The 57,155-nt window shown below is 60.6% G+C and carries 53 protein-coding genes (2 of these 53 cut by a window edge); 29 read left to right on the top strand and 24 right to left on the bottom strand.

The window, feature by feature from the left end; all coding sequences use genetic code 11:
* From DRB19_RS02065 to DRB19_RS02050, 4 genes are all read left to right on the top strand, one after another.
* A protein-coding gene (locus tag DRB19_RS02065) for a VOC family protein (protein WP_114184365.1) crosses the window boundary here: on the top strand, window positions 1-712 show its 3' portion. It extends 65 nt beyond the left edge of the window; the window shows 712 of its 777 coding nt (coding positions 66-777); its start codon lies off the left edge, out of view; the stop codon is at window positions 710-712.
* 183 nt (window positions 713-895) lie between these two features.
* Entirely contained in the window at window positions 896-1,102 is a 207-nt protein-coding gene (locus DRB19_RS02060; RefSeq protein WP_114184364.1) for a hypothetical protein, read from the top strand.
* Between the two features lie 13 nt (window positions 1,103-1,115).
* Window positions 1,116-1,295 carry a hypothetical protein gene (locus tag DRB19_RS30690; protein WP_210207432.1) on the top strand — a complete coding sequence of 60 codons (180 nt, stop codon included), beginning with the start codon at window positions 1,116-1,118 and terminating at the stop codon, window positions 1,293-1,295.
* 367 nt (window positions 1,296-1,662) lie between these two features.
* Window positions 1,663-3,084 carry an APC family permease gene (locus DRB19_RS02050; RefSeq protein ID WP_114184363.1) on the top strand — a complete coding sequence of 474 codons (1,422 nt, stop codon included), beginning with the start codon at window positions 1,663-1,665 and terminating at the stop codon, window positions 3,082-3,084.
* A gap of 17 nt (window positions 3,085-3,101) precedes the next feature.
* Here the strand turns inward: DRB19_RS02050 and DRB19_RS02045 are convergent, their stop codons facing one another.
* The 8 genes from DRB19_RS02045 to hutI all read right to left on the bottom strand — a co-directional run bounded on the left by DRB19_RS02045 (window position 3,102) and on the right by hutI (window position 11,768).
* Window positions 3,102-3,893, bottom strand: coding sequence for an ABC transporter ATP-binding protein (locus DRB19_RS02045; RefSeq protein ID WP_114184362.1), 792 nt, complete (start codon window positions 3,891-3,893; stop codon window positions 3,102-3,104).
* Complete coding sequence (locus DRB19_RS02040; RefSeq protein WP_114184361.1) at window positions 3,890-4,666, bottom strand: ABC transporter permease; 777 nt, start codon at window positions 4,664-4,666, stop codon at window positions 3,890-3,892. The genes DRB19_RS02045 and DRB19_RS02040 overlap by 4 nt, the downstream gene beginning before the upstream one ends.
* Window positions 4,667-4,780: 114 nt before the next feature.
* On the bottom strand, window positions 4,781-5,722 hold the full coding sequence (locus tag DRB19_RS02035) for an ABC transporter substrate-binding protein (RefSeq protein ID WP_114184360.1): 942 nt from the start codon (window positions 5,720-5,722) through the stop codon (window positions 4,781-4,783).
* A 169-nt stretch (window positions 5,723-5,891) separates the two neighbouring features.
* Complete coding sequence (locus DRB19_RS02030) at window positions 5,892-6,494, bottom strand: HutD/Ves family protein (RefSeq protein WP_114184359.1); 603 nt, start codon at window positions 6,492-6,494, stop codon at window positions 5,892-5,894.
* A 12-nt stretch (window positions 6,495-6,506) separates the two neighbouring features.
* Window positions 6,507-8,171: a urocanate hydratase gene (gene hutU / locus DRB19_RS02025; protein WP_114184358.1), complete on the bottom strand. Its 1,665-nt coding sequence runs from the start codon at window positions 8,169-8,171 to the stop codon at window positions 6,507-6,509.
* A gap of 14 nt (window positions 8,172-8,185) precedes the next feature.
* Window positions 8,186-9,022, bottom strand: coding sequence for an N-formylglutamate deformylase (gene hutG / locus DRB19_RS02020; protein WP_114184357.1), 837 nt, complete (start codon window positions 9,020-9,022; stop codon window positions 8,186-8,188).
* Window positions 9,019-10,554, bottom strand: a complete 1,536-nt coding sequence (gene hutH, locus DRB19_RS02015; RefSeq protein WP_210207435.1) for a histidine ammonia-lyase — start codon at window positions 10,552-10,554, stop codon at window positions 9,019-9,021. Before hutH ends, hutG begins: the two co-directional genes overlap by 4 nt.
* Window positions 10,555-10,565: 11 nt before the next feature.
* Window positions 10,566-11,768: an imidazolonepropionase gene (gene hutI, locus DRB19_RS02010; protein ID WP_114184355.1), complete on the bottom strand. Its 1,203-nt coding sequence runs from the start codon at window positions 11,766-11,768 to the stop codon at window positions 10,566-10,568.
* A 156-nt stretch (window positions 11,769-11,924) separates the two neighbouring features.
* Here hutI and DRB19_RS02005 point away from each other — a divergent pair, with 156 nt between their 5' ends.
* The 5 genes from DRB19_RS02005 to DRB19_RS01985 all read left to right on the top strand — a co-directional run bounded on the left by DRB19_RS02005 (window position 11,925) and on the right by DRB19_RS01985 (window position 17,533).
* Window positions 11,925-13,283 carry a formimidoylglutamate deiminase gene (locus tag DRB19_RS02005; protein WP_114184354.1) on the top strand — a complete coding sequence of 453 codons (1,359 nt, stop codon included), beginning with the start codon at window positions 11,925-11,927 and terminating at the stop codon, window positions 13,281-13,283.
* A 35-nt stretch (window positions 13,284-13,318) separates the two neighbouring features.
* Window positions 13,319-14,047, top strand: a complete 729-nt coding sequence (hutC, locus tag DRB19_RS02000) for a histidine utilization repressor (protein ID WP_114184353.1) — start codon at window positions 13,319-13,321, stop codon at window positions 14,045-14,047.
* Between the two features lie 373 nt (window positions 14,048-14,420).
* The gene (locus DRB19_RS01995; RefSeq protein WP_174799909.1) at window positions 14,421-15,407 is read left to right on the top strand and encodes a sialic acid TRAP transporter substrate-binding protein SiaP; all 987 of its coding nucleotides are present in this window, start codon (window positions 14,421-14,423) and stop codon (window positions 15,405-15,407) included.
* Between the two features lie 135 nt (window positions 15,408-15,542).
* Window positions 15,543-16,127: a TRAP transporter small permease gene (locus DRB19_RS01990; protein WP_114184351.1), complete on the top strand. Its 585-nt coding sequence runs from the start codon at window positions 15,543-15,545 to the stop codon at window positions 16,125-16,127.
* Entirely contained in the window at window positions 16,127-17,533 is a 1,407-nt protein-coding gene (locus tag DRB19_RS01985; protein WP_114184350.1) for a TRAP transporter large permease, read from the top strand. The genes DRB19_RS01990 and DRB19_RS01985 overlap by 1 nt, the downstream gene beginning before the upstream one ends.
* Before the next feature lie 8 nt (window positions 17,534-17,541).
* On the opposite strand, the gene DRB19_RS01980 is transcribed toward DRB19_RS01985, so the two are convergent.
* The 7 genes from DRB19_RS01980 to DRB19_RS01950 form a co-directional block, all read right to left on the bottom strand.
* A complete protein-coding gene (locus tag DRB19_RS01980) occupies window positions 17,542-18,300 on the bottom strand; it encodes an iron ABC transporter ATP-binding protein (RefSeq protein WP_114184349.1) in 759 nt (252 codons plus the stop codon).
* Window positions 18,297-19,262 (bottom strand): iron chelate uptake ABC transporter family permease subunit, encoded by a 966-nt coding sequence (locus DRB19_RS01975; RefSeq protein ID WP_245439230.1) that lies wholly within the window; start codon window positions 19,260-19,262, stop codon window positions 18,297-18,299. Before DRB19_RS01975 ends, DRB19_RS01980 begins: the two co-directional genes overlap by 4 nt.
* On the bottom strand, window positions 19,255-20,217 hold the full coding sequence (locus tag DRB19_RS01970) for an ABC transporter permease (protein ID WP_114184348.1): 963 nt from the start codon (window positions 20,215-20,217) through the stop codon (window positions 19,255-19,257). Before DRB19_RS01970 ends, DRB19_RS01975 begins: the two co-directional genes overlap by 8 nt.
* Before the next feature lie 110 nt (window positions 20,218-20,327).
* Window positions 20,328-21,266, bottom strand: coding sequence for a siderophore ABC transporter substrate-binding protein (locus tag DRB19_RS01965; RefSeq protein WP_114184347.1), 939 nt, complete (start codon window positions 21,264-21,266; stop codon window positions 20,328-20,330).
* 42 nt (window positions 21,267-21,308) lie between these two features.
* Complete coding sequence (locus DRB19_RS01960; RefSeq protein WP_114184346.1) at window positions 21,309-22,070, bottom strand: siderophore-interacting protein; 762 nt, start codon at window positions 22,068-22,070, stop codon at window positions 21,309-21,311.
* A gap of 73 nt (window positions 22,071-22,143) precedes the next feature.
* On the bottom strand, window positions 22,144-22,827 hold the full coding sequence (locus tag DRB19_RS01955) for a Fe2+-dependent dioxygenase (protein ID WP_114184345.1): 684 nt from the start codon (window positions 22,825-22,827) through the stop codon (window positions 22,144-22,146).
* A 68-nt stretch (window positions 22,828-22,895) separates the two neighbouring features.
* Window positions 22,896-25,073, bottom strand: a complete 2,178-nt coding sequence (locus tag DRB19_RS01950; protein WP_162815557.1) for a TonB-dependent receptor — start codon at window positions 25,071-25,073, stop codon at window positions 22,896-22,898.
* Window positions 25,074-25,464: 391 nt separating this feature from the next.
* On the opposite strand from DRB19_RS01950, the gene DRB19_RS01945 reads away from it, so the two are divergent.
* The 9 genes from DRB19_RS01945 to DRB19_RS01905 all read left to right on the top strand — a co-directional run bounded on the left by DRB19_RS01945 (window position 25,465) and on the right by DRB19_RS01905 (window position 34,071).
* Entirely contained in the window at window positions 25,465-26,481 is a 1,017-nt protein-coding gene (locus tag DRB19_RS01945; protein WP_162815556.1) for a tetratricopeptide repeat protein, read from the top strand.
* A 47-nt stretch (window positions 26,482-26,528) separates the two neighbouring features.
* Window positions 26,529-27,497 carry a tonB-system energizer ExbB gene (exbB, locus tag DRB19_RS01940; RefSeq protein WP_114184342.1) on the top strand — a complete coding sequence of 323 codons (969 nt, stop codon included), beginning with the start codon at window positions 26,529-26,531 and terminating at the stop codon, window positions 27,495-27,497.
* A gap of 4 nt (window positions 27,498-27,501) precedes the next feature.
* Entirely contained in the window at window positions 27,502-27,942 is a 441-nt protein-coding gene (gene exbD / locus DRB19_RS01935) for a TonB system transport protein ExbD (protein WP_114184341.1), read from the top strand.
* Window positions 27,939-28,811, top strand: a complete 873-nt coding sequence (locus tag DRB19_RS01930) for an energy transducer TonB (RefSeq protein ID WP_114184340.1) — start codon at window positions 27,939-27,941, stop codon at window positions 28,809-28,811. Before exbD ends, DRB19_RS01930 begins: the two co-directional genes overlap by 4 nt.
* Before the next feature lie 500 nt (window positions 28,812-29,311).
* Window positions 29,312-30,325 (top strand): ABC transporter substrate-binding protein, encoded by a 1,014-nt coding sequence (locus DRB19_RS01925; protein ID WP_114184339.1) that lies wholly within the window; start codon window positions 29,312-29,314, stop codon window positions 30,323-30,325.
* Window positions 30,322-31,149: an ABC transporter ATP-binding protein gene (locus tag DRB19_RS01920; RefSeq protein ID WP_114184338.1), complete on the top strand. Its 828-nt coding sequence runs from the start codon at window positions 30,322-30,324 to the stop codon at window positions 31,147-31,149. The genes DRB19_RS01925 and DRB19_RS01920 overlap by 4 nt, the downstream gene beginning before the upstream one ends.
* Complete coding sequence (locus DRB19_RS01915; RefSeq protein WP_114184337.1) at window positions 31,149-31,895, top strand: ABC transporter permease; 747 nt, start codon at window positions 31,149-31,151, stop codon at window positions 31,893-31,895. Before DRB19_RS01920 ends, DRB19_RS01915 begins: the two co-directional genes overlap by 1 nt.
* Window positions 31,892-32,737 carry an ABC transporter permease gene (locus DRB19_RS01910; protein WP_114184336.1) on the top strand — a complete coding sequence of 282 codons (846 nt, stop codon included), beginning with the start codon at window positions 31,892-31,894 and terminating at the stop codon, window positions 32,735-32,737. The genes DRB19_RS01915 and DRB19_RS01910 overlap by 4 nt, the downstream gene beginning before the upstream one ends.
* Before the next feature lie 92 nt (window positions 32,738-32,829).
* Window positions 32,830-34,071 carry an LVIVD repeat-containing protein gene (locus tag DRB19_RS01905; RefSeq protein ID WP_114184335.1) on the top strand — a complete coding sequence of 414 codons (1,242 nt, stop codon included), beginning with the start codon at window positions 32,830-32,832 and terminating at the stop codon, window positions 34,069-34,071.
* 98 nt (window positions 34,072-34,169) lie between these two features.
* Here the strand turns inward: DRB19_RS01905 and DRB19_RS01900 are convergent, their stop codons facing one another.
* The 6 genes from DRB19_RS01900 to DRB19_RS01875 all read right to left on the bottom strand — a co-directional run bounded on the left by DRB19_RS01900 (window position 34,170) and on the right by DRB19_RS01875 (window position 39,149).
* On the bottom strand, window positions 34,170-35,024 hold the full coding sequence (locus DRB19_RS01900) for an oxidoreductase (protein ID WP_114184334.1): 855 nt from the start codon (window positions 35,022-35,024) through the stop codon (window positions 34,170-34,172).
* A 92-nt stretch (window positions 35,025-35,116) separates the two neighbouring features.
* Complete coding sequence (locus DRB19_RS01895) at window positions 35,117-35,803, bottom strand: D-lyxose/D-mannose family sugar isomerase (protein WP_114184333.1); 687 nt, start codon at window positions 35,801-35,803, stop codon at window positions 35,117-35,119.
* A 76-nt stretch (window positions 35,804-35,879) separates the two neighbouring features.
* On the bottom strand, window positions 35,880-36,599 hold the full coding sequence (locus DRB19_RS01890) for a FadR/GntR family transcriptional regulator (protein ID WP_114184332.1): 720 nt from the start codon (window positions 36,597-36,599) through the stop codon (window positions 35,880-35,882).
* 41 nt (window positions 36,600-36,640) lie between these two features.
* Entirely contained in the window at window positions 36,641-37,378 is a 738-nt protein-coding gene (locus DRB19_RS01885) for an SDR family NAD(P)-dependent oxidoreductase (RefSeq protein WP_114184331.1), read from the bottom strand.
* Window positions 37,379-37,398: 20 nt separating this feature from the next.
* Window positions 37,399-38,169, bottom strand: a complete 771-nt coding sequence (locus DRB19_RS01880) for an SDR family oxidoreductase (RefSeq protein ID WP_114184330.1) — start codon at window positions 38,167-38,169, stop codon at window positions 37,399-37,401.
* Window positions 38,166-39,149, bottom strand: coding sequence for an NAD(P)H-quinone oxidoreductase (locus tag DRB19_RS01875; protein WP_174799908.1), 984 nt, complete (start codon window positions 39,147-39,149; stop codon window positions 38,166-38,168). The genes DRB19_RS01880 and DRB19_RS01875 overlap by 4 nt, the downstream gene beginning before the upstream one ends.
* Window positions 39,150-39,370: 221 nt before the next feature.
* On the opposite strand from DRB19_RS01875, the gene DRB19_RS01870 reads away from it, so the two are divergent.
* The 11 genes from DRB19_RS01870 to DRB19_RS01820 all read left to right on the top strand — a co-directional run bounded on the left by DRB19_RS01870 (window position 39,371) and on the right by DRB19_RS01820 (window position 53,638).
* Window positions 39,371-40,585: an ABC transporter substrate-binding protein gene (locus tag DRB19_RS01870; RefSeq protein WP_114184328.1), complete on the top strand. Its 1,215-nt coding sequence runs from the start codon at window positions 39,371-39,373 to the stop codon at window positions 40,583-40,585.
* 91 nt (window positions 40,586-40,676) lie between these two features.
* Window positions 40,677-41,549, top strand: coding sequence for a branched-chain amino acid ABC transporter permease (locus DRB19_RS01865; RefSeq protein ID WP_114184327.1), 873 nt, complete (start codon window positions 40,677-40,679; stop codon window positions 41,547-41,549).
* A 4-nt stretch (window positions 41,550-41,553) separates the two neighbouring features.
* Window positions 41,554-43,389, top strand: a complete 1,836-nt coding sequence (locus tag DRB19_RS01860; protein ID WP_114184326.1) for a branched-chain amino acid ABC transporter ATP-binding protein/permease — start codon at window positions 41,554-41,556, stop codon at window positions 43,387-43,389.
* The gene (locus tag DRB19_RS01855; protein ID WP_114184325.1) at window positions 43,373-44,077 is read left to right on the top strand and encodes an ABC transporter ATP-binding protein; all 705 of its coding nucleotides are present in this window, start codon (window positions 43,373-43,375) and stop codon (window positions 44,075-44,077) included. The genes DRB19_RS01860 and DRB19_RS01855 overlap by 17 nt, the downstream gene beginning before the upstream one ends.
* A gap of 14 nt (window positions 44,078-44,091) precedes the next feature.
* Window positions 44,092-45,525 (top strand): aldehyde dehydrogenase family protein, encoded by a 1,434-nt coding sequence (locus tag DRB19_RS01850; RefSeq protein ID WP_114184324.1) that lies wholly within the window; start codon window positions 44,092-44,094, stop codon window positions 45,523-45,525.
* Between the two features lie 4 nt (window positions 45,526-45,529).
* Window positions 45,530-46,327 carry a shikimate dehydrogenase family protein gene (locus DRB19_RS01845; RefSeq protein ID WP_114184323.1) on the top strand — a complete coding sequence of 266 codons (798 nt, stop codon included), beginning with the start codon at window positions 45,530-45,532 and terminating at the stop codon, window positions 46,325-46,327.
* Window positions 46,324-47,082, top strand: a complete 759-nt coding sequence (locus DRB19_RS01840) for an SDR family NAD(P)-dependent oxidoreductase (RefSeq protein WP_245439229.1) — start codon at window positions 46,324-46,326, stop codon at window positions 47,080-47,082. Before DRB19_RS01845 ends, DRB19_RS01840 begins: the two co-directional genes overlap by 4 nt.
* Before the next feature lie 10 nt (window positions 47,083-47,092).
* Window positions 47,093-49,300 (top strand): alpha-ketoacid dehydrogenase subunit alpha/beta, encoded by a 2,208-nt coding sequence (locus DRB19_RS01835; RefSeq protein ID WP_114184321.1) that lies wholly within the window; start codon window positions 47,093-47,095, stop codon window positions 49,298-49,300.
* Window positions 49,297-50,685 (top strand): FAD-binding oxidoreductase, encoded by a 1,389-nt coding sequence (locus tag DRB19_RS01830; RefSeq protein WP_114184320.1) that lies wholly within the window; start codon window positions 49,297-49,299, stop codon window positions 50,683-50,685. Before DRB19_RS01835 ends, DRB19_RS01830 begins: the two co-directional genes overlap by 4 nt.
* Window positions 50,686-50,731: 46 nt before the next feature.
* Window positions 50,732-52,336 carry a GMC family oxidoreductase gene (locus DRB19_RS01825; protein ID WP_114184319.1) on the top strand — a complete coding sequence of 535 codons (1,605 nt, stop codon included), beginning with the start codon at window positions 50,732-50,734 and terminating at the stop codon, window positions 52,334-52,336.
* 144 nt (window positions 52,337-52,480) lie between these two features.
* Window positions 52,481-53,638, top strand: coding sequence for an iron-containing alcohol dehydrogenase (locus tag DRB19_RS01820; protein WP_114184318.1), 1,158 nt, complete (start codon window positions 52,481-52,483; stop codon window positions 53,636-53,638).
* A 53-nt stretch (window positions 53,639-53,691) separates the two neighbouring features.
* On the opposite strand, the gene DRB19_RS01815 is transcribed toward DRB19_RS01820, so the two are convergent.
* The 3 genes from DRB19_RS01815 to otnK form a co-directional block, all read right to left on the bottom strand.
* On the bottom strand, window positions 53,692-54,675 hold the full coding sequence (locus DRB19_RS01815; RefSeq protein WP_114184317.1) for a bile acid:sodium symporter family protein: 984 nt from the start codon (window positions 54,673-54,675) through the stop codon (window positions 53,692-53,694).
* A 31-nt stretch (window positions 54,676-54,706) separates the two neighbouring features.
* Window positions 54,707-56,095: an NAD(P)H-dependent oxidoreductase gene (locus DRB19_RS01810; RefSeq protein ID WP_114184316.1), complete on the bottom strand. Its 1,389-nt coding sequence runs from the start codon at window positions 56,093-56,095 to the stop codon at window positions 54,707-54,709.
* Between the two features lie 80 nt (window positions 56,096-56,175).
* Window positions 56,176-57,155: the 3' portion of a 3-oxo-tetronate kinase gene (gene otnK / locus DRB19_RS01805; RefSeq protein WP_114184315.1), read on the bottom strand. Its footprint extends 283 nt past the window's final position; the window shows 980 of its 1,263 coding nt (coding positions 284-1,263); its start codon lies beyond the right edge, outside the window; it ends in the stop codon at window positions 56,176-56,178.

Below are 57,155 nucleotides of genomic sequence, written 5' to 3'. Positions count from 1 at the left end.
CGACTTCTACAGCGACGTCATCGGGTGGCGGGCCCGTTCGGCGGAGGGGTCCGATCGCGACTACAGGATCTTCAGCATCGGCGGCGTAGATGTGGCTGGTCTCCTGCCGATCCCTCCGGGTGCAAAGGGCACGGGCATGCGCCCGGGTTGGCTGGGCTATGTCGGTGTGGACGATGTGGATTCCGCCGCAACTGCGATCGCCGAGGCGGGCGGTGAACAGCATTTGCCGCCAACCGACATCCCGAACGTCGGACGTCTTGCCATGGTGTCGGATCCGCAAGGCGTTTTGTTTTACGTGATGCGCGGCGCGATGGAGGGAACAAGCACCTCCTTCACACCGATGAAGGCAGGGCACTGTCAGTGGAATGAGCTTCAAACCACCGACCAAACGGCAGCGCTTGCCTTCTACACCCGCCTCTTCGGATGGGAAAAGGGTGACGCCATGCCGATGGGCGAAATGGGCGATTATCAGTTCATCAATCACCACGGCGAGATGATCGGCGCGATGATGAATCGGGTTGCAGACGGGCCGCCGCCCGCCTGGAATTTCTACTTTGGCGTAGAGGATATCGACGTTGCCGCACGGGCCGTTACGCAGAAAGGCGGCGTGATCCACTATGGCCCCGCCGAGGTGCCCGGCGGCAGCTTCATCATCGTTGGCAGTGATCCGCAGAGTGCCCTGTTCGGTCTCGTCGGCCCCCGCAAGCGATAGAGATGACCCTATGGTCAAAGGGATTCGGCCGTTCCTCTCAGCAGCCAATCGATCAGCAGTCGCCTAAAGGAGCACATCATGGATGCCGTCCTCTTCGCGCGCCTTATTGGGTGTAGTTTCCCGGCAGCCGAGCAGCTATGATCGTGGCAGGGGGCGAACTCTTTTTGAAGGAGACGTACTCCCATGTCCGGGCATGCCGTTCATATCAAGATCGAGGGAAGAACCTATTCGGGGACTTTCACCGTTGATCGAAAGATGCTGACCGTCACCACGAATTACGGCAGGAAATCCGCAGAGATTAACCCAAGGGTCGCCCATGAGGCCCTCGCTCATCAACTCCTGCAGGAACTCGTCCAGCAGGAGAAGTCGCGCAAGGGGTCTAATCTCTGAGGATTGATGACACATGTGCCGAATCTCCCTGTGCTGTGTTTTGCTCTTCGTCGGATGGGCTGCCACACCTGTCCCGGCGCTTGCTGACGAGGCTGCGGCATGGATTGCCCTGCGCCAAGGCGGGCAAATTGCCCTTATGCGACATGCCGAGGCGCCCGGAGGCGCCGGTGACCCGTCCGGCTTCTGGATCTAGGCTCCGTCGAGATCGCTCCGACATTCGCCAACGCGTTTGTTTTGGCCGACCAGCGGGGCGCACTAACGGCAGGCGCAAGGGCCTTGATCGCGGGCTGGAAAGGACCTGAAACACTGCTTGTCGTGACGCATGGTGCGAATATTCAGGCCCTGACCGGCTCCAACCTCGATTCAGGAGAGATCGTTGTTGTGAAAACGGCTCCGGACGGAGCACTCCAAGAACAGGGACGGATCCCAATTCCCGGTCGTTGATCGACCGAACAGGTTTAGCATTTGGCTCGGGCCCAATCCATGAAACAAGATAGCAATTTTTTGGAACGGTTTGGCAGCCTTGGCCATTGATCCTCGTGTTGGAAGGGATGGTCCCTATGAGCGATCTAGCAACAGGCAGCGGCGCGACCGGCAAGGCGGAACTCGAGCCCAGTCTTCACCGTGTGATGGGACCAGGGCTTCTGTTGCTCTTCATCGTCGGCGACATTCTGGGCACAGGCATTTACGCTTTAACCGGTCAGGTTGCAAAGCAGGTTGGCGGTGTCGTTTGGCTGCCTTTCGTCGTGGCCTTCGTGGTCGCGCTCATTACCGCCTTCAGCTACCTCGAGCTGGTCACCAAGTACCCCAAGGCGGCGGGAGCTGCTTTATACACTCACAAAGCCTTCGGCATCCATTTCGTCACCTTCCTGGTGGCTTTCGCGGTGATGTGTTCGGGGATCACCTCGGCATCGACGGCCTCCCGAGCCTTCGCGGCGAATTTTTCGACCGGATTCGGCCTCGGGCTTGAGGGAACCAGCATCACACTTCTCGGCCTGGCCTTTATGGTCTTGGTTGCCATCGTCAATTTCCGCGGCGTTGGCGAGAGCGTGAAAGCGAATGTGGTGCTGACCTGCATCGAACTCACCGGCCTCCTCATCATCATTGTGATCGGCCTTTGGGCAATCGGTGCAGGGCAGGGTGACGTTTCCCGTGTTCTAACCTTCGAGCCAGCGGGAGATCGAGGCATGTTCTGGTCCGTCATCGCGGCCACGACGCTCGCCTTCTTCGCCATGGTGGGTTTTGAGGATTCCGTCAACATGGCCGAGGAGTGCAAGAACCCCTCCAAGATCTTCCCGAAGGTGCTCCTCACCGGCCTCCTTGTCACGGGACTCATTTACGTTCTTGTCTCGATCTCGGCGATCACGTTAGTGCCAGCAGCAGAACTCGGTGAAGGCGAAACGCCTCTTCTCAAAGTGGTTTCTGCCGGCGCGCCCGGCTTCCCGCTTGGCATCTTCGGCATCATCACAATGTTCGCCGTGGCCAATTCGGCATTGATCAACATGCTAATGGCAAGCCGGCTCGTCTATGGCATGAGCCGCGAGGGCGTGCTTCCGCCGATCCTTGGAAGGGTTCATCGAAGCAGGCGAACCCCCTATATTGCGATCGCCTTCACGTCGCTTTTGGCATTCGGCCTTATCAGCTTCGTCGGGGCCGTTCCGGCGCTTGGCGGCACTACCGCGCTTCTCCTGCTTGGCGTCTTTACCATTGTGAATGTTGCAGTTCTGGTCCTCCGGAAGAACAAGGTCGATCACGAGCATTTCAAGAGTCCGACGGTCTTGCCCGTTCTCGGGGCTATCTGCTGCGCGTTCCTAGTCGGGCCATGGACCGGCCGCGCTGCGGAACAGTATCTGATCGCCGGCATCCTGCTTGGGATCGGGGTCGTGCTATGGGCTGTCACGGTGGTGGTGATGCGTTCGCAGGGACTGAATCCGTCTGGAGATAATCTGCCGCCAATTGGCCACTCTGGTCCAGTCAACTGATCGCTCAGTGCTGCTCCTCAATGCATCCCATCAGCCTGCAGAGCCTCCAAACGGATCTCTTCCGTAAGCTGCGCCTTGAGACTTGAGAACTCCGGGCTCGTTTTCATAGTGTAATGCCGCGGATGCGGAAGATCCACCGGAATGTCGGCCTTGATGCGGCCAGGGCGCGCCGTCATGACAATCACCCGAGAGGCCAGGAAGATCGCTTCCTCGATGTCATGCGTGACGAAGAGGACGGTCTTCTGCTCACGCTCCCAGATGCCGAGGAGCAATTCCTGCATCAGCGCGCGGGTCTGGTTGTCCAGCGCTCCGAAGGGCTCGTCGAGGAGCAGGATCGCGGGATCGTTCGCCAGCGCCCGGGCTATGGCCGTTCGCTGCTGCATGCCGCCCGAGAGCTGCTTGGGATAGTGGTTCTCGAAGCCACGAAGCCCGACCTTCTCGATATAGGAGGCCACGATGTCCCGGCGCTGTGCCTTCGGCACACCCTTTTCCCTCAACCCGTAGGCAATGTTCTCCGCAATGGTGAGCCACGGAAACAGCGTATAGGACTGGAAGACCATGCCCCGATCGGCTCCAGGGCCTTTGATCTCGCGACCCTCAAGAAGGACGCGTCCGCTGCTGGGATAGTCTAGCCCGGCCACGATGCGAAGGAGCGTGGATTTTCCGCAGCCCGATGGGCCCAGGACCGTGATGAAGTCGTTCTGAGCCACTGTGAGGCTCGTCGGCTCAAGCGCCCGCACGGGAGCAGCGCCGCGGACGCCCGGAAACACCCGCGAGACATTCTCGATATCAAGGACCGTGTTTGTCATGCGAGCCGCCAGGAAAACAGTGCCCGATTGAGGGCCTTGAACAGAAAGTCTGAGATCAACCCGATGACGCCGATCACGATGATGCCAAAGATCATCTGGCCCGTGGCCATGAGCGCCTGGCTGTCGATGATCATATGCCCGATGCCGGATGAGGAGCCGATCAGTTCCGCGACGATTACGTAGGTCCAGGCCCAGCCTAGAACGAGCCTCAGGATCTCGGCGATCTCAGGCGCATTGGCCGGGAGCAGGACGCGCTTGACGACACCCTGGTCGGTGGAACCGAGGGTATAGGCCGCCTCGACGAGATCCCGGCGCGTGTTGCCCACGGCGACCGCCACCATCAGGATGATTTGAAAGAACGAGCCGATGAAAATGACGAGAAGCTTCTGCATCTCGCCGATGCCCGCCCACAAGATGAGAAGCGGCACGAAGGCGGACGCCGGCAGATAGCGCGCAAAGGAGATGAAGGGCTCGAGAAAGGCCTCGAACGGCTTGTAGGCTCCCATGAGAACGCCAATTGGAACTGCGATGACGGCCGCCAGAATGAAGCCGCCGACGACGCGCCATATGGTGATGCCGATATCGGCCATGAAGCCGAACCTGGTGAGCAACAGCCATCCATCCTGCATCATGGTGATCGGATCGGCCAGGAAGGTCCGCGAGACGAAGCCGCCCAGGGTCGCGGCCGCCCAGGCTACCAGGAAGATGACGAAGAACGAGATGCCGAGCGCGACGCGCGCGCCTTGGCTGACGGGTTCAAGGGGACGGGGCATGAAGGATCTGTTCTGTCATCGAAGGCCGATCTGCGTCCACCCGGATGACATTGAAAATGAGCGTTTGGGCGATGGTCCGCGAAAGTGCGGACCATCGCCGACGACTTGCGACGATTATTGAATGAAGCTCGTATCCGCCAAGGCGTTGATGTCGGGCTTCTGCTTGATGACGCCGATTTCCAGGAGCAGGTCGGCGGCCTCGCTGGAGAAGGTCTTGAACTCGCCCTCGAAGAACTTCTTGTTCGCCTCCCGGTCCTGCCAGCGCAGGAACTGGGCGGATTTGCCGAACGCCTCGCCCGTCTGCTTCACGTCTGCGCCCATGATCTCGTAAGCCTTGGTCTGATCTTTGTTGATCATGTCGAGGGCCTGGAAATAGCTGTCCGCAAGGGCTTTGGCAGCCTTCGGGTTGTCGGTCAGAAATTTCGGTGTGCAGCCGAACGTGTCCATCACCATCGGGTAGTCGAGGGTGGTGGCGATGATCTTGCCTGATTGAGGCGCGGCGCGTACGGACGACAGGTATGGCTCATAAGTCATGGCCACATCGTTCTGGCCGGCGATGAAGGCCTGTGCGGCCGGGCCGGGCTCCATGTTGACGACGGTCACGTCCTTGACGGACAGGCCGTTCTTTTTCAGCATCCAGGCCAAGGCGAAATAGGGCGAGGTGCCGGGGGCTGAGGCTGCCACCGTCTTGCCCTTGATATCCTTGATCGCCGCTACGTCGTTGCGCACCACCATGCCGTCCGCCCCATAGCTCTTGTCGAGCTGGAAGATCTGCTTCGTGGGCACGCCATTCGCGTTCCACACGACCCAGGTTTCCACCGTGGTGGCGGCGCATTGAATGTCGCCGGACTGTATGGCCAGGTGACGGCTGGCCTGCGGGACCTTCTTGATCGTGACGCCGAGACCGTTCTTCTGGAAGATCCCGGCCTCCTTCGCGAGCGTCAGGGGCGCAAAGCCTGTCCAGCCCGAAATTCCGATCGTGACTTTGGTGTCCTGTGCGGCGGCCGTGCCTGCCGACAGGGCCAACAGCGCAATACCACCCAACAACGCCTTCATTGTAGCCTCCATGTTTTTCCGGTCGCCTTGCCGGTGATCCGACGATGTCCCTCTGGAAGGATTGTCGTCTGTTGCTTTGTCCACCTTTGCAGGCCAGTGCGCGAATGCCATCATGCCCACGCCTCGAAGTCAAATGTATAGACATGTCGATGTGCCGCATGTTTGCGCATCACCGGGCAGGAGCATCCTCGGATGCCGAAACTACAGGCGCGATCTCGATCAGGAGCGCCCGGCCGGTTCCGGCGATCTGGATCATGTCCTGCGTAGATTCGAGGTACAGGGTATCGAGAGCCTGGAGCGAATGGATCTTGTCCTCCACGGTCACGTCGAACGCAGCATCGATCGCCACGATGAAGGCCGCACAGGTGTCCTCGGACAGCAATGCCACGCCGGAGTCCATGATGCGCGTGCGATGCGTGAATTGCCCGCGCCGCGTCATCACGTTGAGGTCGCGGATCGGCCCCGAGAGGAGCCGGCCGGTCGTCATATCGTCGCCCGCGAACGAGAGCCTGGGGGCTGTCCTGTCCAGCCGGAAAGGAACGCCTTCGACATCAAGTTCGACGCCATGGCCTTCCAGGACGACCAGTGTGCGGTCAGTCCCAGGAAAGACCGAGAAGGGGCCGTCGGATGTCACATCGGCCATACTGATCCGCCATCCGAATGTCTCGAAGCCTGATCCTTCAGGGAACGCGGCAATCTCTGCGGTCGTGCCGCCGCCATTTTTCCACGGAACGCGGACGAGATCCGAAGCGCGAATGAGACGGGTGGCCATAACGCTTTGTCCTCACCCAAGACTCGGCAGGTTGAGGCTGTGCTCCCGCGCGCAGTCGACGGCGATATCGTAGCCCGCATCGGCGTGGCGCATGACGCCGGTCGCCGGATCATTCCAGAGAACCCGCTCGATGCGACTTGCGGCTTCAGGCGTCCCGTCGCAAACAATCACCATGCCGGAATGCTGCGAAAAGCCGATCCCGACGCCGCCGCCATGGTGTAGCGAAACCCAGGTCGCACCCGAGGCGCAGTTGAGAAGCGCGTTGAGAAGTGGCCAGTCGGAGACTGCGTCCGATCCGTCCTTCATGGCTTCCGTTTCCCGGTTGGGGCTCGCGACCGAGCCTGAATCGAGATGGTCGCGCCCAATCACGACGGGAGCCTTCAATTCGCCCTTGGCCACCATCTCATTGAAGGCGAGGCCCAGACGATGTCGATCCCCGAGGCCGACCCAGCAGATGCGGGCCGGCAGGCCCTGGAAGCGGATGCGCTCACGCGCCATGTCGAGCCAGTTGTGCAGGTGCTTGTTGTCCGGCAAGAGCTCCTTCACCTTGGCGTCGGTCCTGTAGATGTCCTCCGGATCGCCCGAGAGGGCCGCCCAGCGGAACGGGCCGATGCCGCGGCAGAAGAGGGGCCGGATATAGGCTGGCACGAAGCCCGGGAAGTCGAACGCATTGTCCACGCCTTCCTCCTTGGCCATCTGGCGGATGTTGTTGCCGTAATCGAGGGTCGGCACGCCGGCTTCGTAAAAATCCAGCATGGCGCGCACATGCGTCGCCATAGATTGCTTGGCGGCGTGCTCCACGGCTTTCGGGTTTGCCTCGCGCTTGGCTTCCCACTCAGTGAGCGTCCATCCCTTCGGCAGGTAGCCGTTGATGGGATCGTGCGCCGATGTCTGGTCCGTCACCGCGTCGGGACGAATGCCGCGCCGGTAGATCTCCGGGAAGATTTCGGCCGCATTGCCGAGGAGGCCGACTGAGATCGGCTTTCTGTCGCGGCAGGATTGTTCGATGATCGACAGCGCCTCGTCGAGGTTGGCGACGGCGCGGTCGAGATACCCGGTCCGCAGACGCATCTCGATGCGGCTCGGCTGGCATTCGACGGCCAGGCACGAGGCTCCCGCCATGGTGGCGGCCAGGGGCTGCGCGCCGCCCATGCCGCCCAGCCCCGCCGTCAAGATCCAGCGGCCTGAGAGATCACCATTGTAGTGCTGGCGGCCCACTTCCACGAAAGTCTCGTAGGTGCCCTGCACGATGCCTTGCGTGCCGATATAGATCCAAGAGCCTGCCGTCATCTGGCCGTACATCATCAGCCCCTTGCGATCGAGCTCGTGGAACTTGTCCCAGGTGGCCCAGTGCGGGACGATGTTCGAATTGGCGATGAGGACGCGGGGCGCGTCCGCGTGCGTGCGAAAGACGCCGACCGGCTTGCCCGATTGGATCAGGAGCGTCTCGTCGTCCTCGAGGTTTTTCAGGGCCGCTGTGATCCGGTCGAAGCTTTCCCAGTCCCGCGCCGCGCGGCCAATGCCGCCATATACCACGAGTTCGCCGGGCTTCTCCGCTACGTCGGGATCCAGGTTGTTCATCAGCATGCGAAGCGGCGCTTCGGTCAACCAACTTTTCGCGGAGAGTTCGGTGCCGTGTGTGGCGCGGATCACGCGGGCATTGTCAATGCGGTGCATGGGAAAATCCTTTGTCAGGCTTCGGTCTTGGCAAAATTCAGGCAAGCTTCGAGAATTCGAACGAGGACGGCGCGCATGGGTGCGGCGTAGGATCCATCGAAGGCGCTCGGCCATTGTCCTTCCATCACGGGTCCCATCGGCTCCCTCATGTAGCCCCGGCAGGCGAGCTCCATCTGGACCGCATGAACTCCCGCATCGGGCTTGCCGAGGCTGCGCGTGATGTATCCACCCTTGAAGCGCCCGTTCGTCACATGGCTGAAGCCGCTCTCCGCACACAGGCGCTCGATCTCGCTGCCGAGCGCTTGAGCGCAAGTCACGCCGCCATTGGTGCCTAGGTTGAAGTTCGGCAGCGCTCCGTCAAACAGGCGCGGGATCACCGATCGAATCGAGTGGCAGTCGTAGACCACGACGGCGGGGTGCCGAGTGCGAAGCCGTTCAATCTCGGCATTCAGTGCAGAGTGGTATGGGTCGAAGAAGCGGGCGCGGCGCTCCGTGATAGCCTCACTGCTCGGCTCCTTTCCAGGCCTATAGAGGGGCTCGCCGTCGAACGTGGTTGTCGGGCACAGCTCCGTCGTCGCCTGACCCGGATAGAGTGATACGCCCGACGGATCGCGGTTGACGTCGATGACCGTCCGGGAAATCGCCGTCCGGACGATAGTCGCCCTGAGATCGCCGGCGAAATCGTACAGACGCTCGATCCACCAATCGGCGTCCTTGCGGGAGAGCCAGGGTGAAACGAGGCCGCTTTCATATTCCGTCGGAATGTCCGTCCCGGTATGAGGCAGGCTGACAATGAGGGGCGCATTTCCACGCGTAATTTCCAGCCATGCCGGTTGCGTCAAGTCGCTCATCGCCCGGGCTCCGCCGCCACTAGCGGGAGCATAGAGTTACCGGTCGCAGCTGCCAGAGCACCCGACCTTACCAACTCAGCCGCCTGCTCCATGTCCGGGGCCATGTAACGGTCGTCGTTCAGATGCGGGACGCGTGCTCTCAATGTGGCCCGCGCGCGTTCAAGGGCCTCGCTCGATGTCATGGGTGCATGGAAGTCACAGCCCTGCGCGGCGGCAAGGAGCTCGATCCCGATCACGTTCGCAGCGTTGGCCGCCATGGGCAGAAGCCGCCTTGCCCCATGGGTGGCCATGGACACATGGTCTTCCTGGTTGGCCGATGTCGGGATCGAATCGACGCTTGCCGGATAGGCGCGCTGCTTGTTTTCGGACACAAGAGCGGCGGCCGTCACCTGCGGGATCATGAAGCCCGAGTTGAGCCCCGGCTTCGGCGTGAGGAAAGCGGGCAGGCCCGAGAGGACAGGGTCGACCAGCATGGCGATGCGTCGCTCCGCGAGCGAGCCGATCTCGCACAGCGCCATGGCGATCATGTCGGCCGCAAAGGCTACCGGCTCCGCATGGAAATTGCCGCCCGAGATCACCTCGCCGGTATCGGAGAACACGAGCGGATTGTCGGAGACGCCGTTCGCTTCCGCGCCAAGCGTGTCGCCCGCCTGGCGCAGCAGGTCGAGCACCGCGCCCATGACCTGCGGCTGGCAGCGCAGGCAGTAAGGGTCCTGCACGCGCTCGTCATTTGTGAGGTGAGAGGCGCGGATGGCGCTGCCCTGCATCAGGCTGCGCAAAGCGGCCGCCACCTCGATCTGTCCAAGATGCCGGCGCAGCTTTTGAATACGCTCGTCGAACGGTCCGTCCGACCCCTTGGCGGCATCGGTCGCCAGAGCGCCCGTCACAAGTGCGGCCTGAAACACCCGCTCCGCTTCGAACAGTCCAGCGAGCGCCAGCGCGGTCGATACCTGCGTTCCGTTCAGAAGCGCCAAGCCTTCCTTCGGACCAAGAACAAGGGGTGAGAGGCCGATCCTTGCAAGGGCATCCTCGGCCTCCACGCGCATCCCGTCCACGAAGAATTCTCCGACCCCCATAAGAGCCGCCGACAGATGCGCCAGCGGGGCCAGATCGCCCGACGCGCCGACCGAGCCCTGGCCGGGAATGACCGGCGCGATGCCGGCTGCAAGGCACGCAGACAGATGCTCGACCGTGGACCAGCGTACGCCGGATGCGCCCTGCGCGAGGCTGGCGAGCTTGAGGCCCATCACAAGGCGCACGACTGCGGCAGGCAGCGGCTCTCCCACGCCTGCCGCGTGCGAAAGAACGAGATTTCGTTGAAGCGTTGCAAGGTCCGCTTGGCCGATGCGCACGCTGGCGAGCTTCCCAAAGCCTGTGTTGACGCCGTAGACTGGGTCCCCTTTCGTGACGATAGCCTCGATTGTCTCGGCTCCTGCCTCGATTCCGGGCCTGCATTTCTCGTCGAGAACGATGTCGGCCCCGAAATAAACACGCCGCCAATCGGCCAGCGTGACGGAGCCAGGAATGAGCATCACGGTTTCGGTCACTGTCCTCTCCAGATACGCTTATGAAGCGGGTTGAAGCCGAGGCGGTAGACGAGCTCGGCTGGGCGTTCGATGTTCCAGATGGCTAGGTCGCAGGACTTGCCGGGCTCAAGCGTGCCGATTTCGTCAAGCCGTCCCAGGGCTCGAGCCGCTTCACGCGTCACGCCGGCAAGGCACTCCTCGACGTTCATTCGAAACAGGGTCGCGCCCATGTTCATGGCAAGCAGAAGCGAGGTCAGCGGCGAGGTGCCCGGGTTGCAGTCGGTTGCGAGCGCCATACGCACGCCATGCTGGCGAAAGGCTGCGACCGGGGGCATTTTCGTTTCGCGCAAGGTATAGAATGCACCCGGCAGCAATACGGCGACGGTGCCGGCCTTCGCCATGGCGGCTGCGCCCTCGTCATCGGTATATTCGAGGTGATCTGCCGAAAGGGCTCCGAACTCGGCGGCGAGCTTCGCCCCATGGAGATTGGAGAGTTGGTCCGCATGAAGCTTGACCGCTAGGCCAAGCGCCTTGGCGGTGTCGAACACGCGGGCGGTCTGTTCCGGTGAAAATGCGATGCCCTCGCAGAACGCATCGACGGCATCGGCAAGACCCTCACGGGCGAGGATAGGCAACATGTCCGCACAGACTTTGGCGATGTAGGCATCCTTGTCGCCGTCAGCCTCCGGCGGCAGCGCGTGCGCGCCGAGAAACGTAGTGGCGATGGATACGGGTCGTTCTTCGCCCAGGCGGCGCGCGGCGCGGAGCACACGCGCCTCGGTGTCGAGATCGAGCCCGTAGCCAGATTTCACTTCAACTGTTGTGCAGCCTTCGGCGATCAGGTGATCCAGACGGGGCAGGGCGGTTGCTACGAGATCGTCTTCGCTCGCGGCGCGGGTCGCCTTCACCGTAGACACGATGCCTCCGCCCGCGCGGGCGATTTCCTCGTAGCTTGCCCCCTTCAGGCGCAATTCGAACTCATGCGCCCTGTCGCCGCCGAACACTAGATGGGTGTGGCAATCCACGAGGCCGGGGGTGATCCACCGCCCGTCGCAGTCGATCCGCTCGGTGGCATCCCACCCGGTTGGCAGGTCTCTCGCCGGTCCCGCATAAGCGATCCGGCCGTCCTTGGCTGCGACTGCGCCATCTTCCACGACCCCAAGGCTGTCCCCGACAAGCGTTGCGAGACGTGCATGAAACCAGACCCGATCAAACAGCATAGTCCTGCTCCGGTGGCCCTTGTTTATGTCTATACATAAGCGTCGCGAGCCGTTATTGTCTAGACATATTCGTTTGGATTTTGGTGGTCGGGCATTCGCTGGGAATATTTCGACCGTCGGACGACACTTCGTCTTCGTGCTCATGGGGTCATAGGAATGCGCAGGCTTCTTTTCGATTATGCCCTCCTGCCGTGCGGCTGGGCGAAGGACGTAGCCATCGACATCGATGGCGGCATGATCCGCTCCGTGCAGGCGGGCGCTGACCCAGTCGACTGTGAACACATTGCCGGAATCGCCTTGCCGGGGCTGCCGAACCTGCACAGTCACACGTTCCAGCGCGGCATGGCGGGCCTGGCCGAGACACGCGGGCCCGAAGGCGACAGCTTCTGGACGTGGCGTCAGGTGATGTACCGCTTTCTCGGACAGCTTACACCGGATGATGTGGAGGCGATTGCGGCCTACGCAATGATGGAGATGCTCGAAGGAGGGTTCACGGCCCTGGCCGAGTTCCATTACCTGCATCATGACCGGGATGGCAGGCCTTACGCCAATCCGGCCGAACTCGCCACGCGTATCGTGGCGGCGGCACAAGAGACCGGTATGGGGCTCACGCTGCTTCCCGTGTTCTACGCAAATGGCGGTTTTGGCGGCATGGTGCCCGCAGACGGGCAGCGGAGATTCATTAGCGATGCCGCTAATTATCGGCGTCTCGTTGAGGGAGCGCGCAACGCCATTGCAGGTCTTGACGACGCAGTGGTCGGCATCGCGCCGCATAGCCTGCGGGCGGTCACGCCGCAAAGCCTCGGCGAGATCCTGCCTCTGTCAGAAGGCGGGCCGATCCATATTCATGTGGCTGAGCAGATCAAGGAAGTCGAGGATTGCCTTGCTTGGTCGGGTCAGCGCCCGGTCGAATGGCTGCTCGACCATGCTCCAATCGACCAGCGCTGGTGCCTTATTCATGCAACGCACCTTGGTCCTCGCGAAACCCGGCGCATCGCTGCGAGCGGCGCAGTGGCGGGAGTTTGCCCGATCACTGAGGCCAATCTCGGCGACGGTATCTTCGACGGGGTCGATTTCCTCGCCGCCTCCGGCAGTTTCGGCGTGGGGTCCGATTCCAACATCGAGATCAATGCGGCGGCGGAGCTCAGGCAGCTCGAATATAGCCAACGCTTGAAGCTTCGGGGACGCAATCTCCTGGCGGAGCGCGAGGGGCAGTCGACAGGACGCAGCTTGTACGAGAAGGCTTTGGCCGGTGGCCAACGCGCCCTCGGCAGGCGCATCGGGAGCATTGCGGTCGATCATCGGGCAGATTTCGTGGTGCTCGACGCAAGCCATCCGGATCTCTCGGCGGTGTCGGGGGACCGGTGGATTGACGCTTATGTGTTCGTTGCGTCCAAAGCCGCCATAGACAGGGTGATTGTGGCCGGCAAGTCCGTTGTCATGAACGGGCGGCATCATCGACGCGAGGCGATAAGGGATCGCTATGCTGGCACATTAGCCCGCATCCTGGCGTGACTTAGAACGCGCCCGCGAAAGGGTAATCACCTGCCATGAAACATTTACATCAACGCATTCGCGACGACATCGAGGCCCGCATCATGTCGGGGGAATGGCCCCCGGGATACCGTATCCCGTTCGAGCATGAGCTGATGGCCGAGTACGCTTGCTCGCGCATGACCGTCAATAAGGTTCTTTCGACTCTCGCCGCCAATGGCCTCATCACGCGCCGGCGGCGAGCGGGGTCTGTCGTGGCAGAGCCAAGCACAGAACGGGCCGTGCTGGAGATCCAGGATTTTGCCTTGGAGGCGGCGCGCGCGGGCAGCGTCTATCAGTATAAGATATTGCGCCGTGCGATTGAGCCTATCGATGCGGCTGCTGCACAACGGACAGGGCTGCCCGCTGGAACCAGGATGTTAAACGTTACAACGGTTCACTTGATGGATGGAGTGCCGGAGGCTTATGAGCAACGCTTGATCAGCCTTGCGTCGGTTCCCGAAGCGAACAAGGAGCATTTCACGAACGACCCACCAGGAACTTGGCTGCTCAGACGTGTGCCATGGACCGATGCAGAGCACATCGTTCGGGCTCTCAATGCGGACAATTCGCTCGCAAAACAGCTCCAAGTCGAGATAGGAGCCGCCTGCCTGGTGCTGGAGCGGCGGACTTGGCAGGCTGGCGCCTTCGTCACCGAGGCCCGTATCGTGTATCCCGGCGACAGGCATCATCTGGTCGGGCGCTTTTCCCCAATTACCCAGGCGCTGGGCGCAGATTCACCCTAACAGGTCATCACCTAGGCCGCTGTGCCCAAACCTGCATGCACTGGTGAAATCCTCAAAGAGCGAAGCGCCGAGCTTGATGCAAAAGGCCCCTTTGTCCTTAAGTTTGCCCAATCTGATATCAGGGAACGCCATCGCGCCTCGCATTGAGCGACTTGCCTGTTCCGTTATCTTCCTGTGCGGCCTCGTTCCAAAAGAGCAAGAAAATCGTAATTTTCTCTCTTGTGCATCATTCTCATCGCACTAGCATGTTAGCTGAACAGGTAGGTCAATGTGATTGGCCTGTCAGAGTTCTTACGTGGGCAGAGTCGCTCGCGGATGCTAACCGACCGGACGAAGAGCCGGAGGCCTGGAGAGGAACGCCAGCATGCTATCTATAACTCGCCGCCTTGCATTTGGACTGGTCGCCACCGCTGCCTTGGTGCTTCCGGCCCTCCCGGCCAGCGCTCAGACCAAGCTTAAATGGGCCCATGTCTATGAGACCTCGGAGCCCTTCCATACGCAGTCCGTCTGGGCTGCGCAGGAGATCGCGAAACGCACCAACAACCGCTACCAGATCGATGTCTATCCGGCCTCGCAGCTGGGCAAGGAAAGTGACATCAACCAAGGCCTGTCCCTTGGCACCGTCGATATGATCATCTCCGGCCCAAGCTTCGCCGCACGCAGCTATCCGCCAGTCGGGATCGGCTACTATCCTTATGTGTTCCGGGACGCATCTCATCTTATCGCATTTGCGAAAAGCGACATCTTCAAGGAACTCAGCGCAGGGTATACCGAGAAGACCGGTCACAACATGGTGGCTCTCACCTATTACGGCATCCGCCACACCTCGACGAACAAGCCGTTCAAAACATGTGCCGAGATGAAAGGCCTCAAGATCCGCGTTCCGGATGCGCCGGCTTATTTAGCCATGCCGCGATCCTGCGGGGCCAACACCACGCCAATCGCCTTCGCGGAGGTTTATCTCGCATTACAGAATGGCACCGTCGACGCGCAGGAGAACCCACTGACAACGATCGAGGCCAAGAAGTTCTTCGAGGTTCAGAAACACATCGTGCTCACTGGTCACATCGTCGATCATTTAGCGACGATCCTCTCAAAGCAGCTCTGGAGCAAGCTCTCGGACGAGGACAAGAAAATATTTAGCACTGTTGCTCAGGAGGCGGCTATTCGTGCCACTGCCGAGATTCAGGCTAAAGAGAAAGAACTGGTGGAAACCTTCAAGCAAAAAGGCCTGACTATCACAGAGGTGAACAAGGACGAGTTCAAGGAGACGGTGATGAAGAGCGTTTCCGTGGAGTCTCTTGGCTATCGTAAATCCGACTACGATAAGATTCAGGCGCTGAAGTCGGAAGGTATGTAAGATTTCCGTATGGGGCCGCTGCACAGCGGCCCCTCCCTCCGGTTCTGGTAAAGCCGAGGACGCCGTTTCGCCTGTTGCCTCGGCTCGGGCGCCCTTGGAAAAGACCTCCGTTTTTGAGGATGGGGATCCCAAGAGATGACGACCGAAGTCCATACTCAAATTAGCGCCGAGGAGTTGGCGCATACTTTCGAGGAGAGCGAACACGCGCCGGTCGATCTCTCAGATTATGCTTTCGAGGATTGGCTGGCGCTCGCGTTGTTCTGGGGCATGACCCTTGCGGTCTTCGTACAGTTCTTCACGCGCTACGTGCTCAACGACTCCTTCGCTTGGACTGAGGAGATCGCGACCAACCTCAATGTCGCGCTGGTGTTTGTCGGTGCGGCCATGTGCGTGCGCATGAGCCGGCATATCCAGGTCGACTTTCTCTATCGTTATCTTCCGCCCAAACTGGGACGCATCCTAGCCACTGTGATCGATTTGATCCGCATTGCCTTCTTCGCCTATGGAGCCGTCCTAGTCTGGCGCTTCATGGATATCGTGGCGGACGAGCAGATGACCACCATTACTCTGCCGAAGAATCTCGCTTACTCTTTCGTTTTCATCGGCTTCATCCTGATGTGCTTCCGCTCCATACAGGTCGCGGTCGCCAACTGGCGGCGCGGCTATTCCGTGCTTGAACGCCCCGAAGCCTTCGATGCTCCTTTAGTGGCTGAAACCTGATGCTCATTCTAATCGGTTCCTTCCTCGTCCTGATGATCCTCGGGTTGCCTGTCGCCATCTCCATGGCAGTGGCCTCACTGCTCTACATCCTCGCCACTGGCATGGTGCCGGATGTCATCGTGGCCCAGCGCATGATAGCGGGCGTGGAGAGCTTCCCGCTTCTCGCGGTGCCATTCTTCATCCTGGCCGGCAACCTCATGAACATCGCCGGCGTGACCGGCCGCATCTATTCCTTCGCGGTCGCACTAGTGGGCTGGATGAAGGGCGGGCTCGGCCAGGTGAACATCATCGGTTCGGTGATCTTCTCAGGTATGTCAGGTACCGCCATCGCGGATGCGGCAGGCCTTGGCACAATCGAAATCAAGGCCATGAAGGACCATGGCTATTCCACCGAGTTCTCCGTTGGCGTCACAGCGGCTTCTGCGACCCTTGGGCCGATCATCCCGCCCTCATTGCCCTTCGTCATCTACGGCATGATGGCAAACGTTTCCATCGGCGCGCTCTTCTTAGGAGGCCTCATCCCGGGTGTGGTGATGACGCTGATGATGATGGTCACAGTTGCCTATTTCGCCTACAAGAACGGCTGGGGCTCGGACACGCCGTTCTCGTGGCGTCAGCTCGGAAGTGCCAGCATCGAGGTCGCCATTGTCCTCGCCTTTCCGGTGGCGGTCTGGCTAATGATTAGTGCCGGGCTCTCTCCTAATGTCGCCATCGGCATCGCGCTTGCCGTCCTCCTGGCGCTCGACTGGTACTTCGACTTTTCCGCCGTGATGGCGCTGATGGCCCCGGTCATCCTGATCGGCGGCATGACGATGGGCCTCTTCACTCCCACCGAAGCGGCCGTGGCGGCCGTGCTCTGGTCCCTGTTCCTGGGCCTCGTGCGCTACCGTTCCATGAACTTGAAATCCCTGGCAAAGGCTACTTTCGACACGATCGAGACTACCGCCTCCGTGCTGTTCATCGTCACGGCCGCATCCATTTTCGCTTGGCTGCTGACTGTCAGCCAAGCGGCGCAGATCCTCTCTGACGCCATCCTCGGCTTCACGCAGAACAAGTGGGTTTTCCTGCTGCTGGCCAACCTGCTGATGCTCTTCGTCGGCTGCTTCATTGACACCATCGCGGCCATCACCATCCTCGTGCCGATTCTGCTGCCCATCGTGCTCAAGCTCGGCATTGATCCCATCCATTTCGGGCTTATCATGACCTTGAACCTGATGATCGGCCTGCTGCATCCGCCGCTCGGTATGGTGCTGTTCGTGCTGGCGCGAGTCGCGAGGCTGTCCGTCGAGCGCACCACGATGGCGATCCTGCCGTGGCTGGTGCCTCTGGTGCTGGCGCTTATCGCCATCACGTACATTCCCGAGCTGACGCTCTGGCTTCCGCGGCAGATGGGCCTCGGGCGGTAAGCAACTGGTCAGGTATAGTAAAATGTGATCTTCCGGCCACGAACGTCCTGGATTTCGACATCCATGTCGTAGACGCTCCGGATGATCTCGCGCCTCATGATCTCGTCGGGAGTCCCCTGGTGGGCGACGTCTCCGTCGCGCATAGCAACGATGTAATCCGAGTAGCAGGAGGCGAAATTGAGGTCGTGCAGGACGAGGACAACCGTCTTGCCGAGATCGTCGGCCGCCCGGCGCAGGAGCTTCATCATGTTGACCGCGTGCTTCATGTCGAAGTTGTTCAGCGGCTCGTCGAACAGGACATAGTCTGTATCCTGGCAAAGCACCATGGCAACGTAGGCGCGTTGGCACTGGCCGCCTGACAGTTCATCAAGAAAGCGTTCGGTTAGGTCTTCCAAGTCGAGAAACCCGATGGCCGCCGCCGCCTTTTCCCTGTCTTCCGGTGTCAGGCGGCCCTTCGAGTAGGGATAGCGGCCAAATTCCACTAGATCCCGAACTGTGAGCCGTGACGAGATCCGGTTGTCCTGCCTAAGGATAGACAGCCTCTTCGCCAGGAGATCGGAGGGCGCGCTGGTGACATCGAGGCCATCCACCGTCACCGTTCCGGCCGTCATGGGCAAGAGGCGGCTGACCATGGACAGGAGCGTGGATTTGCCGGCTCCGTTGGGGCCGATGATGGATGTGACGCCCTTTCTGGGGATCTGCAGCGACACGCCCCTGACCGCAATCGTGTCGCCGAGTGTCTTGCTGACGTTGCAAATCTCGATCATCGGGTGTTTCCCCTAATCAGCAGAGCAAGAAAAACGATCCCGCCCACGAAGTCGATGACGATGCTCAAGGCGGTATCGAAAGCGAAGATCCGCTCGAGAACGAACTGCCCGCCAACGAGGCAGACGATGGCCAGAAGGGTCGCGACCGGAAGTACGAGGGCATGTTTGTGGGATCCGGCGATCTGGTAGGCAAGGCTGGCCACGAGAAGCCCAAAGAACGTGACCGGCCCCACGAGGGCCGTGGAGACGGAAACGAGAACCGCCACCAACACGAGTACGATGGTTACGGTTCTGGTGTGGTTGACGCCTAGGTTGATCGAGGTCTCGCGGCCCAGGGCCAGCACGTCGTATGTGTGCATAAACCGCCATCCGACGAGGGATGTCGCCAGGACAGCCGCAGCGGACACCGCAAGCAGGCTGGTGTCGACATTATTGAAGCTGGCGAAGAGGCGATCCTGCAAAACGACAAATTCGTTGGGATCAATGACCCGCTGCATGAAACCTGACAGGCTGCGAAACAGTACGCCGAACACGATCCCCACGAGAATGAGCAGGTGAAGGCTCCGACTGCTGCCCGAGAAAAGCCAGCGATAGAGAATGCCGGAAAACACGATCATCAGGACCACCTGGCACGCGAACAGCAGGCACGGGTCGAGCATCGCAACGCCACCCGAGCCGATCAGGAATATCAGGCCGGTCTGGATGAGGATGTAGAGTGCGTCGAAACCCATGATAGAGGGCGTCAGGATCCTGTTGTGGCTGACCGTCTGGAACAGCACAGTCGACACCGCGATGGCATAGCCGACGAGGACCATGGACAGGATCTTCGTGCCCCGGAACGGCAGTACGAAGCCCCAGCTGCCTTTCGCGCCCACCGTCATGAACAGTGTGATCGACACCGCCGACAGGGCAACCAGGATGAGGATCACCTGAATGGGGCGGAGCCCTCTGGACTTAAGCAAGACGCTCGCGTCCCTTCAAGAGTAGAGCCAGGAACAGCGCACTTCCGACGACGCCCATGACGGTTCCGATGGGGATCTCATAAGGCGCATAGATCACGCGCCCGACGATGTCGCAGGTTAGAACGAGCCCCGCTCCGAGGAGCGCGATCCAGGGAAGCGACCGGCGCATGTTGTCGCCCATCATCATGCTGACCACATTGGGCACGATCAAGCCGAGGAATGGCATCATGCCGACAGTCGCCACGACGGCGGCCGTCACCATCGAGACAATCACGAGACCGAGCGACACGACGCTTCGATAGCGAAGCCCGAGATTCGTCGCGACATCGCGCCCCATTCCGGCCAGGGTCAGCCGGTCGGCCGCCAGATAGGCCAGCACGGTCAGTCCAAAGGCAACCCAAAGCAGTTCGTAGCGACCGCGAAGGACGCCTGAAAAGTCGCCTGTGGTCCAGGCGTTCAAGGACTGGAGCAGGTCGAACCGATAGGCGAAGAACGTTGTGACCGCGCTGACGATGCCGCCGAGCATAATCCCAACGAGCGGAACGGTGAGCGCCGACCGCAGGGGAATGAGCCTGAGGATGCGCAGGAACAGGGCTGTGCCCGCCAGCGCGAAGGCGGATGCGACCAGCATCTTCACGAGAGGTGGGACGCCCGGGGCAACGAGCGTCACGACGAGGAGGCCGAGGCTCGCCGACTCCACCGTGCCCGCCGTCGACGGTTCGACGAACCGGTTCTGCGTCAGCATCTGCATGATCATGCCCGCGACGGCCATGCCGGTTCCCGAGAGGACGATCGCAACCGTCCGGGGAATGCGGGAGACCAGCAGCACCTGCATGGCGTTCTCTCCCGGCCATGACGATAGGAGCGATGCCAGCGACAGATCGCCGGCGCCGATCAGCAGGCTAACAAGAGCCAGGATCATGACAACGAACAGGGCAAGCAGGAGGCGTTTCACGGCAGTCCGGGAGAGGTCAGAGGTTCTTATCGGCAAAGGAGTCGACAATGACGAATGCGGATCACCGGAAAGGTGACCCGCACGATGTAGTGAGAATGGGGGTCGAGAACCTATTTCTTGACGATGGCCTTTGCAACTTGGTCGACACTTGCCTGCAGCGATGTGATTCCACCTCCGACCAGATACCAGTTGACCGGGTCGAGATAGATCACATGCCCATTCTTCCAGGCGGTCGTCTGTGCAACAAGTTCGTTGTCCAGCACGCCCTTAGCGGCAGCGCTTTGCTGACCGATGGCTGCGTCACGGTCGATCACGAACAGCCAATCCGGGTTCGCCTTGGCGATGAACTCCGCCGATATGGCCTGGCCATGGTTCGTTGTGGCCAAATTCTCCACCGCGGGCGTGATCCCGAATTCCGAGTGCAGCGCGCCGAACCGCGAACCAGGCCCGTAGGCGCTCATCTTCCCGCCCGTCGTGAGGACGAGAAGCCCTTTGCCGACTTTCGCAGCGTCCTGGCGGAGGTTGGCAATCGAGCTTTCGAGCTTTGCCACGAGGGCATCGGCCTGAGCCTGCCTGTCGAAGATTTTGCCGAGCAGTGTGAGGTTTTGGGCAACGCTGCCGACGAAGTTTCCTTCCGCGGTCGACAGATCAATCGTCGGGGCGATCTTGGCCAGATCGCGATACTTGGCTCTCGAACGGCCTCCGACGATAATGAGATCCGGATCGGCTGCGTTGACGGCCTCATAGTCGGGCTCGAACAGGGTGCCGATCTTCTCGTATCGATCAGAACTGTATTTGGAGAGGTAGCCCGGCAGTCGTCCAGTCGGAACTCCAGCGACCTCCACCCCGAGAGCATCGAGCATGTCGAGCGATGCGGGATCGAAGACAAGCACCTTCTTAGGGCTCGCCGGAACCGTCGTCTCGCCCTGGGCATGCTTGACGCTGATGTCCTGAGCGATGGCGGCGCCCATCGTCAGTGAACCGAACGCGAGCGCGCCGGCGAGGATGGCCGCGAAGGAACGGATTCGACGGGTGGATGAATTCGTCATGGTATCATTCTCCAAACGGTGGGAGCGTCGATTGATGCAGTGTCAGTCGTCGACATGGTCATGGCCGCCGATACGGCCCGGGCGCCAGTAACCTTCGGACGAGATCTGATTCAGTGTTAAGCCCCGCGCGATAAGCATGTGGCGCTGGCGACGCACGTTGCTGGTCTCGCCGATGATGTAGGCATGTCCCCGGCCGGGCGGCAGCGCGAAATCCTGCACCGCGCCGTTCATCAGGTTGCTCGGACCAGGCGGTAGGTCGTTCCGATGCATCCAACGTATCACGGCGTTCGCGCGTGTTTTCAAAGGAACCTTGGCATCCTTGCCGCTCACTTCGATGAACACGAATGCCTTCGATCCGTCGGGCATCGTCTCAAGGATATGGGCGATTGCTGGAATGCAGGTTTCGTCGCCGGTCAGGAGGTGCCAGTCCGCATTCGGGCGCAGCACGGTCCCGCCACGGGGGCCTCGTGCCTCGATCATGTCGCCCGGCCTCGCGGATCTCGCCCAGGTTGGAGCCGGTGTGTCGCCGTGAAGCACGAAGTCGATACCGATCGTGCCTGCCGAGCGATCAAAGGTCCGGATCGTGTAGTCCCGCCGTCCCATCTCGCCGTTCGGCAGCGGCACCATCAACACGAGGGCCTGACCAGGCTTATAGGCGAACTCGGCGATGTCACGCGTCGTCAGGATGATGCGCCGCATGTTGGAGGCAACATCGAAGCTGTCCACGACCCGCATGCTCCAGCTCCGCAGTGGAGGGCGCTGGCGCGGCCCGACATTCGCATCGGCATTCACGGAGATTGTCATATGGTCGTCCTTCCTGCCATCCCCTGCGACGGCGCGCTGATGCGACAGATGCTGATGCGACAGATGTTCGGCATCACAGCTCGGCCCAGTGGCGCAGCAGGTTGTGATAGCAGCTGGTCAATCCGACGACGGCACGGTTGTCGTCATCCAGGTCCTGCCGAACCTGGATGATGGACAGATCGAGATCGTAGAGAAGCGCCCGCAGACCTTCATCCTTCACCATGGACTGCGTCCAGAAGAAGGAAGACCAGCGGCTCCCCCTCGTGATGGGTTCGACCCGATGGAGGCTTGTGGCTGGATATACGATCATGTCGCCCGCCGGCAGTTTGACAGAATGGCTGCCGTAGGTGTCCTCGATCACAAGCTCGCCGCCGTCGTAATCCTCGGGCGCGGTCAGGAACAGCGTCGAGGACACGTCCGCCCGCATCCGCATGTTGGCGCCGGGGATCGCGCGGATCGCGCCATCCACATGGGCTCCGAAGCCCATGCCCACATCATAGCGGTTGAACATGGGCGGCAGCACCCGCAGCGGGAGGGCGGCCGAATTGAACAGGGGATTGCGCGCAAGCGCGCGCAGGATGAGGTCTCCAAGCGTGCGAGCTTCGGGCGAATCTTCCGGAATCTGAAGATTGACCTTGGCCTTCGCCGCCTGCTCTCCGGCCGTCACCTTGCCATCGACCCAGGGTGATGCCTCCAGCATCTCCCGGCAATAGGCAACCTCCTGCGCGGACAGAACGTTTTTGATGTGGACGAGCAATGTGATGTCTCAATCTATCTGGACGTCCATCCGGACCTCTTGCCCGGATGGACCTTGGAAGGCGCTTGTTAGAACTTCGCCCCGACCATGAGAGTGACGGTGCGCCCGGCGCTCGGCACTGCGCGGGATGTGAACGCGCTGGTATAATTCAGCTCGTCCGTGAGGTTGTAGCCGTTCAGCGCCATGCGGAAGTTCTTGTACTCATACGAAACCAGCGCATCGAGCGAGAACGTGCCGGGGATGAAGGTGATGTTGTCGCTGGCGGCGAAATAGCCGTCGTCATAGGTAACGCCGCCGCCGATCAAGAGCTTGCCGGGCACGCTCGCAAGATGGTGACTCAGATCATAGGTCGTCCAGACCGATGCTGAATTTTCAGGAACGCCTTGCGCTCGATTGCCGATATTCGTCGGCGTTCCCGAGTTCTTGACCTTGCTGCCGAGATGTGCGTAACCCAGTTGCACGGTCCATGCGTCAGTGACCTTCCCCGTAAGGCCGAGTTCGATACCTTGCACGCGCCTGGCCTCTCCGCCATCCAACGTGCCGAGGACGATATCGCCGGTGATCGGATCGATGTCGGTAGAGTTGCTCTTGTTGACCCTGAACAAAGCCGCATTGAAGCCGAGCCGCCCGTCGAGGAAGCTGATCTTGGTTCCGATCTCGTAAAGATCGCTCTTTTCAGGTTCGAGATCGACCACGCTGGAGGGAACCTCGATGTTCGTCGAGTTCGCGATTAACTGCCCCGGCGGCGAGAAGGAGCGAGCATAGGTCGCATAGAAGGTCTGGTCCGCAGTCGGCTCCCAGATCACGCTCGCCTTCGGGCTGACGAAGTTTGTATCGGTCTCCTGCCACGGATTGAACTGCCCGAGCGGCGGGCCGGGAGTAGTGTTGGTGTTGCGATATCGGCTCGAGAAGTCGTCCCACCGTAGGCCGCCGAGAACCGAGAACGTGTCGTTAAGCCAGACCCGGTCGCTGGCGAAAACGCCCACATTGGTTCCGTAGCCCTCACGGCGGTTGTTCGGGTTGCGCGCGATGGCATAGCCGGTGGTGTTGGCGAATGTGGGCGACCAGAGAGTCTGATCGGGACGGACGCCGAGCACCGTTGCGCCGTTGCGTTCGTCATTCTGGTAGAACAGATCGAGGCCTGCCACCACTTCGTGCCGCAGGAAGCCCGTATGGAACTTGGCGACGCCGGTCATGACGTTCTGGATGCCCCAGGCATTCTGCCAGTAGGACGCGCCGCCGCCCGCGCTATAGCCTACGATGGGGTTGCGCCCCCGGAAGAAGTCGAACACGCAGGCTTCGACGCAGATTGCCGATGTGGTAGAGAACGCCCGATCATAGAAGGAAAGACGCGTATCGTTCGTAATGGTCAGCCAGTCAGTCGCCTTGATGCTCAAAAGCGACGTCAGAAGGTCGACATTGGCCACGTCCTGATCGGTCGAACGGACAAAAGAAGTCGAGCGGGGAACGCCGAACTCCGTGACCGGCAGCGCCCTGCGCGTTCCCGGGATCTGCACCGTTGGCACGCCGTAATCGGGCGTGCGATCGGTGTGCTGATGGAAGTAGTTGAGGAACCAGGTCGTGTCCGTTCCCAGGCCTAAGCCGAGCGAACTCGCGAAGCCCCAGCGGTCGGACACGACGTTGTCGCGGTCCACGATGTCCTGATCATGGATCATGCCGTTGATGCGGATGGCTGTCGTGTCATCGATCTGCCGGTTCACGTCAAAGGTTCCGCGTCCGAGTGGGCCATTGCCGATGGTTCCGTCCACGGCGGTGAGGCTGCCCAGGAAGGACCCCTTCGACGTGCTGTTGATAACGCCACCCGTAGTGCCGAGGCCGAAGCTTTCCGAGGACGGGCCTTTCAGCACCTGCACGTTCTCGATGTTGAAGCTGTCGCGTACATAAACACCGAAGTCCCTCAGGCCGTCGACATAGATGTCGTTCTTCGCCTGGAACCCGCGAATGCGGAACTGGTCGCCGTTGAGGCCGCCATTGCCTTCGCCGACCGACAGGGTCACGCCTGGCACGTTGCGAAGGGCCTGCTCGAGAGTGGTGACGTTCTGCTGCTCGAGAACTTCCTTGGGAACGACGTTGATAGTCTGGGGAATGTCCTGAACACGCCCGGGAAGCCGCGAAAGGCCCGTTCCAGCATTCAGCGCGTTGGCCGCTTCTCCGCCCGAGGCTCCCACTTCGACGGTCGAAAGATCAATCGTTTCAGCTTCCTGCGCACCGGCTCCGACAGGCATGAAGACCCCCAGAGTGGCGGCGATGCCTGCTCCTAACTTAGCGCTGGAAACGTTGTCGCGTAATAAAATTGATCCACTCATAGGCCAACCCCCCAAACCTAGACTCCGATGAGGGTTCTCTATGGGAACCTTGCCAAAACTCGCAAGCATTATCTTTTATAGTGTCTCTAATCTAGAGTCATTGCCAGTTTAAAATTATTCTAAAGAAATAGAAGAATAATATCTCTAGATTTGAACACTTCTAAATTTCATCGATTACTGTAAATTGTCTTGAATGGATACATATGTGCCATTAAGAGCCGAGCGAGAGGCACAGGCAAGTGACACAGAAGAGCAATGCGTTTCTTTGGAAATCTGGGCCTTGCTCTGTTCGATCTGGATATCAATCGTTATGACGTCATCCCCAAGCGCTGACCCTGGCGACATTTCGGCTGTTCGGTTGCGGCTGCTGACCCCGCAGGAATGGGCTTCCATCCTGTCTGGAGATCCTCGCGAGGCGGCGTGCTGGGTCCATGCGGCTGCCCGGCACGGCTTCAAGACGGCCCAAGTCACCTGGGGACAGATGCTTCTGGACGGACGCAGCGTGGGGCGCGACCCGACAGCCGCCTATCGCTGGTTCCGGCGCGCGGCCGAGATCGGCAGCATCGACGGGATCAACATGGTCGGACGATGCCATGAGTTGGGCTGGGGCGTGACGGTCAATCACGCTGAGGCCATGCGGTGGTACGAAAAAGCGGCCGCCAAGTCGTCCGATTGGGGACAGTACAACCTCGCCAGCATGCTCCTTTACGGCGAAGGGATCGAGCGCGACCGAGCCCAAGCGTTGCAATGGTATATGCGTGCTGCCGGGCAGGGCCATGCCAAGGCAATGGGAATGGTGGGCCGCTTCCATGAGGAGGGCTGGGAGGTTCCGCCCGACCTCGCGCTGGCCGCGCAATGGTATCGCAAGGCAGCCGAAGGCGACGACTTCTGGAGCCAGTACCATCTGGCGCGCCTGCTGGCCGATAGCCGCCCTGGCGAAGCGCTCGATTGGCTCGGCCGGGCCATCGAAGGCGGTACGGATAACTTTCTTCGCTCCGCAGGACCTGATCTCCTCAACCATCCATACGTCACGTTCCACGACGCGGGCTTGCGGGCTCTGGAGCGCTGCTGCCGGAGCGGCGAAGCCTGTGATTTCTACGCCTATGGACGGGCTATCTTGAACTGCAGCCGTCACGAGGAGGCCGCAGCGTGGCTCGGGCGTGCCGCCAGGAGCGGCCACAGGGATGCAAGACATTCCCTTTCGGTTTTTGCCGGGAGGCGGGAGCAGCCTGCCGACGCAAGCTTTGCCAAAGCCATCGAGCTCATTAGGCAGCTCTGGCCGAAGCGGAATTTACCGCATGGTTCTCATGAGGGAGCAGGACAGTGAGACGGATCACTTCATCTGAAACGAGAACAGGTCGCACGATCATCGGCATGCGGTTGTTCTCCCTCGTGTCCGCGACACTGCTGGCGGGTTTGCTCGCCATCGCCGGTGCTCTTGCCCAAGGAGCCGCGCCCTCGGATGCAAACCAGCCTGCCGCGCCCATGGAACAGCGCACGACCGACGCGCCTGCGCCGGTCGTGATAGCCCCAGGTGGTACGCAGGCCTCACAGGCCGATCCTGCTCCGGGCACCGTGTCTGGAGCCAGCCGCCCTGCGTCGCTCCAGATGCCCCACGATCTCTCCCCATGGGGCATGTTCATTGCGGCTGACCTTGTCGTGAAGGCCGTCATGCTGGGGCTTGCCTTCGCATCGCTCGTGACCTGGACCGTGTGGCTCGCCAAAGGCATCGAGCTGCTGGGGGCCAAGCAGGGGGCGCGTAAGGCTGTCGAGCTGCTGAGCAGGGCGGGCGGCCTCGTGCAGGCGAGGGAGCAGGTAAATGCTGGTTCCATCAAGAGCAAGCCCGTCTCCGCCTTGGTCGCAGCCGCCTACGACGAGGCGCAGCGATCCGAAAAGCTGCCGGCCGACGACATCAAGGAGCGGGTCGCCATATCGATCTCGCGCATCGAAGCCCGCGCCGGCCGTCAGATGACACGCGGCACGGGATTGCTCGCGACAATCGGATCGACAGCGCCCTTCGTGGGCCTCTTCGGCACCGTGTGGGGCATCATGAATTCCTTCATCGGGATCTCTCAGGCGCAGACCACCAATCTTGCCGTCGTGGCCCCAGGCATCGCCGAGGCGCTGCTCGCGACCGCGATCGGACTCGTGGCGGCCATTCCGGCCGTCGTCATCTACAACGTCTTCGCCCGCGCGATTGCCGGCTATCGGGGCCTGCTCTCGGATGCTTCCGCCGAAGTGATGCGCCACCTCTCGCGGGACCTCGACCGGCGAATGGCGGCCGCATCCCCGGTGGTGGCGCTCCAAAGCGCGGCCGCCATCCGCGCCCGCAAGGCGGAGTAGCCTCATGGGCATCAGTCTCAAGGAAAGCCATGACGACGAACTCGGTGAAGTCAGCGAGATCAACGTCACGCCGTTCATCGATGTCATCCTGGTCCTTCTGATCATCTTCATGGTCGCAGCGCCACTCTCGACGGTCGATGTCGCGGTCGATCTGCCGGCGTCCAACGCCCAGCCTCAGCAGAGGCCCGACAAGCCCATGTTCCTGACGGTCAAGGGCGACCTCTCGCTTACTCTCGGCAACGACGCCATCGTCCGGGAGAGCCTGCAGGCTGCGCTCGACCAGCAGACGGGATCCGACCGGGAGCAGCGGGTGTTCCTGCGCGCCGACAAAGCCGTCGCTTACGGCGATCTCATGGAGGTCATGAATCTTCTTCGGCAGGCAGGCTACCTCAAGATCGCGCTCGTCGGGCTCGAAGCCACGCCCGAAGGTGCTGCGCAGCCATGAATGCCGATTTCCTCGACACCGGAGGATGGCGCAGCTGGGCTCGCTGGGGCGGCGCGGGTCTCGTCGTGCTAGTCGCCCATGCGGCTGGTGCGTGGATCATCACGCGGCAGCAGCCTGACGCATCGGCCGGCGAAGCAGCTCCCGCCATCATGGTCGAACTGGCGCCTCTTCCCGTGGCTCCCGCGGCCGAGCCCGTGGATGTCGCTCCGGGGCCCGAGATCAAGGACGTCCAGTCGGAGCCCGTCACCGAAACGGCTGAGGCGCCCGTCGAGTCGGAGCCGCCACCCGAGCCCGCCGAGCCGGTATTCGAGGAGACGAAGCCTCAACTGCAAATCGATGCGAAGCTGAATATTCGGGAAACTCCGCCCATTCCAAATCCCGCAGTCGTTCTCCCCGCGCCAAACGGTCAGGCTCGACCACCTAAACGGCCTGTCGAGCGGCCGCGTCTGGTCGAGCGTTCCAAGGAGAAAAAGCAGGTTCGTCCTCAGACCAGAACAGCGACGGCTCCGCCCCGCGTGCAAGCGGCTCCCGTCGCGGCCCCGGCCGCGCCGTCGGCCAGTGTTGCTGCGACGTCGTCCATGTCGCCTGCCAACTGGCGGGGCGCTCTCCTGGCTCAGCTCAACCGGGCCAAGCGCTATCCGGGTGACGCCCGGTCGCGGCGGGAGGAGGGGACTGTGCGTCTGAGTTTTTCCATTGACCGAAGCGGCCGCGTGATCGGCTATCAGATCTCCGGGAGCTCTGGCTCCGCAAGCCTCGATCAGGAGGCCTTGTCCATGATCCAGCGTGCCTCGCCGCTTCCCGCGCCTCCGCCGGAGGTGCCCGGCTCCCGCATCAGCCTCACGGTTCCGGTGCGCTTCAACCTCAACTGATATTACATTCGAGTGAATTCCGGAACAAGACCGGAGCTTCCTCGGATGAGTGGAGTGGCGTGAGGCGATCTTCACGTGCACGGTTACCTCAAGCGTGACGATCGCAGCCGGCGGCTAAACTCAAGGGCCGGCTATATGCTCAGGCCGTGCATCGTCGGCCGTTCTGAGTCTCGGCCATGAAAGAAAACGACCGATGGCTGCATCGCCATTTGCCAAGCTCCGCGACGCTTTTGGCCCATTATCTGGAAGCACTCGTTAGGCGGGCAGGCAAGAGGCGATCAGTTTTCATGATCGACCGCAAAATAATTTCTAATCGAATATTGCGTCTGAAGCTTGTTCGATCACGACGATCGTTACTCCTTTGAGCCGATGGAAAGAGATTATCTGGCTTGACGCCATAGATTATCGACAGATAACTTACCGCTTGCATCGAGAGAGGCTGCACATAAGCAGCCCAGCCGCCGAGTGGCGCAGAGAGCACTTCAGGATAGGAAACGCCCATGAACCACGTCGTCAAGAAGTTGAGTGGAGTCGTCTTCGCTGCCTTTGCGTTCACCAGCGGAGCGGCCGCGGAGCCTGTCAATATCCGCATTGGCTGGTCGACAATGCCGGGTCACATGATCCCGGTGCTCTATTCGAAACCCGACATTCTCAAGCATTACGGCAAGAGCTATACGGTTGAGCCCATCCTGTTTCGTGGCAGCTCCCCTCAGATCACCGCAATGGCGGCAGGGGAGATCGATATGGCGGCGTTCTCTGCCCTGACCATCGTGCTCGCAGTCACGAATGCACGCCAGAATGTGAAGGTCGTCGCCGACATCATCCAGGACGGGGTTGAGGATTACCACTCCGAGACGTTCCTCGTCCGTAAGGATTCCGGGATCAAGACGATCGCTGACATGAAAGGCAAACGCGTTGGAAGCAACGCAATCGGCTCCGCATCCGACACGGCCATCCGAGCTATGTTCAAAAGTAAAGGGTTGCAGGATAAGCGTGACTACACTGTCGTTGAGGTCGCGTTCCCGAACATTCCTCCCATGCTCGATGAGAAGAAGATCGATATGGGTACTGTGCTTCAGCCACAGTCCGATCAGCTTCTTGCAACTGGCAATTACGAGGTGTTGTTTCGAGCGAAGGAGGCTGTTGGTCCTTCCCAACTCGTTTCGCTCGTGGCACGAGCTGACTTCCTCGAGAAGAACCGGCAGGCCCTCAACGACTTCTTTGAGGACCATGTTCGCGCCATGCGGTGGTTCCGCGATCCGGCCAACCGCACGGAAGCTGTCCAGATCATCAGCAGCTTCATGAAGCAGCCGCCGGAGAAGCTGAGCCATGTCTTCACAAAGAAGGATTATTACCGCGACCCGTTCCTGTTCCCGAACGTCAAGACCCTGCAGGACAGCATCAATATCGCTCACGAAGTCGGCCTGTCGCCGACCAAGCTTGAGCTTGCGCCCAAATACGTGGACTTGAGCTTTGTCGAAGAGGCAAAACGCCGGATTGAGGCTGGCCAATGACGATGGCCGCCATTCAGGATCGCTCCCATGCGGATAGCGGAACCGGGATCGTTATCGATGGCGTCTCCCATTCGTATGGCTCGCGGCACGGGTCCGGAGTTCTCGCGCTCGATAACATCAATCTCGATATTCGGGAAAATGAGTTCCACGCGCTGCTTGGACCTTCAGGGTGCGGCAAGAGCACATTGCTGTATCTGATCGGCGGGTTCATTCCGATTCAGCAGGGGACGATCGCGACCCGCAAGGGCAAGGTGACGGCTCCCGGGCCTGAGCGAAGCATCGTGTTTCAGAACTTCGCGCTTTTCCCATGGAAGACGGTTTTGCAAAATATCGTCTATGGGCTCAAGAAGCAGGGGATCGGAGCCGCCGAGGCTGAAAGCCGCGCGCGGGAATTCATCAACCTCGTTCAGCTGAAGGGCTTCGAGAACGCGTATCCATCGCAACTCTCCGGCGGCATGCAGCAGCGCGCCGCCATTGCCCGCACTCTTGCCGTCGATCCGGAAATCCTTCTCATGGATGAGCCCTTCGGCGCGCTTGATGCGCAAACCCGGCGCGTTATGCAGGAGGAACTTCGCGCGATCTGGCAGCGCAGCCGCAAGACCGTGGTTTTCGTGACGCATGATGTCCACGAGGCGGTTTTTCTCGCAGATCGAATCTCCATCATGAGTGCGCGTCCGGGGCGCATTCAACACGTCATTGACGTCAATTTACCACAGGACCGCGGTGAAGAGATTCTGGAGAGGCCAGAGTTTCTCGAACTCAGCGAGCGTATCTGGCGTCTGGTTCGTGAGCAGGCCATCAGCGCCAGCCGCGGAGAGCACTGATGTATTCTCCCATCCTGCGCTATGTGCCGCTTCTGCTGATGCTCGTTTTTTGGCAGCTTCTCACGGTGTCGGGACTTGTGCCGCCCGAGATGCTTCCAGGCCCGCTGACAGTCGCTGGAGCCTTGTGGGATCTGATCGTAAGCGGCGAACTGGTGACGAATGCTGTTCGATCGCTCAGTCGTGCGGCGGCTGGCCTGGTGGCCGCCATTGTGGTCGGCATTGCGGCTGGGCTCTTCATGGCGACCTTCCGGCCATTCCGCCTGCTCGTGAACCCGATCGTGCAAATCTTCTACCCGATGCCGAAGTCGGCACTGATTCCCCTGGTAATGATCTGGTTCGGGTTGGGCGACTCTTCGAAGATTTTCCTGATCTTCCTGGGCTGCCTCCTGCCTGTGATCGTGAGCACTTATAACGGCGCCCGCGGGGTCAATCATTTCTTCCGCTGGTCTGCCGCAAGCCTGGGTGCGACCAAGTGGGAGGTCTTGCGCGAAGTGGTCATTCCCGCCGCCATGCCTGATATTCTGGCCGGGTGCCGGACCGCTCTGGCCTTTTCGTTCATCCTGATGGTCAGCTCCGAGTTCGTCATCGCTAAGGATGGCGTGGGCTTTCTCATCAGTTCGCTTGGCGACAGCGGTACGTATCCTGCAATGTTCGCTGTGATCTTCACGGTTGCGGCTGCGGGCTTCGCGGCCGACAGGCTGTACGCAGCCTTTGCCCGAAACCAACTTCGCTGGAGGGAGCCATGACGAGTGCTGGCGACGGCAATACAACCGTCAAGCTTCCTGCCGAAGCATTGCAAGGCCAGCGCACCTCAAGTGCCTACAGGCTGGCCCTAGGCGATGCGGGAGTTCAGGCCGCCGTCATCCTGTTTCTCTGTGTTCTATGGGAAACCGTGACGCGCCTTGACCTCGTGCACCCCTTCCTCCTGCCGCCCCTCAGCCAAGTCCTGCAACGGCTATGGGAGGACATCCTCTCCGGCACTGTGTTCGTGGATCTTGCCCTGACGCTTTATCGCGCGCTCTCGGGATTCTTCATCGCGGCGGCTATTGCCATTCCCCTTGGCGTTTTGATGTCGCGCTCTGCGGCGCTCCGATGGTTCTTTGATCCGTTGATCTCCGTGGGCTTCCCCATGCCGAAGATCGCGTTCCTGCCAATCTTCATCCTGTGGTTCGATATCTTCGATACGTCGAAGATCATCATGGTCGCATTCTCGTGCTTCTTCCCCATCGTGACGGCCACATTCGCCGGCACGTCGGCGGTGGACAAATGGCCGGTCTGGTCGGCTCGATCATTGGGCGCGAAGGACCGGGAGGTTTTATGGGAAGTCGTTCTGCCGCTCGCTTCGCCGCAAATCATCACAGGCCTGCAAATTGCCCTCCCGGTTGGAATGATCACGACTGTCGTAACCGAAATGTTGATGGGCGGCCGAGGAATCGGCGGCACGATGATCACGGCAGGCCGATTTGCGGACTCGGTTGGCGTCTTTACCGGTATCGTCGAAATAGCGTTCCTGGGCTTCGTGGTGATCCGCAGCCTCGAATACATCAGAGGACGTCTACTCGTGTGGCACCCCGAATCACGGCGCTAACGTCGTGATCCACCACCCGGCGACCTGCCGCGCTTTAACAAATGCGAACCTGATCGCTCGACAATTCGCATCCATTGACCACGAGGACAAACATGACGACATTCGTTAAGCCGCTCGGCTCTCAGGAGCTGGCATGGAATTTTCGGCTCATAGCTCAGCACGAGCTCGGAGGCTTTGGCGGCATGGGCGAGGGTATGTCGATCCAGCTGACCCGGGATGGCCGCCGCATCATGTGGATGGCCCACGAGAACGCTCCCAAAAACTTCACGGGACTTGACGTCACCGATCTCAAGAACCCCCGGCTTGTCGTCCAGACGGAGCTGCCCGAGCTTCATATGCGCTCGAACTCCCTCGAAGTCGTCGGCGATATCATGGCGGTCGCCTATCAAACCAAGAAGCCTGGTCAGAAGCCGGCCGGGTTTGAGCTGTTTGACATTTCTGTGCCGGAAAATCCGCGCTCAATCTCTTTTGTCGATTGCTCTGGACCGTATTCCCGCGGAGTCCACCAGCTCTGGTTTGTCGACGGTGAGTATATCCATATGTCCTCCGGCGCGCCGGACTTCCAGCCGCGCAACCAGCTCGACGATCAGATCTACCGCATCTTCGACGTGCGAGATCCAGCCAATCCCAAGGAGGTCGGGCGCTGGTGGCTGCCTGGGACCAGGGAAGGCGATGCAGAGCCGCCACCTGTGCGGCACGAGGCCAAAGCCGATTTCGGTTTCCGCGCACACAACACCAACGTTTATCCCCAGCGGCCGGACAGGGCCTATCTCGGCTATCTGGATGCGGGCGCTATCGTGCTCGACATTTCCGACAAGGCGAACCCGAAGATGGTTTCCCGCTGGGATAACTCGCCGCCCTATTTTGGCTTCACGCACACGCTTCTACCGCTCTTCGACCGCGATCTCTACGTCGTTACCGACGAGTGCGTTCAGGACGACATGGCCGATTGGCCCAAGCTTGTATGGGTGCTCGACGCCCGCAGCGAGGCAAACCCGATTCCGATCTCCACCCTGCCGGCTCCGCCAGCCGATGTGTTTGGGCATAAGGGTGGACGCTTCGGCGCCCATAACGTCCACGAGAATGTGCCGCGTCCCACGTCCTGGACCTCGGATCGGATCATTGTCGGCACCTTCTTCAACGCGGGGCTGCGCGCGTATGATATTTCCGACCCATTCCAGCCGCGCGAAGTAGGCTATTATGTGCCGGCTGCGCCACCCCTCTCTCCCACCGGCACGATTCAGCTCAATGACGTATTCGTCGACGAGCGTGGCGTCGTCTACACCATGGATCGACATGTCGGCGGCCTGTACATTCTCGAGATGGAATTCTGAGAAGCAGAGCTCTTTCGAGCCGTCATCGGCACCTAGCCGGTGACGGCTCTCGTCAATAGGTCCCGGTGTAAGCGAGGAGACGAACGCCGACTGTCACGTCAGCGTTCGCTTTCAGGATAGTCAGCGCTGCGGCTGATCTCATTCCAGGCTTCGATTTCGGCAAGCGTCTCGTTCAGCTTGTTCCGGATTCCGTCGAGCGCGACGCTTCCCAGGACCAAGTGCTTGGGGGGCTTCTCGGCTTCAACTGCCTTGACAATCGCTTCGGCCGCCCGAACGGGATCACCGGGCTGTTTGCCGCTGTAGCTTGCCGTCGTCTCCAGACGGGCGCCAACCGTGCTCTGGTAATCGGCTATGGCGGGGCGCCTCTGTTTCAGCGACCGTCCGGCCCAATCTGTGCGAAAAGGCCCCGGTTCCACACATGTGACCCTGATGCCAAGGGGAGCGACCTCACGAGAGAGCGCATCGGACAGCGCCTCCACCGCATGCTTCGTCGCCGCATAAAAGCCGGATCCTTCAAAGCCGATGAAACCCGCCTGTGATGAGATATTGACGATATGCCCGCGCCGACGCGCTCGCATTCCTGGCAACACGGCTCGGGTCATCGCGGCAAGGCCGAACACGTTGGTCTCGAACTGGGCACGGATCTCCTCATCGACGCCCTCCTCGATAGAGGATTGGTAGCCGTACCCTGCATTGTTCACGAGGACGTCAATTGCGCCAAACTGCTTCTCGGTCTGCGCAACGGCTGCCTTGATCTGTTCGTCGCTCGTGACGTCGAGGCCGAGAGCCAATGCCCGATCTTCGTGTCCCGCCGTGAGGTCCTCGACGCGGGCCGCATCTCGAGCTGTCACCACAGCGCGCCACCCACGGCGGAGAACGAGTTGGGCCAGTTCCCGGCCAAAGCCCGTAGAACAACCGGTGATGAACCAGACTGGGTTATCGTTCAGTGCCATTCCGTAACTCCTCGTTCGGACGGTAGGAAGCCTGCCGCCGGATGGCAAATAGGGTTCTGGGCCATGCTAGCAATCGTCTAGCGAGCGCGCCGCTATCCCCTAAGCCCAATGACCGGGATTTCGCGCCAGAGCGGATGAAGCGACGGATCATCCTCCTCGATGCGCGAAAAGCGTCCAACAGGATCCACGAAGTAGTTGTCGGTCAGGTCATCATTCACTTGGCTGACCTCGCCTGCGAGTACCGTGCCGCTTCCGGCCTCGCCATAGAAGCGGTGCACCAGCCTGCGCGGCAAGGTGATGCTTTCGCCCGGCTTTAACCGGACTGGCTCTCCTGGCTCGACAATGCGGCGCATTCCATCAGTGAGAACCTCGAAAGGCTGGGTGAGACGCTTGCTCTGATCGTCTAGTTGGAAGCACTCTACGATGAGATTGCCGCCCCCGCGCACGATGATGTCCTCCATTTTAACGGCATGATAGTGCCATGGCGTTTCCTGGTTCTCTCGAACGATCAGGATCTTCTCCGCATACGGCACTTCGTGGATATGACCCTGGATCCCGTTGCGAATGCAAAAAAGCAAAAGGCCTCTCTTGTCGAATTGATCTGATCCGAAATCCGTCACGTCCCAACCCATCTGACGATTCCGGCAATAGGCTGCGGTCTCAGGATGGCCCTGCCATTCCTCCGGCGACCAATCAGCCCACGGCGGCAGATGGAACCGATGTTCAGAAAGCAGTGCTCGTGCTTCCCTCATGAGCGAGTTGATCGCGGATCGCCGCATTGACCTTCTCCCGGTTACAAAAGGCTCGCATTCTTCCGCTTCTCCGCTCAGCCATCTCGGCGGGCTGGATCGACCCTCATGGATTGAGATAGAGGGCTAGTCGTTGAGCAGCGTTCTTAAGATGTGTCTCGGCGGCGTTCCGGGCGCCGCCGGCATCACGGCGTTCAATGGCATTGAAGATAGCTTGGTGTTCTGCTTGCACAGCGTCGGTGAGGCCTGCCAGGCGGGCCGTATTGGTCCGGGCGGTTCGGATGAAGTTGCGTACACGTCTGTCCAGAAAATCCGACATGTCGCGAAAGAATGGGTTGCTGGTGGCTTCGATGATCGCTCGATGAAAGGCAAGGTCTTCGTCGACGCCAGACTCTCCTCTAATGATCGCCTGCTGCATGGCATCGAGCTGGGTCTGAATAGCCTTCAAATCCGCTTCGGTCCTCCGCACAGCAGCATGCTCGGTGGCGCTCGCCTCCACGGCCATCAGAAGCTCGACGATGTTTCTGATCTCCTCCCTGTTGGAAAAATCCGCAATATCGAGGCGGAACACGGAAACAGCACCGGGATCGGCAACAAACGCGCCAGCGCCCTGCCGGGTGATCACAAGACCGTCATGCTTCAATCGTCCGATCGCCTCGCGGACGGTGGGCCTGCTTACCCCGTAGGTTTCAGATATCTGCTGCTCGGTTGGCAGTTTCTCGCCGGGGCGTAGCCGTCCCGATACGATCTCCTCCCGCAGGCGCACAGCAACGGTGTCGGCCAGTGAGGGGGCCCGATCGATTATACCGCGTGAGTGTGTTGCCATTGGAGGTTCTTCCTAACTGTGGCTCTCGGGTCCTCTGCACCTCAGCTGCCGATATAGAGGCCGCCATTCACATGCACGGTTTCGCCTGTGATGAAGCTTGCCCAATCGGAGCACAGGAAGGTGACGAGGCGGGCGACTTCCCCCGGAGTGCCAAGGCGCTTCAGAGGCGTCTGGTCGATCAGGTCCGGACGCGCCGCGAGCAGCGGCTGCACCATCGGCCCTTCGATCAGTCCTGGTGACACAGCATTGACGCGCACCCGTGGGGCGAGCTCCAGCGCAAGCGAGCGCGAGAAGGTCAGCACCGCACCCTTGGCGGCAGCGTAGTGCGAATGCATGTAGCTGCCCCGGTGTCCCGCCATCGACGCAATATTCACAATGGCTCCACCGTCGGTCAGGGCCGGAATGGCTGCGCGGCAGGTGTAGAACACGCCAGACAGATTGACGTCGATCGCTTGACGCCATTGCTCGTCCGACATGTCGCGAACCATCTGATCCCGATAGAGGCCTGCGCCGGTAACCAAGAAGTCGATCGCGCCGAAGCGCTCCTTGGCAGTCGCAAGACATTTGTCCGCATCGGCCGAGACGGCTGCGTCCTGTCGAAGACCTATCGCTCGCTGACCTGACGAGTCGAGCTCAAGCGCAAATGCTGTGACGCCGGCCTCATCAAGATCCGTCAGAACGCATGTCGCCCCAAGATCAAAGAAGAGCTGTGCGATAGCCCGGCTGATGCTGCCGTTCGCGCCGGTGAGAAACAAGGTTTTGCCCGAGAAGTCGAACATCGTTGCGCTTGATCCATTTCTCAGGTGAGCAGCCAGCCGCCTGCGACGTCGCAGACCTGACCGGTGACGAAGCCGGACGCGTCGGATGTGAGGAAAAGGCATGTATTCGCCACGTCCTCTGGGCTTCCGAGCCGGCGCAGCGGCGTCGCCAGACGGGCTGCCTCATTGGCCTCAGGTGCGGTGCCGCGCACCAGAGGTGTATCGATGCGGCCAGGCGCAACCGCGTTAATCGTGATCCCGTAGGGACCGAGTTCCCCTGCAAGATGCTTTGTGAAGCCGATCAATGCCGCCTTCGAGGCCGCATAGTGGACACCCACGATATCGCAGTAGGTTTTTCCTGCGACTGACGAGAGGCTGACAATCCGGCCCCGGCCGATCTCGCGCATGCCGGGGACAACGGCCTGCATGCAGTTGAACGCGCCCGTCAGGTTGACATCGAGAACACGGCGCCATTCCGCAGGGCTCATCTCCCAAGCCTGAGCACGTCGCCCATCGGCTCCAGACTTCGGCGAGATCCCGGCATTGTTGACGAGAATATCGATGGTTCCCAGGGCCTCGGCGGCGCGGCGGCAGGCGAGGCCCACTGCTTCATCGTCTGCGACGTCGGCCGAAAGAGCAATCGCCTCGCAGCCGCGTTCGCGAGCCGCGGCGGCGGCCTCCTCGGCAAGAGCGGGTTCGTAGTCGACATAAGCTACGCGAGCGCCCGCCGCCGCATGAGCATCCGCAATGGCGCGCCCGATACCGCGCCCCGCGCCAGTGATCAAGGCTACGTGCCCGGCATGGGAACTCACTTGCGGATCTCCAGCATGATCTTGCCCTGGTGCGCGCTCGACTCCATCAATTGATGAGCCTCCCGAGCCTGTTCGAGAGGGAAGGTGGCATGAATTACGGGCCTGACAGCTCCCTTTTCGAGGAGGGGCCACACGTTTTGGCGCAGCGCATCGGCAATTTTGGCCTTGAGTTCGACGGACCGCGGGCGCAGGGTCGAGCCGGTAATCGTCAGTCGGCGGAGCATGACAGGCATGAAGTCGAACTCGACCTTGCTCGACTGGAGGAAGGCGATCTGAACGAGCCGACCCTCGAAGGCCAGGATCGATAGGTTGCGTGCAATATAGGGGCCGCCAACCATGTCGAGGACTACGTCGACGCCTCGGCCACCCGTGAGTTGCCGGACTTCCTCAACAAAGTCCTTCGAGCGGTAGTCGATGGCGACGTCAGCGCCAAGAGAGCGGCAGAAATCACATTTGTCCGGCGATCCGGCGGTTGCGTAGACGGTCGCTCCCGCCTGTTTGGCCAGCTGAATGGCGGTGGAGCCGATTCCGCTTGAGCCCCCATGCACCAGGAGCGTTTCGCCAGCCGCCAATCGTCCTCGCGTGAAGACATTGTCGTAGACCGTGAAATAGGTTTCGGGGACTCCGGCCGCTTCGAGCAGGGACAAAGGGCTTGGAACCGGAAGGCAGAGAGCCGAGTCAGCGACGCAATATTCGGCATAGCCACCGCTTGCCACCAAAGCGCAGACTTCATCTCCTACGTTCAGGCCGTTGGCATCATTCCCAACAGCGACGATCCGGCCGGATACCTCAAGGCCTGGGACATTGGTTGCTCCAGGGGGAGGGGGATAGCCGCCAGCGCGTTGCAGACAGTCGGGCCGGTTCACGCCGGCCGCCGCAACCTCGATGAGCACTTGCCCTGGGCCAGGTTGTGGAGTCGCCGCTAATTCCAATCTGATGACCTCGGGTCCGCCTGCTCCTTCGAAGCGGATCTGGCGCATTGTGTCGGGAAGTGTCGTCAAAAGAATTTCCTCCTTCAGGAGAGCTGATTGCAGCCGGTTGTCCCCGCCGTCATGCTCGACCTTAGGATTAGCAATTTCCTACTTGTCAGGCAACTTGGTTATCTGCAACTATCTGACCGCCGGACGAACGTGCCGGTCGGCGTGCTTTGCGGCGCTGCTCGGAACGCGATCCCAATTGGAAGGGATCTCAGGAGGAAACGATGAGATTGTTTGTGAAGGTGGCTCTTGCCACCGGCTTGGCGCTGGGCGCCTCCCAGGCTTCCGCTCAACAGGCTGTTAAGGTTGGGGCCCTCTACCCGTTCTCTGGCGGCCTCGCTCTGCTGGGCGATGAGAGCTTCCGCGGACTGGAGATCGCCGTCGAGGAGCGCAACGCCGCTGGCGGATTGAACGGCAAAAAGATCGAACTGGTCCGTGGTGACGCAGTCGATCCTAACCAGGCCGTTGGCGAAGCGCGGCGCCTCACGTCAGTGGAAAAGGTCTCGGCAATCTTCGGAACCTACTCCTCGTCGCTCGCGATTGCCGCCACCCAGGTTGCTCAGTTGGCAGGCGTCCCATATTTCGAGCTGGGTGCGATTTCCGATCCCATCACGGAACGCGGTTTGAAATACGTCTTCCGCACAAACCCGACCTCCAAGGACTTCGCTAACCGGATGGTGGATTCGGTGGTCGAGGCGGTTGCGCCTGCGCTTAATCTGGATCCAAAGACCCTTAAAATCGGCATCATCCATGAGGATTCCCTCTACGGACAGACGGTGTCCGCATTTCAGCAGACCCGCGCCAAGGAGAAGGGCCTGAACCTCGTCGAGACGCTGCCCTATTCGGCGAAGTCGGTGGACCTGACGCCGGTGATCCTGCGTCTCAAGTCCGCTGGCGTCGATGTGGTTCTGCAGACCTCCTACCAAAACGACACGGTCCTGTTCTTCCGCCAGATGAAGGACCAGGGCTTCAAGCCGAAGGCAGTGATCGGAGCGGGCGGAGGCTACTCGACCCGCGACACCGCCCAGGCTGTCGGTAATGAAAACATCGAAGGCGCTCTCAACGTCGATTTCCCGCAATACCGCACGAACCCCCAGGCAGCCCCGGGTATCGACGAATTCGTAAAGAAGTATCAGGCGAAGTACGGCATCGCGCCGCGCTCCGGGCATAGCCTCACCAACTACATGGGTGCGAACGTATTCCTCGATGCGATGGCAGCTTCGAAGGATCTTAAAGCCGATACGATTCGCGAGAGCCTTTTGAAAGTGGATGTGCCGCTCGGCAAAACCGCCACCGGCTGGGGCGTGAAGTTCGACGAGAAGGGTCAAAATACCCGCGTCAGTCCGTTCCTCATGCAATGGCAGGGTGGCGAACTCGTGACCGTGTTCCCGCCCGAGGCCGCTGTCGCCAAGCTGAAAACCGGCGTCGGCTCGAACTGACCTCCGTCAGACTTGCGATCTCCGGCGGAAGCACCGTCCGGAGATCGCCCTTTCATCCTCTAGCCATTCCTGCTCGTCCTGGAGTTCCTGGATGGACGTTCTCGTACAACTTATTCTCAACGGCATTCTGCTGGGCAGCATGTATGCGATCATCAGTGTCGGCCTGACCCTGATCTTCGGCATCGTCCGGGTGGTTAATTTCGCCCATGGCGAATTCCTGATGGTCGGTATGTACGCCGTCTATCTTCTGGGAACTCATCTCGGCCTGAACCCGTATGTGTCCATCGTCCCGGTCGTGATCCTGCTCTTCGTGCTTGGAGCACTGGTGCAGCGCTTCATTATTCAGCCGCTTCTTGGCGCAGACGAGCATATCCAGATTTTCGCCACCGTCGGCCTGTCGACAGCGCTCGTGAACCTCGCCCTCCTGGTATTCGGGGCGGATCTCTACTCCCTGACCGTTCCGAGCGCACGGCAGGCAATCTCGGTTGGCGGCAACACCATGTTGGTTGGCCAGATCGTTATGTTTATCTGTGCCGTGGTTCTCGTGGCTGGACTGCACTTCTTCATGCAGACGACGGCGCTAGGGCGGGCCATTCGCGCAACGGCCCAAAACCGCAATGCGGCCCTTCTCATGGGTGTCAGAGTCGATCGGGTCTACGTCTTTACCTTCGGGCTTGGGGCCGCCTGCGTCGGTCTGGCGAGCGCGCTCTTGATCCCGCTTTACCCTGTGACGCCAACCATCGGCACCTATTTTGTCCTAACAGCCTTTGTGGTCGTGGTGCTGGGTGGGATGCGCAGCATCTACGGGGCTTTCGCCGGCGCGATGATCATCGGGATCGTGGATAGCCTCTCGGGCTATTACATTGCTCCAGACCTCAAGGAAGTGGTCTACTTCGCGATCTTTATTCTCATCTTGATTTTCAAGCCGACGGGCCTTTTCGGCTTCGGCCGCGGCACGGAGTGAAATCATGACCGCAAAAGCCATTTCGTCCGCTGCAACGAGCCAAAAACGCTCAAGTTTCCTGACCCAGCTGGCAAACCCGCGGGTGTACTGCGCGCTTCTGGCGCTGTCGCTCATCCTCATCGTGCCGGCGGTGATTGACTCCCCCTTTGTCGTGCACGTCTTCGTGACAATCTGCGTATTTGCGGCCCTCTCGACGGCCTGGAATATTGTGGGCGGATATGCGGGTCAGCTTTCGCTTGGCCATACGGTGTTCTACGGCATCGGCGGCTATACGACTGCGCTTCTGATCCAGCACTTCGGCATTAGCCCTTGGCTGGGAATGTGGGCTGGCGCCGCGCTGTCGGCCCTTGTCGGCATCGGCATCGGTTATCCGTGCTTCCGTCTGCGAGGCCCGTTCTTCTCTCTGGCGACGATCGCCTTTCTTGAGGTGGTGCGCCTTCTCTCCATCCACTTCACTGGCGTAACCGGCGGGGCGGCAGGTCTTATCGTGCCGCTCAACCTCGGCTGGGCGTGGATGATCTTCGAGGACAAGTTCAACTACCTTTACATCGCCTTCGGCCTGCTTCTGCTGACGCTGATCGTCTCCTGGGCGATCCGCAACTCACGCCTCGGCTTTTATCTAACGGCGGTTCGCGAGCGTGAGGACGCAGCATTGGCGGCCGGCGTCAACAATACGAACGTCAAGCTCAAGGCCGTGATGATCTCGGCCGCCTTGACGTCCCTTGTCGGCTCCTTCCACGCTATGTACATGACGTTCCTGGAGCCAGCGACCATGTTCTCGCTGGCCACCTCCATCGAGATCGCCATGTTCTCGCTGATCGGTGGCCTCGGAACGGTTGTCGGCCCGCTTCTTGGTACCGTTCTGGTGGTTCCGATTGCCGAACTCGCCCGTGGCTGGCTTGGCGCATCAGCCAACGGCCTGCATGGATTCGTCTATGGCACCGTCCTGGTCATCATCACCCTGACATTGCCGGGTGGGCTCGTCGGAACCTTCGGGAACCGCGTGGGAGGCTGGATCGATCGCCTTCCAGGTGGCGGACGCCGTGACGACGGTCGCGAGGCGCCCGCACAGCGTCCGATCACGGGAGAGCCGGTAAAGCCAATCCTCGAAGCGAAGAACCTCGTGATGAAGTTCGGCGGACTAACGGCAACCGATAATGTCTCGGTCACCCTCCTTCGCGGCGAAATCCTCGGGATCATTGGGCCCAACGGCGCCGGCAAAACGACGCTCTTCAGTCAGATCTCCGGCTTCCTGCAGCCGACATCGGGTACGGTCGGCATTGTAGGCCCTGATGGGTCCATGACAAGCCCAACCTCGGCAGATGAGTTCGCGCGGCTTGGCGTTGGACGGACGTTCCAAATCGTTCAGCCCTTCGGAAAGCTGACGGTGCTAGAGAACATCATGGTCGGCGCATTCATGCGCCACCCGAAGGTCGACGATGCACGGGCGGCAGCGCTTCGCGTCGCACGGCTCGTGGGTCTTGACGACATCAAGGACGTGGAAGCTCGCAATCTCCCGATCGGCGGCCTTAAGCGCCTTGAGGTTGCCAGAACCTTGGCGACCGAACCTTCGATCCTCCTCCTCGACGAGGTGATGGCAGGCCAGAGCCAGTCGGATACGCAGAAGATGGTCAATCTCGTTCGCACAATCCGCGACACCGGCGTCACGGTCATCGCGATCGAACACAACATGCAGGCGATCATGAGCCTGTCGGATCGTATCGTGGTCATCGACTCCGGACGTGTGATTGCGCAGGGCAATCCGCAGGAAGTTGTGAAAGACAGGCGGGTGATTGAGGCCTATCTCGGAGAGGACTTCGTTGATGCTCAAGGTATCTAACGTAACAGCCGGCTACGGCCGCACGGTCATCCTTCAGGATATTTCAATCGAGATCGGCCGTGGAGAGGTCGTCACCATCATCGGCTCCAACGGAGCCGGAAAGACGACGCTGCTGCGAACCATTTCCGGACTGGTCAAGCCGGTGAGCGGCGAGATTCTGTTTGATGGCGAGCGCATCGACCGGCGTGATCCTGCCGACATCGTCGGACGCGGCCTCATCATGGTGCCGGAAGCGCGTCAGCTCTTTCCGGTCATGACCGTCCGCGACAACGTCATGATGGGCTGCTACCACCCCAATGCGCGAGAGGGCGCGTCGAAACGCTTCGAGGAAGTGCTCAGCATCTTCCCGCGCGTGAGAGAAAGGCTCGATCAGTTGGCCGGTTCACTCTCCGGCGGTGAGCAGCAGATGGTGGCGATCGCCCGCGGTCTCATGGCCTCGCCCAAGCTTCTCATGCTCGACGAGCCATCGCTCGGTCTTGCGCCTCTCATCGTGCAGCAGATGTTCGGCATCGTCGACCGCATCTGCCAGATGGGCACGACGGTGCTCCTAGTCGAGCAGAAGGCCTTCCACGCCCTCAAGATTGCTCAGCGGGCCTATGTCATCGAGAACGGCCGGATCGCTATGGAGAACACCGGAGCCGGTCTCCTATCCGATCCTCACATCAAGACAGCATATCTCGGAATATAACTAACAGGACGCAAATGCTGCACCGGAACTATATCGGCGGAGAATGGGTCGAAGGCGTCGCCACGAACCTCAATATCAATCCGTCCAACCTCGACGATGTGGTCGGCGAGTATGCCTCGGCTGATGCTTCTCAAACCGAAGCCGCAATCGCGGCTGCTCACGCGGCCTTTCCGACCTGGGCGGCTTCGAGCCCGGAGGTTCGATCCGACATTATTGACCAGATCGGCACCGAGCGGCTGGCCCGGAAGAACGAACTTGGTCGCCTTCTCTCTCTGGAGGAGGGCAAGACCCTGCCCGAGGGGATCGGCGAGGTCGTCAGGGCCGGACGGGTCTTCAAGTTCTTCGCCGGCGAAGCTCTCCGGCTGACGGGCGATCGTTTGGCCTCTGTCCGGTCTGGTGTCGATGTCGAGATCGTCCGTGAACCCGAGGGCGTCGTTGGTCTGATCACCCCATGGAATTTTCCCATCGCGATTCCTGCATGGAAGATCGCTCCCGCGCTCGCTTACGGAAACTGCGTGGTCTTCAAGCCGGCTGATCTCGTGCCGGGATCCGCCTGGGCTTTGTCCGAAATCATCTCGCGCGCCGGCGTACCGTCGGGAGTGTTCAACCTTGTGATGGGGTCCGGCTCTCAAGTCGGCAACGCCATCGTCAAGTCGCCTCTCGTTCGAGCTTTAAGCTTCACGGGGTCGGTCCCGGTCGGGCGTCGTCTCGCGGGGGATCTGGTGGCGCGCGGCGCCAAGATCCAACTTGAAATGGGCGGCAAGAACCCGCTCGTGGTGCTGGACGACGCGGATCTAAAGATCGCTGTCGAGTGCGCCGTGAATGGCGCCTTTTTCTCGACGGGGCAACGGTGCACTGCGTCTTCCCGCCTGATTGTCCAGGAGGGAATCCATGATCGCTTTGTGGAAGCCCTGAAGGAACGCGTTGCAGGCTTGAAGGTAGATAACGCTCTCAAGCCTGGCACCGATATCGGCCCCGTGGTCAGCCGTTCGCAGCTCGAGCAGGATATCAGCTATGTGGAAATTGGTCGAAAAGAAGGCGCGAAGGTCGTCATCGGAGGCGAGGCAATCGATCGGGAGACCCCCGGCCACTACATGACTCCTGCTCTCCTGACTGAGACCACGAACGATATGCGGGTCAACCGGGAGGAGATCTTCGGGCCTGTTGCGACAGTCATCCGTGTCCGTGACTACGAAGAGGCCGTAGCGGTCGCCAATGACACGGAGTTTGGGTTGTCCTCGGGCATCTGCACAACGTCCCTCAAATATGCAGGGGATTTCAAGAAGCGCTCCAGCGCGGGGATGGTGATGGTGAACCTTCCCACCGCGGGAGTCGATTATCATACGCCGTTTGGTGGACGAAAGGGCTCCTCCTACGGCCCGCGCGAGCAAGGTGCGTATGCGCGTGAGTTCTATACGGCGGTGAAGATCGCCTACACGCTCGGGTGACGTAATGGCAGAGACTACAGGCCGTACGGCTATCTGGGGTATCCTGGCGGACCCGATCCATCACGTGAAAACCCCTCAGGCCTTGAATGCGTTGATGGAGGAGCACGGCGTCGACGGAGTCATGATCCCGTTTCATGTGGGATCGGGGGGCCTCGACTCCCTGGTGGCTGGTCTGAGGTCCATGCACAACCTGAAGGGTTTTGTCGTCACGGTTCCGCACAAAACCGCCATAGTGGACCTCTGTGACGAAGTCAGCGAGCAAGCCCAGGCCATTGGAGCCGTCAATACAGTGAGGCGCGAGGACGATGGCAGCCTCGTGGGCGAAATGCTGGACGGCGCAGGCTTCGTGGCGGGCCTCCGGCAGGGCGGAGTCGAGCCGCGCGAACGGAGCGTCTACCTGGCGGGCGCCGGAGGAGCCGCCAACGCGATCGCGTTTGCCTTGGCGCAAGCAGGAGTGTCGCGCCTCACCGTCGCGAACCGTACACGAAGCAAGTCCGAGGACCTGCGGCAGCGGCTCGCGAAGCACTATCCCGCAGTTTCGGTCGAGATAGGGTCACCCGATCCGTCAGGGCATGAAATCGTCGTCAACGCGACCTCTCTAGGGCTGAGGGAAGGTGATCCTCTACCCCTCGACGTGAATGGTCTTTCGTCTAGTCAGGTTGTTGCAGAAATCATCATGCAGCCTGAAACGACGGCCCTTCTGGCCGCCGCGAAGGAGAGGGGATGCCGGACACATCCCGGTCGGCCGATGCTCACCTGCCAGCTCGAATTGATGGCCAAGTTCATGAGGATGATTCCGTGACACTGGAGCGGCCCTTGAGCAGCCTTGAGGGACGATGCGCCCTTATCACGGGCGGGGCATCGGGGATCGGCCTTGAGATCACCCGGATGTTCGCCTCCCGTGGTGCTCGGGTCATCGTCTTGGACCAGAACCCAGAGGCTGCCCGAAATATGGAGAACGTGGCAGTCGCCTCGGGTAGCGTCACTGAACCCTCTGATGTGAAGCAAGCCTTCGATGTGGCCGAGGAAACGTTCGGTCCTGTGGATGTGGTGTTCGCGAACGCCGGAGTTTCGCAAAACTGCCCAACGCTGGATCTCGATTTCGAGGGCTGGCGGCGAGTCATGGGCGTAAACCTCGACGGTGTCTTCTTGACGGCTCAGGAGGCGGGCCGGCGAATGATTCCGCGAGGGCAAGGACACATCATCCTGACCTCCTCAATTTACGGCGTTGTCGCGGCGCCCGAGAGACTGGGCTATGTGGTTTCAAAGAGCGGCGTGTCGGCGATGACCAAGGCGCTTGCCGTCGAATGGGCGCAATATGGAATTCGCGTGAACGCAATTGCGCCAGGTTATGTCCGCACCCCGTTTGTAGACGACCTTCAGGCGCGCGGGCGGCTGGATATTGCGGCTCTTGAGAAGCGCACACCTATTGGACGTCTTATCGAAACGCGGGAAGTGGCCGAGGTCGCGGCTTTCCTGGCCTCAGATGCTTCGGGTCCCATCACGGGACAGATCATCGGAATCGACGGCGGCTGGACCGCATACGGGTACGTTTAGGAGAACCTCCATGCCGGAACGGACGAGGCTAGAAACCGCAGCGCCCTGGATTGAACTGCGCACCACCCGTGAGGATTGGGACAAGGCGGATCCGGCTCTGCTCGGCGAAATGCTCACGCAGATGCATCTCATCCGGGCTTTTGAGGAGACGGTTCTCGACCTGGCAGGGGAAGGACTCGTACATGGCCCCGCCCATTCCTCCATCGGACAGGAAGGCGGCGCTGTCGCGTCCATTGTCGGCCTACGCGCGAGCGATCAGGTCAACGGCTCACACCGTGGTCACCATCAATTCTTGGCGAAGGCTCTGGCTTATGTAGCGCCGCACCTGGATCCGAAGGCGGACATCTCACCCGAGGTCGAGCAGGTGCTTCACCAGACCCTGGCCGAAATCCTCGGCCTTGAGCCAGGCTTCGGGCACGGCCGAGGCGGCTCCATGCATTTGCGCTGGGCCGAGGCTGGGGCGCTCGGCACCAATGCAATCGTGGGAGGCGGCGTGCCGCTCGCGGCGGGCGCGGCCATGGCCCACAAGATGGCCGAAACAGGCGACGTCGCCATAACGTATTTCGGGGACGGCGCCGTCAATATTGGCGCGGCCCTTGAAACGATGAATCTTGCGGCGGCTTGGTCTCTGCCGATGTTGTTTTTCGTCGAGAATAACCTGTACGCCGTTGCAACCAGGGTCGAGGAAGTTACGCGTGAGGCCCGTCTCTCCGGGCGGGGTTGCGGGTTCGGCATCCCGTCATGGCGCGTCGACGGCATGGATCCGCTGGCGGTCCATCTTGCAACCCAGGAGGCCCTGGCGCTCCTGCGAGAAGGCAAGGGTCCTGCGCTGATCGAGGCTGAGGTTTATCGTTTCTTCCACCAGAACGGCCCCCTGCCTGGCTCTGCTTTCGGTTATCGCAGCAAGGAGGAGGAGGTCGCCTGGCGCGCCCGTGACCCGCTCAAGCGCACGGCTGACGAGATGGTCAGGCGCAATCTTGTCAGCGATGCTGATGTGTCCGACCTCCGCGACCGGTGTAAGACGGTCATGACGCGTTTGGCGGAACGCCTTGTCGAAGCTCATGGAAATTCGCGGCGCATCCGGCCTGACATGTGGCCCGACGCTGCCTTTGTCGACGTAGGTATCAGGGGCGATCTGCCGGATTGGAACACCGTGAGGATCGTGGAGAGCGATGCGTATTACGGACCCACCAAAGAGCGGAAGTTCGTGGACGCGATTGCCGACGTTCTGCACCGACGTTTCGAGACCGATCCCTCCCTTGTGGTCATGGGAGAGGATATTCACCGGCTGAAAGGCGGCACCAACGGAGCAACCCGAGGCCTTGCCGACGCTTTTCCCGGACGTGTACTGGGAACCCCGATCAGCGAGGCCGCCTTTACTGGGTTGGCCGGCGGAATGGCCATGGATGGCCGCTACCGGCCGATCATTGAATTCATGTATCCGGACTTCATGTGGGTGGCGGCAGACCAGGTCTTCAACCAGATCGGCAAGGCCCGCCATATGTTCGGCGGCGACACCAACGTGCCGTTGGTTCTACGCACCAAGATCGCCATGGGTACGGGTTACGGCTCACAGCACTCGCTCGATCCTGCGGGCATGTTCGCCAGTTCACCTGGCTGGCGCATCATCGCACCATCCACGCCTCATGATTATGTGGGCCTCATGAACGCAGCCTTGCAGTGCCGCGATCCTATTCTGGTAATCGAGCATGTCGACCTCTATCAGACGATGGGCGCTCTGCCGGCCGATGATCTCGATTATGTCGTCCCGCTGGGGAAAGCTCGCGTTGCCCGTTCCGGACGAGACCTGACCGTACTCACCTATTCGGCCATGGTGACGCGCTCCCTTGAAGCCGTGGAGAGACTTGGGGTCGATGCCGAAGTCATCGATTTGCGGACTCTCGACCGCACCTCCATCGACTGGGAAACGATCGGTAACAGCATTCGTCGGACAAACAACGTTGTCATCGCCGAGCAAGGATCCGTCGGCACGTCCTACGGGGCGATGCTCGCGGACGAAATCCAACGGCGCTACCTGGATTGGCTCGATCAGCCGGTTCAGCGCGTGCATGGTCGGGAGGCTTCTCCCACCATTTCCAAGGTTCTTGAGCGAGCGGCTTTCGCCGGAAGCCGGGAAGTCGCCCAAGGTCTTGCTCTTGCCATGGCGGCCAAAGGGACTCCCGTCGATGGAGCGCGTCTCAACGAGGCTTTCAGATGAGCACGTCGTCCGATCTTGCCGATCGCCTGCAAAGCTATCTCGGCCCCGCCGGCGTAATCACCGATTGGCGTGATCTGGAATCGTATGCGGTTGATTGGCGCAAGCTCTTTCCCGGCAAGCCTGCCTGCGTGGTCCGCCCGAATTCGACGGAGCAAGTTGCACAAGTCGTGCGGATCTGTCGCGAGGCCGGAGTTCCGATCGTACCACAAGGCGGAAATACCGGATTGGCGGGCGGCGCCGTTCCGGATGCATCAGGCACCCAGGTCGTTTTATCGCTCAACCGCATGGCGGCGATCCGGAATGTCGATCCTATCGGTATGACAATCGAAGCCGAGGCAGGCTGCATTCTGAAAGTTGCGCAGGATGCCGCCTCCACGGCAGGCCGCCTGCTTCCCATCAGCCTGGCGGCCGAGGGGTCGGCTACGATCGGAGGCGTTGTTGCGGCCAATGCCGGCGGCGTGAATGTGCTGCGCTACGGAATGACCCGCAATCTCGTCCTTGGCCTTGAGGTTGTGCTACCCGATGGCACGATCGCCAACGGCTTGCGCAGGTTGCGCAAGGACAATGCTGGCTACGACTGGAAGCAACTCTTCATCGGTAGCGAGGGTACGCTTGGAGTTGTAACGGCGGCGGTCCTGAGACTGCTTCCAAGGCCCAAGCACTCCGTCACTGCCCTGCTGTCAGTGCCTGACCCAGACGCGGCTTTGACGCTTTTCGGGCTCGCCCAGGATGATTTGGGCGATCAAATAACCGCCTTTGAGCTGATTTCCCGGACATCACTCGATCTCGTCGCGAGACATGCTGGCCTGAAGCCTCCGATCGCCGAGGGCGAGTGGTTTGTGCTCATCGAGGCGGCGTCCAGTCTGGCTGGGCTGCGCGAGGCTGCCGAGGCGATGCTCGGCTCCGCTTTTGAGCGTGAGATCGCCCTTGACGGAGTCATTGCCGAATCCGGCGCACAGGCGGCGCAGTTGTGGGCCCTGCGCGAGCACGTGACGGAATCCGAAGCGAGAGAGGGCAAAAGCGTCAAGCATGACGTCTCCGTGCCGCTCACAGCCGTTCCACTGTTCCTGGTCGATGTTGGCAAAGCCCTCGCTGATGAAGTGCCCGGAACCCGGGTGAACGCCTTCGGACACTTGGGTGACGGGAACATTCACTACAACGTTCTGATCGAGGACGGTCACGATGCTGGCGCCGTCAATCGTATCGTGCACGACGTTGTTGCGTCCCATGGCGGCAGCATCTCGGCGGAACATGGGATCGGGCAGTATCGTGTCGGTGAGCTGGTAAGGTATCGCTCCTCGGTGGAAATGGAGCTTGCCCGAAAGCTCAAGCTTGCTCTCGATCCGCAAGGACTTCTCAATCCAGGCAAGGTGCTCTCGCCCTGACTATCGCATCGGCATCATGAGGCTGAGTTCCTGAAAGATTATTGTCATGGAATACTTTGATTATATCATCGTTGGAGGCGGGACGGCTGGATGCGTGCTGGCAAACCGTCTGACGGAATCCTCAAAGTACAAGGTTCTGGTGCTTGAAGCCGGTGGTGCTGACAGCGGGTTTTGGATCCCGATCCCGGCCGGCTTCAGCAAACTTCTCACGAACGCCAAGTATAATTGGCGATTCCAAACCGAGCCCGAGGAAAATGTCCATAACCGCACCATTGTGGTGCCGCGTGGGAAAGGGCTCGGCGGATCAACGCTGATCAACGGCATGATCTTCGTCCGCGGCCAACCCCAGGATTATGATACCTGGGCACAGCGTGGAGCGACAAGCTGGAGCTTCCAGGACGTCCTGCCGTACTTCAAGAAATTGGAGAGCTTCGAAGACGGCGAGAGCGAAATGCGAGGAGGAAGCGGACCTCTCAATGTGGTTCGCGTGTCCGAACGCCCGGAGATCTCGGAAGCGTTCATCGAGGCGGCGCAGGAAGCCGGTTATCCGAAGAACCCCGACTACAATGGGGTCGATCAGGAAGGCTTTGGTTATTATCAGGTCAATCAGCGGAAGGGACGCCGCTGGAGCGCCGCAGATGCCTATCTCCGCCCTGCCATGTCGCGACCGAACCTCGAGGTGCGGACCCATGCTCATGTCATGCGCATTGATTTCGAGGGACGTCGGGCTGTCGGCGTGACCTATCGAGTTGGGAGTGAAGAGAAAAAGGTTAGGGCGCGAGCCGAGGTGATCCTGACAGCGGGATCCATTCAGACGCCGCACCTGCTCGAATTGTCGGGGGTCGGGGACCCGAACACACTCGGGTCTGTCGGAATTCCCGTGACCCACGCGCTTCCCGGCGTAGGCAATAATTACATCGATCATTTCGCAACGCGGATGAACTGGCGCGTCAAGCTCCCTGTTACCCTCAACGAGATGACGAGGGGATGGCGACTTGGCGCAGCTGTCGCTCAGTACTTTTTGACCCGTAAGGGCATTTTGACATTTGGCACCGGCCTAGCTCATGGCTTCGTCAAGACGAGGCCGGAGCTCGAAACGCCGGACGTGCAGTACTTCTTCATGCATGCGAGCTACGCGAATGCCGGTGAGCGCAAGCTCGACCGGGAGCCTGGAATGACCATTGGCGTCACGCAGCTGCGCCCGGAGTCCCGAGGCTCGATCCATATCAAGTCGCCGGACCCTACTGTCCCCCCAGCGATCCGGCCGAATTTCCTTTCGGTCAGAGCCGATCAGGAATCCCTGATTGGCGGCATGAAGATTGCCCGGAACATTGTCGAGCAGCCGGCGATGGATCGGTACCGAGCCTATGAGATGAATCCGGGGCCGGAGGTGAGCACCGATGATGAATGGCTCGATTTCGCTCGGCGCAACGGCCAGACCATCTATCACGCGATCGGCACCTGCAGCATGGGCAAGGGCCCGCAAGCGGTCGTGGATGAGCGCCTGAAGGTTTATGGGCTTGAAGGACTTCGTGTTGTGGATGCGTCCATCATGCCCACCATGGTCTCGGCCAACACTCAGGCCGCTGTCTTGATGATTGCCGAGAAAGGAGCTGACCTCATCAAAGCCGATGCTCGCCAAAGCGCTTGATAGGAATCACATCTGAAGCCCATCGAGCCGTCCTTCGAGATAAAGCAAGGTCATTACCCAGGATGAGGCCTGAAGGGCAGCCGCTCAATCCACTCCTCCACTGAACAGCCGCGCCGATCAGAATAACAGACAGGGAGAACTTGAATGACAAACTTCACGTTTCATAGCCCGCCACGCGTGATCTGTGAGATTGGAGGGTTAAAGCGAATTGGTACTCTGATGGCTGGGCTGGGTGTCAGCCGGGCGATCGTAATCTGCGATGCCGGTATCGCCGCCTGCGGATTTGCGGGACGTGCAGTTGCTGCTTTGACCGCGGCTGGCATGACCGCAACGGTGTTTGACCAGGTGCAGGCGGATCCGCCTGTGAGGGTCGTGCGCGCAGCCGTGGAGGCAGCCCGCAACTTCGGGGCGAACGGCATCGTCGGGTTGGGTGGAGGAAGCTCACTGGATACGGCGAAGCTGGTGGCGCTGCTTATTCATTCCGAACAGCCCATCGAAGAAATGTACGGCACCGATCTGGCGCGGGGTCAACGGTTGCCATTGATCCAGGTGCCGACCACTGCGGGCACAGGGTCTGAGGTGACCTGGACATCGGTGGTGACCAGCGAGGCCAATGAGAAGAAAGCGATTTACTCCTCCCAGCTTTTGCCCGATGTCGCACTCCTGGATGCGGAACTGACGCTGGGCATGCCGGCACATGTGACCGCTGCTTCCGCGCTAGACGCCATGGTGCATGCCATCGAGGCCTACACGAGCCGCACACGCAAGAACGTGGTTTCCGATACGCTCGCCGTGAAGGCGCTGGACTTGCTGGGAGGAAACATCCGTAAAGTTGTGGCCGATGGGACCGATATCGAGGCTCGCTCTGCTATGCTCCAGGGCTCGATGTTGGCCGGGATGGCCTTCGTCAATGCGTCGGTTGCGGCTGTCCATGCCTTGTCCTACCCCTTGGGTACCCGATTCCACATCCCGCATGGTCACAGCAACGCTCTGGTCATGGGACCGGTGATGCGGTTCAACATGCCGGTCGCCGAAAAGGAGTATGCGGAGCTCGCCACCCATCTGCTGCCAGGGCATCGCTTCGTTGATGCCTCTGCCGCCGCCGAGGCCTTCGTGTCCGAGCTTGAACAACTGGTGGCGTCGGTCGGATTGGAGACGCGATTGAGCCAACTCGGCGTCACCGAGGCAGATATTCCCGAGATGGCCCGCGAGGTCACGGTCGGCATTCAAAGACTTCTCGCCAACAATCCCCGCGATATGAACTCGGAAGAGGTTGCTGGCCTTTATGGCGCTGTCCTGTAAAGCGCTCGATCGGGCCACAGGACCGGCTTGCGGTCGTGTCTCTGGAAGACGCTTCAGCTCCGGCGCGCAGATGCCGCTTCGGCGCGACTTGCATAAGCACGGGCCAGAACCGCGCAGACCACGAGCTGGATTTGATGGAAAAGCATGAGCGGCAGGATGACCACGCCGATCATCGCGGCCGGGAACAAGATGCTTGCGATCGGAACCCCGCTGCCAAGACTTTTCTTGGATCCACAGAACACAATGGCAATCTCGTCCGGACGGGAGAATCCGAACAGACGGCTTGCACCTGTCACGACGAAAAGAACCGTGGCGAGGAGAACGCAGTTGAGGACGATGAGAACGGCGAGATCACGCGCTGACAATTGGTGCCACAGGCCATTCAGAACTGCTTCGCCGAAAGCATAGTATACCACCAGCAGAATAGCCCCCCGATCAACGATCCCGGTCACGGTCCGGTGTCGTTCGACCCATTGGCCGATCCAGGGTCGCGCCAAGTGTCCCACGATGAACGGGACGAGGAGTTGCATGACCACGGAGCCGATGGCGCTCAATGGCACGCCGCCTTGCGTATTCATGAGAAAGCTCATGAGGAGCGGCGTAAGGAATACACCCAGCACGTTCGATGCGGACGCGCTGCACACGGCGGCAGCCACGTTGCCATGGGCGATCGACGTGAAGGTGATGGAGGATTGAATAGTCGATGGCAGAAGGCAGAGGTAGAGTATGCCTAAAGCTATCCCCGGCGCCAAAATCGGCTGGAGGCTCTTGCTCAGCAGGAGGCCGAGGAGCGGGAACAGAATGAACGTGGCTGCAAAGACGGTCAGATGCAGTCGCCAGTGGACGATGCCGCCGACAATTGCCTCCCGCGGCAGGCGAGCACCTTGTAGGAAGAACAGAAGCGCGATTGAACCGGCAATAACGATCTTGAGGACCGGTGCGGCGGCTCCGGTTGCAGGCATGAGGGTAGCTCCGATCGCGCTTGCCAGCAGAGCCAGGGTGAAGCGATCGGGCCGCAAATGCGACAGGAGGGTCATCGGTCATTTGCTCCGGCTGATGATTGCCGACCTATTGTCCGAAGAACCGTGCATCCTGCTTGCGGCGTAAGGTGAGCAGAGCCGAGGTGCCCGGAAGGTCAAGATCCTTCATGCGGACTTCCTGTCCCTTGCGGACTGGCGCTGCAAACCGACAATCAGCCGCAAGATAGAATGGTGCAGGTGCATTGTCCGACAAAGAGCCAGCGGGTCTAAACTCGGCGGTCAAGCCGGAGATCGTATGATGGTGACCACCCATGGATAGAACTGTACCGGCCGGCAAGTCTTCGGTTGCGACGGCAATCAGGTCATAGCGGGGTCGGTAGTCGGACCCGTAGCCGGACACATTGTGGATCGCAGCATCCAGAATGCTGGTTGCAGCTTCGAGCCCGAGGAGGTGCCGCGGCAGGAAGACCATCGCTGTCTCGCCCGTGCGGCTGACGATATGCCCCTTCTGGGCCAGCATCTCCCAGCTCGCCGCATTCTCACACCGGATGGCTACGAAGACGCCACCTGCAAAGCTGATCTCGTCGGGTTTGCGAAGGCAGTGGAACACGTCGAGACGACGCTCGCCTGAAAGGATGCCGCCGCCATCTCGATGGGAGAAAATCGTCGGCACCTCATTGATGCGGGCGAGGGGGGCGTGGAGGTCCATACGGTCGGGCTGAAGGCCGGTAGCATTGGCGACGACCATGAGCTCGCATAGATCCGGCACAGCTCTTTGCGGAAAACCTGCAATTGCGGCGTCTCGTGCTGCGAGAATTTCTCGGACGTCGCGCTCGCCCAAGCTCCAGTGGCTTTCAAGATCCACTCCCTCCGCCAGCCGCTCATTGCTGGTCAGACGCCGCGACGAAGGATCGTAGACGAAATCATACTCGCTGGATTTGCCCGCCGCGATCACGCTAAAGCCCATCACTTCGGCCCAGGTTGCAAGGCCGATGAGCAAGCTCGGTTGATCGCCGTCGACCGTGGTGACGACCAGATCATGCTCCGCCGCGAGATGCTTGAGGCCTGGTCCAACGACACTGTCGAGTTCCTTGGTGACGAGCGCGAGATGCTTCCCCGCTTCAACAGCGATGAGCGCATGGCGCGCAGCCGCCAGGGGCCGCCCCGTAGCTTCGACGATGACGTCGACGGGAAGGTCAGCCACCGTGGCAAGATCGCTGACGGCGATGTGGTCGCCTCGATCCCAGGCGGCTTTGGCATCTTGAGCAGAATCGCAAATTCGGATTTCTCGAGGGTCGATCCCCGCAGCCCTCAATCCGGATGCAGCGGCTTCGGAGGTAATGTCGACTGCGATTCGTGCGTTCATCAGAGGAACGCGTCGGGCTTGGGCAAGAAAGCTCTGACCAAAGCCGCCTGTACCCACCACGCAGGTTTCAACAGGGCGGTCCGCTTTTGCATAGTAGGTATGGTAATTCATCGCGAACTCCTCCGCCCGATGCGATTGGGGTCATCGGTTTGATTATAATTGATCCGGCAATCTAGTATCTTGAGTGCAGGCTATCGCAGCATGTTCCAGGCCTTCAGAAAGAAGTCCGGGGCGCCGAAATTACCTGACTTGAGGGCGAGGGCGAGATCTGTCCCGGCGAGGGTTCTGGTCCATGGAACTCCAGGGTCGATCTCCGGCCCAATGGTGAGGGCATCGACGCCAAGAGCGCCGACCACCGCTCCTGATGTCTCGCCGCCGGCGACCAGGAGGCGTGTGAAGCCCAGGGCCGGTAGGGCGCGCGCGATCTCCGCCAACACCCTCTCGACCATTTCCCCTGCGTTCATGCGACCAAGTTTGCCCTGAACGTCCTGCACCTCGTCGGGCGTTGCCGTCGAATAGACAAGGACAGGGCCGCCTGTCTCCTGTGCTCCGATCCATGCGAGCACGGCTTGCGATGTGAGCTTTCCGGACGCGAGGTCCATGGGGTCGATGCGGAACGCCGGAACGCCTCTCTCGATGGCGATCTCTACCTGCCGCCTCGTGGCGCTCGAGCACGAGCCAGCCAAAATCGCCTCGCGTCCCGCGGGCGCGTCGAAAACACCAGAAGGTGAAGCGACCGAGGCATGGTCTCCTCGATAGGCTGCGGGCAAACCCATAGCGACTCCCGACCCACCGGTAATGAGCGGAAGTTCTGCCGCTGCAAGTCCAATGGCGCGCAGGTGACTATCCGTTATCGCATCAACGATCACGATCTGATGGCCGGCTGCCTTCTCCCTGTCGAAGGCCTTGCGGATGGCATCGGGGCCGCCCTCGACATCCTCGAAGGCGACGAGGCCCACGGAACATCCTGTCTGCCGTTGAAGCACGCGAACGAGGTTTGAATCGCGCATGGGTGTCAGAGGGTGATCCTTCATGCTGCTCTCGCTTAGCGGCACCCCATTCACGAACAGATGACCCTTGTACACCGTGCGCCCGTTCGCCGGAAAAGCCGGGCAGGCAAGAGTGAAGTCACTGTTTGTAAAGGAGAGAAGCGCCTCCGCGACGGGGCCGA

The organism is Microvirga aerophila, from assembly GCF_003332305.1.
In the GTDB taxonomy this organism is placed as follows: Bacteria; Pseudomonadota; Alphaproteobacteria; order Rhizobiales; family Beijerinckiaceae; genus Microvirga; species Microvirga aerophila.
The sequence above is the reverse complement of the archived record's forward strand: the minus strand, read 5'-3'. Positions and strand labels throughout refer to the sequence as shown.

Excerpts from the sequence above, each read along its gene's own strand:
- DRB19_RS01925 (WP_114184339.1), top strand. The coding sequence starts at position 29,312 with ATGAACCACGTCGTCAAGAAGTTGAGTGGAGTCGTCTTCGCTGCCTTT.
- DRB19_RS01985 (WP_114184350.1), top strand. The coding sequence starts at position 16,127 with ATGCTCATTCTAATCGGTTCCTTCCTCGTCCTGATGATCCTCGGGTTG.
- DRB19_RS01930 (WP_114184340.1), top strand. The coding sequence starts at position 27,939 with ATGAATGCCGATTTCCTCGACACCGGAGGATGGCGCAGCTGGGCTCGC.
- DRB19_RS01990 (WP_114184351.1), top strand. The coding sequence starts at position 15,543 with ATGACGACCGAAGTCCATACTCAAATTAGCGCCGAGGAGTTGGCGCAT.
- DRB19_RS01910 (WP_114184336.1), top strand. The coding sequence starts at position 31,892 with ATGACGAGTGCTGGCGACGGCAATACAACCGTCAAGCTTCCTGCCGAA.
- hutC (WP_114184353.1), top strand. The coding sequence starts at position 13,319 with ATGAAACATTTACATCAACGCATTCGCGACGACATCGAGGCCCGCATC.
- DRB19_RS01810 (WP_114184316.1), bottom strand. The coding sequence starts at position 56,095 with ATGAATTACCATACCTACTATGCAAAAGCGGACCGCCCTGTTGAAACC.
- DRB19_RS01815 (WP_114184317.1), bottom strand. The coding sequence starts at position 54,675 with ATGACCCTCCTGTCGCATTTGCGGCCCGATCGCTTCACCCTGGCTCTG.
- hutG (WP_114184357.1), bottom strand. The coding sequence starts at position 9,022 with ATGAGCGACTTGACGCAACCGGCATGGCTGGAAATTACGCGTGGAAAT.
- DRB19_RS02035 (WP_114184360.1), bottom strand. The coding sequence starts at position 5,722 with ATGAAGGCGTTGTTGGGTGGTATTGCGCTGTTGGCCCTGTCGGCAGGC.
- DRB19_RS02005 (WP_114184354.1), top strand. The coding sequence starts at position 11,925 with ATGCGCAGGCTTCTTTTCGATTATGCCCTCCTGCCGTGCGGCTGGGCG.
- DRB19_RS01870 (WP_114184328.1), top strand. The coding sequence starts at position 39,371 with ATGAGATTGTTTGTGAAGGTGGCTCTTGCCACCGGCTTGGCGCTGGGC.
- DRB19_RS01850 (WP_114184324.1), top strand. The coding sequence starts at position 44,092 with ATGCTGCACCGGAACTATATCGGCGGAGAATGGGTCGAAGGCGTCGCC.
- hutU (WP_114184358.1), bottom strand. The coding sequence starts at position 8,171 with ATGCACCGCATTGACAATGCCCGCGTGATCCGCGCCACACACGGCACC.
- DRB19_RS01915 (WP_114184337.1), top strand. The coding sequence starts at position 31,149 with ATGTATTCTCCCATCCTGCGCTATGTGCCGCTTCTGCTGATGCTCGTT.
- DRB19_RS01920 (WP_114184338.1), top strand. The coding sequence starts at position 30,322 with ATGACGATGGCCGCCATTCAGGATCGCTCCCATGCGGATAGCGGAACC.
- DRB19_RS01835 (WP_114184321.1), top strand. The coding sequence starts at position 47,093 with ATGCCGGAACGGACGAGGCTAGAAACCGCAGCGCCCTGGATTGAACTG.
- DRB19_RS02040 (WP_114184361.1), bottom strand. The coding sequence starts at position 4,666 with ATGCCCCGTCCCCTTGAACCCGTCAGCCAAGGCGCGCGCGTCGCGCTC.
- DRB19_RS01890 (WP_114184332.1), bottom strand. The coding sequence starts at position 36,599 with ATGGCAACACACTCACGCGGTATAATCGATCGGGCCCCCTCACTGGCC.
- DRB19_RS01820 (WP_114184318.1), top strand. The coding sequence starts at position 52,481 with ATGACAAACTTCACGTTTCATAGCCCGCCACGCGTGATCTGTGAGATT.
- DRB19_RS01945 (WP_162815556.1), top strand. The coding sequence starts at position 25,465 with ATGACGTCATCCCCAAGCGCTGACCCTGGCGACATTTCGGCTGTTCGG.
- DRB19_RS01905 (WP_114184335.1), top strand. The coding sequence starts at position 32,830 with ATGACGACATTCGTTAAGCCGCTCGGCTCTCAGGAGCTGGCATGGAAT.
- DRB19_RS01855 (WP_114184325.1), top strand. The coding sequence starts at position 43,373 with ATGCTCAAGGTATCTAACGTAACAGCCGGCTACGGCCGCACGGTCATC.
- DRB19_RS30690 (WP_210207432.1), top strand. The coding sequence starts at position 1,116 with ATGTGCCGAATCTCCCTGTGCTGTGTTTTGCTCTTCGTCGGATGGGCT.
- DRB19_RS02045 (WP_114184362.1), bottom strand. The coding sequence starts at position 3,893 with ATGACAAACACGGTCCTTGATATCGAGAATGTCTCGCGGGTGTTTCCG.
- DRB19_RS01895 (WP_114184333.1), bottom strand. The coding sequence starts at position 35,803 with ATGCGGCGATCCGCGATCAACTCGCTCATGAGGGAAGCACGAGCACTG.
- DRB19_RS01965 (WP_114184347.1), bottom strand. The coding sequence starts at position 21,266 with ATGACGAATTCATCCACCCGTCGAATCCGTTCCTTCGCGGCCATCCTC.
- DRB19_RS02050 (WP_114184363.1), top strand. The coding sequence starts at position 1,663 with ATGAGCGATCTAGCAACAGGCAGCGGCGCGACCGGCAAGGCGGAACTC.
- DRB19_RS01865 (WP_114184327.1), top strand. The coding sequence starts at position 40,677 with ATGGACGTTCTCGTACAACTTATTCTCAACGGCATTCTGCTGGGCAGC.
- DRB19_RS01830 (WP_114184320.1), top strand. The coding sequence starts at position 49,297 with ATGAGCACGTCGTCCGATCTTGCCGATCGCCTGCAAAGCTATCTCGGC.
- DRB19_RS01875 (WP_174799908.1), bottom strand. The coding sequence starts at position 39,149 with ATGCGCCAGATCCGCTTCGAAGGAGCAGGCGGACCCGAGGTCATCAGA.
- DRB19_RS01845 (WP_114184323.1), top strand. The coding sequence starts at position 45,530 with ATGGCAGAGACTACAGGCCGTACGGCTATCTGGGGTATCCTGGCGGAC.
- DRB19_RS01860 (WP_114184326.1), top strand. The coding sequence starts at position 41,554 with ATGACCGCAAAAGCCATTTCGTCCGCTGCAACGAGCCAAAAACGCTCA.
- DRB19_RS01950 (WP_162815557.1), bottom strand. The coding sequence starts at position 25,073 with ATGCCTGTCGGAGCCGGTGCGCAGGAAGCTGAAACGATTGATCTTTCG.
- exbB (WP_114184342.1), top strand. The coding sequence starts at position 26,529 with ATGCGGTTGTTCTCCCTCGTGTCCGCGACACTGCTGGCGGGTTTGCTC.
- DRB19_RS02060 (WP_114184364.1), top strand. The coding sequence starts at position 896 with ATGTCCGGGCATGCCGTTCATATCAAGATCGAGGGAAGAACCTATTCG.
- DRB19_RS01900 (WP_114184334.1), bottom strand. The coding sequence starts at position 35,024 with ATGGCACTGAACGATAACCCAGTCTGGTTCATCACCGGTTGTTCTACG.
- DRB19_RS02030 (WP_114184359.1), bottom strand. The coding sequence starts at position 6,494 with ATGGCCACCCGTCTCATTCGCGCTTCGGATCTCGTCCGCGTTCCGTGG.
- DRB19_RS01825 (WP_114184319.1), top strand. The coding sequence starts at position 50,732 with ATGGAATACTTTGATTATATCATCGTTGGAGGCGGGACGGCTGGATGC.
- DRB19_RS01980 (WP_114184349.1), bottom strand. The coding sequence starts at position 18,300 with ATGATCGAGATTTGCAACGTCAGCAAGACACTCGGCGACACGATTGCG.
- hutH (WP_210207435.1), bottom strand. The coding sequence starts at position 10,554 with ATGCTCATTCCTGGCTCCGTCACGCTGGCCGATTGGCGGCGTGTTTAT.
- hutI (WP_114184355.1), bottom strand. The coding sequence starts at position 11,768 with ATGCTGTTTGATCGGGTCTGGTTTCATGCACGTCTCGCAACGCTTGTC.
- DRB19_RS01885 (WP_114184331.1), bottom strand. The coding sequence starts at position 37,378 with ATGTTCGACTTCTCGGGCAAAACCTTGTTTCTCACCGGCGCGAACGGC.
- exbD (WP_114184341.1), top strand. The coding sequence starts at position 27,502 with ATGGGCATCAGTCTCAAGGAAAGCCATGACGACGAACTCGGTGAAGTC.
- DRB19_RS01960 (WP_114184346.1), bottom strand. The coding sequence starts at position 22,070 with ATGACAATCTCCGTGAATGCCGATGCGAATGTCGGGCCGCGCCAGCGC.